Here is a 57,671-nt window from a genome sequence, read left to right as displayed (position 1 = left end):
AGTTGTCGCCGCGGGGCCGTGGAGGTTACGCTGGGGGTAGGGACGTTGAGATTCGGTGCTGATGCTGGTGCTGGTGCTGGTGCTGGTGCTGGTGCTGGTGCTGGTGCTGGTGCTGGTGCTGGTGCTGGTGCTGGTGCTGGTGCTGGTGCTGGTGCTGGTTGAGTATGCACGCGATCCAGTTACTTGAGTAGCTAAATTTGTTGGTGTTACGTGGTACGATCAAGTGTTGGTGTCAGCAAAGCTGCTACTTCACGCCATGCAAAGCATCCAAAGCAGTCTGCTCGTCCGCGACGAAGAAGAAGTGCTTGCCATGATTGCATTCGTAGATGAAATCGCGGAGGCTTTTGCTGTCGTATTGATCGAAATCGCCGATGACGGCCATTTTCATCTGATAGTTCGTGTATTTCTGGAGAACATCGCCTGCGAGTTTTGTTTTGAGCTCAAAGAAATCCTCGGTTAAATTCCACTGATTAATAATAAACTTATCGCAACCTGTCAGGTATCGGACGGATGCCATTAAATCTAGCGCATCTTGCTCGTTGCTGATGAGAATGTCCGTGCTCTCCACGATGGCTACTTGTGAATCGCCCTTCTGATTGATTGATGTATTCATGTCATTTCTACCTCTTTCTCCATAAGTTCGTCAATTAGGGCTTCTTCGTCCCGTTTATTCAGTACATTTTCCTCAAGAACAATGAATTTATCTCCATATTCTTTGATGATATGCGTTTCTCCCCACATGCAGAGCGAATCCAAGATCGGTTTAAGGCTTGCCCCATACTCGCTGAGCGCATACTCCACTTTAGGCGGCACTTGGTTGTACACGATCCGATCCACGATCCCATCGTCTTCGAGCTCTCTAAGCTGTTGTGTCAGCATTTTCTGTGTAATTCTAGGCATCAATCGCCTGAGGTCACTCGTTCTCCGTTTACCATAAGTCAAATGGCAGAGAATGACGCATTTCCACTTCCCACCGATCACTTCCAGCGTGGCTTCTACCGAGATGTTGTACAGCTTTTTAGCCATCTGATGATTTCCCTCCATCCCATGCTATAGGCACTGAAAAGTACCTACCGTACTAGAAAGTACGTACTGGTCAATCCGACTATTATGTCTGATAATAGCACTTACCGGCCGGTACAAACAAGTTTGGGGTGATTGCTATGAAACAAGAAACCAAAGGAAATACACTAGCGCTGCTAGCCCTCGCGGTTAGCGCCTTCGCCATTGGCACAACCGAGTTTATCAGTGTCGGACTGCTTCCGCTCATTGCTGAAGACCTTCATATATCCATTACAGGTGCAGGGTTAACCGTTACTTTATATGCATTAGGGGTTACTCTTGGAGCCCCCATCTTAACTTCACTAACCTCAACCGTCTCGCGCAAAACGCTGCTGCTCTGGATCATGCTCGTGTTCATCGCGGGCAATCTATTGGCCGCCACGGCAAGTGGCATCGCCGTGCTGTTGATCGCCCGCGTCGTCTCTTCTCTGGCGCACGGCATCTTCATGTCGATCGGCTCAACGATCGCCGCTGATCTCGTGCCCGAGAACCGCAGAGCCAGCGCGATTGCGCTCATGTTCTCGGGGCTTACCGTCGCCACCGTGACCGGTGTGCCGATCGGTACTTACCTCGGCCAGCAGTTAGGCTGGCGCGCTGCGTTCTTCGCCATTGTCGCGGTAGGCGTGGTGGCGCTCATCGCGAACTTGATCTTGGTGTCCTCCAATTTGCGTAAAGGCACACGAACACGGTTAGGCACACAGCTGAAGCTGGTTACGAATGGACGTCTGCTGCTCGCCTTTTCCATCACAGCCTTAGGTTACGGCGGCACGTTCGTGGTGTTCACGTATTTATCTCCGTTATTACATGAGATTACAGGATTTGCAGAACATACAGTAGCGTTAATCCTACTCCTGTACGGGGTTGCCATTGCGATTGGCAATATCATTGGAGGCCGCGCAGCGAACCGTAATGCGAGCAAAGCCTTGCTCATCATGTTTCTTTTACAATCCCTCGTGCTGTTTGTCTTTATGTTTACAGCGCCATTTAAAGCTGCTGGTTTAATCACCATATTTTTCATGGGATTACTCGCATTCATGAATGTACCTGGCTTACAAATTTATGTCGTTCAGCTCGCTGAGCGTTTCGCCCCAGAGGCCAAAGATGTCGCATCTGCCTTCAACATTGCAGCTTTCAACGCTGGTATTGCCGGGGGAGCCTTCCTTGGTGGCATCATCACAGATTCCATTGGGCTCATTCATACCACTTGGGTAGGCGGGGTGATGGTCTTCGGTGCCGTGCTACTCACCTTCTGGAGCCGCAAGCTTGAAAAATCTGATCAACCGGAACGATTACAACCAACCATTTTAGGAGGAATACCACAATGACAACCACAACGAATCATGCAAACCTTCAATCCACAATCACACTGCACAATGATGTAAAAATGCCTTGGCTCGGGCTTGGCGTCTTCAAAGTTGAAGACGGACCCGAGGTCGTTCAGGCTGTAAAATCCGCTATGCAAGTTGGCTACCGCAGCATCGATACCGCGGCCATCTATGGCAATGAAGCCAGCGTGGGACAGGGGATTCGTGAAGGCATGGGAGAGCATGGTCTAACAAGAGATCAACTTTTCGTAACCTCTAAAGTATGGAATGCCGATCTCGGCTATGAGTCCACGATTGCTGCCTATGAAGCGAGCTTGGAGAAGCTGGGCTTGGAGTATCTTGACCTGTACCTCATTCACTGGCCTGTCCAAGGCAAATACGTAGAGGCGTGGCGCGCGCTAGAGACGCTCTATAAAGAAGGGCGCGTTAAAGCAATTGGCGTGAGTAACTTCCAAATTCATCATTTGGAAGATGTAATGGGAACCGGGTCAATTAAACCAATGGTCAATCAAGTGGAGCTTCATCCCCTCCTCGCTCAGACAGACTTGCATGATTTCTGCAAAAAACATGGCATCCAGTTGGAAGCTTGGTCACCGCTCATGCAGGGTCAGCTTTTGGAGAATCCCGTGCTCAGCGAGATCGCAGCTAAATATGGTAAATCCATCGCGCAAGTCATTCTACGTTGGGATTTCCAACGCGGCATCGTGACGATTCCGAAATCAACCAAAGCGCATCGAATTCTTGAAAATGGATCCATCTTCGATTTCGCGTTAACGAACGAGGATATGAACGCTATTAATGGGATGAATCAGAATATACGTGTTGGTCCAGATCCGGACAATTTTGATTTTTAATCCGTGTATGGTTGATGAAGCCCTGCCCCCTTTCTTCGGAAAGAGGGTGAGGGCTTTTCTTAAAATTTATGTATTTTTAAGCCTACTTTAACCCCCTAGGTGTAAAGTTTCGGTAAAACTATCCTTAAAAGAAGGTACGTGACCGATGTCCATCACAGAATTATTTACTTCCTTTCCCTCCCTGCATACCAAACGACTTCAATTGAGGCAAATGGAGGCTTCCGATGCGGAAAATATATACCGTTATTATACAAACCCTCTGATATCCAAGCATCTGGATTGGCAGGGTCCCTCTTCCGTTGAGGAAGCTTCAAGTCTTATAGCATCTTGGAATCAAGCATTTGTCGCGAGAAGACTATTACCCTGGGGTGTTTCTTTAGGCACAACCACACGTTCAAAAATTGTAGGAACAATTCTAGTGATGCCAACGCGAGGTAGTTTTGAGGATAACCCCCTTTTCCCAGTATCCATAGGTTATGAGCTGCAAGCGGAGTATTGGAACAAAGGCATCATGACCGAAGCATTGGAAGCAGTTCTCGATTTTACACGAAAACACGTCGAGATCCGCAGAATACAAGCCGAAGTATATCCTGAGAATATAGCTTCACTAAAACTACTGAAAAACCTTGGCTTCCAAGAGGAAGGCATCTTACGGCAATATATGATGCACGAGGTAACTAAAAAATTGCTTGATGTAGTTATGCTTGCTTTACTTTGTTAGCTCAACTTATAACTTATATTTAGGAATAATTTCCCTTAACTTAGTAAAAGTTACTTTTAACTAAGGATGAGAGGATGCACCAAACAGATGAACAATGAACAATCGGGCAATAACGAACAAACAAATCCAACCAATATGACCTTAACGAACCGCCAAGGCCATCCGATTTCGGATAACCAGAACATCCGCACAATTGGCAATCGCGGGCCTTCGACGCTCGAAAATTACCATTACATCGAGAAGATTTCCCATTTTGATCGGGAGCGAACTCCAGAGCGTGTGGTGCATGCACGCGGCGCGGGGGCTCACGGGTATTTCGAGTCGTATGGAACGGTCGGCGACGAGCCGGTCTCTGCGTATACAAGGGCGAAGCTTTTTCAGGAGAAGGGGAAGCGTACCCCTGTTTTTGTTCGGTTTTCGACCGTGATACACGGCACTTACTCGCCAGAAACATTGCGGGATCCGCGCGGCTTCGCGACGAAATTTTATACCGAGGATGGCAATTGGGACTTAGTCGGCAATAATTTGAAAATCTTTTTCATCCGCGATCCATTGAAATTCCCTGATATGGTGCACGCGTTCAAGCCGGACCCAGTCACCAACCTGCAGAACCCGGAGAAAATGTTCGACTTCGTCTCGAATTCGCCGGAAGCGACGCACATGATCACCTTCCTCTTCTCGCCATGGGGCATTCCGGCCAACTATCGGCAAATGCAGGGGTCAGGCGTCAACACGTACAAGTGGGTGAACCAGAACGGCGATGCGGTGCTCGTGAAATACCACTGGGAGCCGCTGAAGCAAGGGATGAAGAATCTGAGACAATCCGAGGCCGAGGCGATCCAAGGTAAAAATATTAGCCATGCCACGCAGGATTTATACGAAGCCATTGCGAAGGGTGACTACCCAGAGTGGGAGCTGTGTGTGCAGATTCTCAGCGACGACGAGCACCCAGAGCTCGATTTCGATCCGTTGGATCCGACGAAGCTGTGGGATCATGAGAAGATTCCTTTCCGTAAGGTGGGCAAAATGGTGCTGGATCGCAATCCGGACAATTATTTTGCGGAGGTCGAGCAGGCTGCTTTCGGGACGGGGGTACTCGTCGATGGCCTCGATTTCTCGGACGATAAGCTGCTTCAGGGGCGGACGTTCTCCTACTCGGATACCCAGCGGTATCGCGTGGGCACGAATTATTTGCAGCTGCCGATTAATGCGCCGAAGTCGCCTGTGGCCACGAACCAGCGGGATGGGCAGATGACGTTGATGGTGGACAAAGCTCCCGGCCAAAACCCGCATGTCAACTACGAGCCCTCCTCGCTCGGCGGGTTGCAGGAAGCGGCGCCTTCGGGCAAAGAGCATCAGCCGATGTATAATGATCGGCTAGTTCGCGAGAAGATAAGTCGCACGAATGATTTTGGGCAGGCGGGCGATACGTACCGCAAGTTCGAGGATTGGGAGCGCGATGAGTTGATCGCGAATTTGGTCGATGCTTTGAAGATCTGTAAGCCGGTTATTCAGGCTAACATGATCAGCTATTTCGAGCAGGCCGATCCGGAATACGGACGGCGTGTGTCTGAGGGGCTCGCTCAAGCGAAGATTGAGCAAGAGCACTTGGGATCAGCCGCTGCGAAGGCTGGGGCTGAATTGGCGGAGAACGCTGGGCAGCGGACGGACGGTTATTAGGAAGGGAAGGCACCCGGGATGGGTGCCTTTTTGGGTTTGGGGGAGGTTTTCGCGTGCAGTACGCGCGAAAATGCATCGCTGCAGCGGCGACGGGCGCTGCATGCTAGAGGTGAAACGGAACGTGGTTCCGCTATCGATCCTGAAAGTCGCAATTTCGGAGCAAAACGGAACGTGGTTCCGCTATCAGTCAGAATTGCTCAAAAAACCACCGAAAACGCACAAATAGCGAACTGACGTTCCGCAACTTTCAGAAAATGCCCAAATATCTCGAAATAGGGGAACTACGTTCCGTATCTCTCATTGAGGCTCTAACATCAGCCATTTCATGGACAGATGATAGACATGGAACTGGATCATATGCAACTCCGTGTGGTAGGTCTATGCTATCAAACGCGCTGTTCCTGCATCATTTCCTTATACCACCGCACGGTATGCCTGATGGCTTCCACATGCGGGGTCGTCGTTTGCGGGCCAAAGGCAGCCTCGAACTTGCTGTGATCCAGGATGAAGGGATGCTCAAACTCGTATAAGACTTCCTTGAGTTCCCTCAGCATTGGATGGAAAAGACCGATCATCGTCACCATCGGACGGGATAATGTACTTATTTTACTTGTCGAGCCTAGCTCATCGAAAATCAGCCCTAACATCTCCCGGGTTGTGTGCGTTTTCGCGCTTGGTATATGCCAGACTTCTCCCAATGCGCGCTCCTCTTGACCGAGTGTCACAAGTCCTCTCGCAAAGTCATCAATATACGTATAGGTATGTGGCATATCCAGATTACCCAGCAGACCTACAGGCTTGCCGCTCAAGGCGAAGCCAAAGACACGCTCACCCAAGGAGGACTGCTTAACACCTGGGCCATAGAAGTCCGAGGCGCGGCCAATCGCCACGCGAACCTTCCCCGATTGATGCGCAAGCAGCAATTCCTCCGCCATTTGGGCGCGTGTTAGCCCTTTTTTGCCAGTAGCTAGGTGTGGTAGGTCCTCCGTCAGAGGTTGATTCGGTTGGCCATACATGTACAGATTGTCACCGTAGATCAGTTTCGCACCTGCAGCAGCAGCACCTGCCATAACTCCTCGGGTAAGGCCGGGAAATTGGGTCGGCCATTTCGTATAGCCTGGATGAGCACAGTGATAGACCACAGCAGCATCCTTGCACATCGCTACCGCATCAGCAAGTTGGGAAGCATCCCCTTTGGCCACTTCCACCGCTGCCGTCTCGGACAATCTCCCGCTGCGATTTACCATGCGTATACGCTCGACTCCACGCCGCTTTAATTCCCCCATGACCGCCATCCCGAGTGGCCCCGTTCCCACAATCACATGCACTTGATTACTCATTCATCATGCCCCCTCGTTTTCGATACCCTAACGATATTGTCTACCGTAACGAGAGAGTCAAGAGACATTTACAAAATAGTTGGCAGCCTATTGGGATATAGGCACTTGAAGCTCCACAACTACATTGTTGTAATCTTCAAGATGGTTTTCTCTTCCGAATAGGTGCAGCTCGCGAACCGGACCGGTTTGTGCATAGCCATTAACCCCGAGCCATGTAAAAAGCGCTAGAATCCCCTCTCCAACACCCATGAAAGGCCCTTTGTAAATCAGGCTTGCCACCATGGGCTCAGCTGGAATTTCATATGCGATGATGGGGCCAGTTGGGCGTAAGTGGGCTAATGAATCGAAACTAAACCCTACTTCAATATCGAAATTCTCCTCAATAAACTCCGTCATATGATACAGAACGTACTCCTGTTGCATAGGGTCGATCGATGCACTGCCTCCCAGCCCTTCCTCGAGCTCCTCAAACATCTGACAGCGGTAGACGGGCATATCCTGTAGGCGTGGTACGATTCGGCGAAGCCCAGCCATATAGAGCACTGGTACCGACTTAATCCCAACCTCATACACAGGCTTCTCGCCTAGTCGTTCTAATTGATGCAATCTAGACTCAATACGCGCCATTTGTTGTGAGGCTTCCTCTATTTGATTCGCTAGCTCCGCTTTCTTCTTATGCATCATCTGCTTCATATCGTCCATTGTGAGTGCTTGATCGATCATCGTCGCGATTTCATCTAACGAGAACCCCGTCTCCTTCAGCACCACGATATGATGAATTCGAGTGAGCTGCTCATACGTGTAATACCGATAGCTGGTCGCGATGTCGATATAAGCTGGCTTTAGTAAGCCGCGCTCATCGTAATGGCGCAGGGTGCGTATGGTTACCTGTGCGATTTTGGAAAAGAGTCCGATTCTAATCAAATTCGACATTGTTATCCGCCTTTCAAATCCATGTCCTTATATATCCATTATACGGATTCCACTTCGAATAAGGTGAGTAAGTTGCTGCTTGCCTCACTCGATCTCCAATTTTAAGCAAATCCTCAGTGCGCCTTCAGCGTTTCCTCAATTTGGCATGTCATAATCGCCTGTGGGCTTTTCAACATGTCCAAATTGAAGTTAGAAAGGAGACCCCGATCATCATGTCGATTTCCATTGCATCAACCACATCCAGCAGCAGTTCGTATTCCTTCACCTCCAGCTCAACGGATTCAGCTGCCCTTGAGAAACAAAAGGCCAAGCTGCAAGCCGAACTAACGAAGGAACAGCAGAGCAAGGACGATCAGAAGACGAAAGAGCGCAAGGTGCAGCTCATCCAGCAACAGATCCAGCAGATTGATCAGCAAATCGCGCAGGCGAGCTCGAAATCCAGTAGCGGCGCTAGCTCTAGCCAACACGATTCCGGCGCTAGGAACTCGAACAACCCTTCCGGCCCGAACAACGCTGCCAGCAAAAAAGTAAACACGAATCCCAACGGTACGTTGGATATTCTGATTTAAAGCCTCCGCCGTCCTTCAAGGACGGGAGTGTTTATGGAGAAATACAAAAAAAGGGACTGTACTTGAAAAGTACGTCCCTTTTTTGTATACGGCAGCCACGTTGGCGCTCCTCTCTCGTGCAGAGATGCGGGCAACTTTGGGCCAAACACTAGAATAACTGCATTTTGTACAGCTAATTTCACCTCTAATTCGCGTTTCAGTGAATTAACTGGAAATTCTCCATGTAATTTCAAGATTTCAAGAGAATACGGATGAAACTCAATGATTTAACTACATAATTTCCATCTAATCGTGGAATTCGGAGGAATTCGCGAGAATTAACTGTATGTTTTCCATTTAGTCGAGTGGGAAAGCCGAAAGTGAAGTGTGATTTAATGAAAAAGACACGCCCCAACCTAACTTGGAAGGTGTCTTTTCCTGCGCAATTTACCCAAGAATCGCTTTCTTCGCTGACTCTAGTGCTCCAACTACCTTGTCGCACCACGCATCGAATTCCGGATCTTCCCGCTGCAGCTCAGGATTAGCTAGGATATTCGCAATCGTCCGCTTCATCCCTTGTTCGAATCGTGTTGTAGCCACGAATTCAGGCACAAGCCCCTTCAACTTCGTGTTGTCGAAAACAACGGAGTTCGCCTTATCCCCAAGCAAGCCTCCACGGTAGTCTTGTGCGCTGCAAGCGTCGAGGAACTCTGACGCCACATGCACCGCGTGAAGCTTCACGCCAAGCGCATCAGCGATCGCTTCGTAGATCTGATTCCACGTCAATGTCTCATCCGATGTGATATGGACAGATTCCCCAATCGCATGAAGATTGCCCATGAGACCGATGAAACCTTTGGCAAAATCGCTGTTGTGCGTCATCGTCCACAACGACGTTCCGTCGCCGTGAATAATCACGGGCTTATTCTCCAGCATGCGCTTCGCTACCTGCCAGCTCCCCTTCGTACCATGCACACCAAGAGGGATAGAGCGCTCATCATACGTATGGCTCGGCCGAATAATTGTAATCGGGAAGCCTTGCTCCCGGTATTGTTTAACTAAATACTCTTCACAAGCGATTTTATTTCTGGAGTATGCCCATAAGGGGTTCGATAATGGCGTTCCTTCCGTGATCCGATAATCGGATAAAGGTGTCTGATACGCGGAAGCCGAGCTGATGAAGATGAATTGCTTTGTTTTACCTTGAAAAAGTCGGTAATCCCGCTCCAACTGGGACGGCTCGAACGCGATAAAATCCGCGACAACATCGAACGATAAGTCCTCGATCAGCTTCGCCACGCGCTCCTCGTCGTTAATGTCTGCCTGCAGAATATGCGCACCTTCTGGCAAGTCCGCATTGCGCGTGCCTCGGTTCAATAAATATAACTCACAACCTTCGGCTAGCAGTTGTCTCGTAATCGCCGAGCTGATCGTGCCCGTTCCACCAATAAATAATGCCTTCATGATTTCGCCTCCGTAATCCCCATATTTATGTATGTATTACGCCTGATTCGTCAGAACTGCGTCTGTCAGCTGCTTATATTTCACATACCAACTATTCCACATATCCTTACGTGCGGCAATCGTTCTACCCTCTAGCAACGCCTCAATCACATCTAAACACACATGCCACCCAGCCAAATCCCTTGGCGTGTGCTCTGTTATTTGATGTAAATGCTCACTGAACACGAGACGACATCCACCGTCTGACTCTGCATGAAGCTCGAAACGTACGCGATCCTTATCCCATGTAAAAGCCAACACCTGGTCTTGGCTAAACTCAATAATGTCCATAGGAATAACCGTCCCGTCAGGCATATTGAACTTTATCATGCCGCCTTCACGGAGTTCGCCCACCTCTAACTCGGGAAACCACTGCGTGAGCTTGTCATTTTCCGTCAACCATGACCAAACTTCCTTCACATCATGCTGCCAATGACGCTCATAACGAGCCAAATATCCACTTTGAACGGGTTGAAGATCAGCTATCATACGATGCCTCCTCTATTTTGTCCGATTAACAAGTACATCCGATTGTCCTAGCTTCATCTTACCTGTAGATGCGGGTTCAAATCAAGAAATAGCGACGAGTGTGGGGGAGCTTCCTTCGCATACATACCAAAAAAGCCGAGGTTAGGGCCCCGGCCTTTCTGTTCATGCATTTATGCTTTTTTCGCGGACCATAGGGACTCGATTTCTTCTAGTGATCTACCCTTCGTTTCAGGCACAACTCGCATGGTGAAGACGAACGTCACCAAGGAAAGGATGCCGAAGATCCAGAAGGTTATCGCTGGACCTGCAGAGCTAAGCAACGGAGGGAACGTCTGTGAGACCACATAATCTGCGATCCACAGTGCCATGGAAGCGATAGCTGTTGCTTTGCCGCGAATACGATTCGGGAAAATTTCGGACATGATCACCCAAACAACAGGCCCTAAGGATACCGCGAAGGAAGCTACGTAAAGTAGGATAAAGACGAGTACGAGATTGCCTGATGTGTGACCCGTGTGGAACGCGATGCCAATCACCGCTAAGCAGACTGTCATTGAAGCTGAACCGACCAGCAGCAGCACCTTCCGACCGACTTTATCGATGAGCCATATCGCAAGGATCGTGAAGAGAAAGTTGATTAATCCGACCAGAATTGTCTGCGTCAGTGCAGCATTCGTGCCTGTACCCGTTTGTTTGAAAATCTCAGGCGCGTAGTACATAACGGCGTTGATGCCCGTCACTTGCTGGAGAATGGCCAAGCCCACACCGACGATTAACGCAAGGCGCAGCGCTGGGCTGAACAGTTGGCGAATGGAGCCATTTTCTTGTTTAAAAGATTCCTTGATCTCCATTACTTCTTTTTTAGCTAGTTCTTCCCCATGAATGCGCAGCAAGATCGGAAGTGACTCAGCAGCTCTTCCTTGCTTGATTAACCATCTTGGGCTTTCGGGTACGAAGAATAGCAGCACTAAGAACACTAAGCCAGGGAATGCCCCGAAACCGAACATCCAACGCCAGCCCGACGCAATATTCCAGGCCTCATCGGAATGATTCGCAATGCTGGTATTGATGAAATACACGAGGAAAATCCCCGTCACCGTAGCAAATTGGTTCAATGCCACCAGTCGGCCGCGATATTTCGCAGGTGCGATCTCCGCATTATACAGCGGGCAAAGCGTTGAGGTGATCCCAATGCCGAGTCCGCCAATGATACGAGCAATAATATATCCCGTGAATGTATCCGGGATCGCAGAGCCGATAGAGCCAATAATGAAAAGCAGCGCCGCTGCAATGAGCACCTTTTTCCGACCGAAACGATCACTCAGGACGCCAGATGCTGCTGCACCCACGATGCACCCAATGATTAAGCTGGAAACCGCCCAGCCTACCTCCACTTCGCTAAGCGAAAAGCGTTCTTTCATGAAACCAACCGCTCCCGATACAACAGCCGTATCGAACCCAAACAGAAGCCCGCCGAGCGCAGCAACGATGGAGACGAGCGTGACGAATTTTATGCTAACTTGTTGATTTGAATTGTCTATTTGTACACTCATAATGATGGTCCTTTCTGACGTCTACCGCACCTTCATGCGAGTCTTTGATCTTACATTTTGTGTGAAGCGAGACTCATTATAGCATGGGTTTTCTGACGGCTGGGGAACCATTCCCTGCACTAATTTGTGATATACCAGCATAAAAATAATCCGTCACAAACTCACGCCTCTTCCCGGCCTCCGGCTAGCACAATCTTGTCTGGAAATAGCAAAATAGTCCTTGCACGGCATGGACTATTTTCCCTTATTGCCCCGTGCGGTACTCCGTAGGGGTGACACCTGTTACCTTTTTGAACACGCGGCTGAAATAATTCGGATCCTTATAACCAACCAAATAGCAAACTTCCTTCAGGCTAAGATGACCCTCGTTAATGAGTTCCTTGGCCTTCTCAATGCGCAGCCGTGTTACATAGTCGATGAAAGTTTCGCCAGTTTGCTGTTTGAACACTTTGCTAAAATAATGGGGATTCAAGTGGACAAGCTCAGCAACGCCCTCGAGTGAAATGTCTTCCTGGAGCTTCTCATGAATGTAACTCAGTGCACGATCTAGCACCGTCCATGTCTGGTGTTCACGCTCCTCACGGATTCGCCGAATGGCTAACTCCACGTAAGTGCGCTCCGATGAATTGTCGGCGGTACGCGGTTCGGCCAAGCCTCGCTGCCCTTCCGCAGGGAGCCCTTTCAGTTCCTCGAAGGACCGCAGGTTGCCCCACTTTTTATCATACGTCGCCGCAAAAACAGCTTCAAAGTAAGACGTGCGGATGCCCTCCAACTCATACCGAATCGAACCGATGCCTATATTCACGTCAATGCCGCGTGCCTGACGCAGATGCTCCACGAGCTTAGCACCTAAGGACGCAGCTTCTTCCCGCAGAACCTCAGCAGTCACCTGAGCACGGTCCACGAGAAAGATGGCCATATGCCAATGCACCATCGAGCTGACTACACACCCGACGCGATTCTTAAGATAACCTTTTGTGAAGGTTTTGACGGTTTCGTAGATTTTCTTCTTCGCAGTGCTGACATCCTTATCGGATATTGGCCCAAGCTCTGGCAGAGCAAGCACTAGTGCACATCCCTGTTCCGTCGATATCTCCAAAATATCCGCCAAATACCCGGCATCCATTTCATTCACAGGATCGGACATAATGACTAACGCCATTTCCGTCTCGGCCAGTGGAAGCAGCTGAAAATAGTTATCCCGCATCGCGAGCTCTCCCTCCCGCTTCCGTCCTTCTTGCTCAATTTCCACTATTAAGCGCTGTAGGAGCTCGACAATCTGATCCCGTTTGGCAGGTTTGACTAGATAGTCCTTGACCCCTAAGGAAAGGGCCTCTCTGGCATACTCGAATTGCTCGTAGGCGGTCACTAGCACCATTTTCGTCTGAGGATGCCCCGCTTTGATTTCTCGTAATGCCTCCAACCCCTGAATGCCCGGCATTCGGATATCCATGAGGATGATGTGGGGGCGGTGTTCGTCTGCTTTTTGAATCGCAATGCGGCCGTTCTCCGCATGAATGACCTCGAATGTATCTGGCATCATGCGGCCCACGATCCATTCGATGCCTTCTCTCTCTAATGCTTCATCATCGGCGATCAGTAAGCGATACATCTGGAGCCTCCTTTCCTTCGGCCGGCAGCCGCAAGACGACCTTCGTCCCTCGGCCAGGATCACTTTGAATGCGGACGAGATCCTTTTGCCCATAAAATAAAGCTAATCGTTTGAACACGTTTCGTGTTCCTAAACCTGTGGACTGGCCATTAGCGCGAGAAACCTGGGATTCCCCGTCCACATCAAGCAGCGCTTCACGGATCTCCGCGCTCATCCCCACCCCATTGTCCGAGATCGCGACTAGCGTTTCACCGTTCCCTTGTGTAATCGTGAGCTGAATGACAGCTCCTTCTTCCATCCCCTCGATGCCGTGTACGAACACATTTTCAAGTATCGGCTGCAGCGTAAGCATCGGTACGGGAACGTCCAGTCCGCCCTCATCTATCTCCATCACAAACTGAATGCGATTACGGAACCGTGCTTGCTGAATGGTAAAATATTGTTTGGCATGCTCCACCTCATCCCTAAGCCGCACAGGACGATCTAGCTTTCGCAAATTATAGCGGAGCAGATTCGACATCGTGACCGTCAAATCACTCGTTTGCTCGGCGCCCTCCAACAGGGCAAGCTTGGACAGCACATTCAAAGAATTGAAGAGAAAGTGCGGGTTCATTTGATTTTGCAACACCTCGAGCTCCATTTCTTTCAACTGCTTATCCTTCTCGAGTCCTTCCGTTTCTTTCACAATAAGCGCTTTGAGATTATTCTGCATATGTTCAAAAGCTCGCGCTAACACACCAAACTCATGCTCTGCGGGCAAGTGGGGAATAGGCCCTTGTAGATCACCGTTCGACATTCGCTGCGCTACGTGTGCTAGCTGTCTGATTGGGCGCGAGATACCGAGTGAAATGCGATAGGCCAGCACGATACTGATCAAGGTAGTCAGGATGAAAATAACGACACCCCACTGATTCATCCCCTCCGTTTGGACCAAGATTTGCCGATAAAGCGGCTGATAGTAGCTCAACTCCATATCAATCAGCTGGAAGCCCTCCTCCTGGATGAATGCCGCTGTCCGCTCTGCTTGTTCATAAAAAGCTGTATACGCTAACGAATCTGGGCTGCTGGCTGCTTGGATCACGCCCACTTCTTGTACCAAGAAGGTGTCGACCATATGGGTATAGCTGCGGAACGTGAGGTCAGTCGCTGGCATCGTATTCTGTGAAGCTAATTTCCGCTGCAGGGCCAGCAACCCCTCCTTCTGACGCAAGAAGGCCAACCGGCTGTCTTCGCTTCGATCCACGATGTAGCCGTTCATGGCGCGGAGATTGTCCTGCGTTTGCCCCGCAATTTGCTTGTATAACAACACCCGATCGAGCATGACATTATAGCTTTCCTGTACGGATCTACCACTATCGAAGATGAAATACGCGACCGCATTATTCAAAATAAACAGAACAGGCAGCACGATAAACAACATCCGACGTATGTTCACGGGGCACTACTCGCAGGTGTTAGCGTCGTCGAGTCGAGGATGTAAGTGCCTATAACATGCTGTGGAGGTAACGTGCTCCCTAGGAAATGGGAAGCTAGCAGCTGTACAGCTACCGAACCGATTTCATGCGGTTGCTGCACAATGGAAGCCTTGATGCTTCCTTGGCTGATCCCCTGCTTCGTCGCTGCCACATCATCGAAGCCGAACACGAGCGTGCCATCCCGATGCGCCGCTTTCACCCCTTCCGCGATGCCTGCCGCGTCTAAGGAGCTGAAACCCACCATTGTCTGTATGGCGGGATATTGCTTGAGCATCGCCTCCGCCTGTTTCGCTGCCTGAATGCGGGATATATTCGATGCGCGAATATCCACGATTTCAAATTGAGGCGTACTAGCAATAGCGGCACGGAATCCCTCTAAACGCTGCTGCTGATTCTCCGCCTGCTCACTACCAATAATGACGCCGATTCGCCCCTTGCCGATTGCGGCTCTCGCTACGAGCTCCCCCATCCGTCTGCCCGCTTCCCGATTATCCGTGCCTACATAGGTCAATCTTCGGCTGTCTGGTTCATCCGCATCTAACGTAATCACAGGAATGCCTTGATCGATCGCTTGGCTGATCAACTTATCATACTGCGGCTCTTTGATCCCTTGCACAAGAAGGGCATCCGGCTTAGCTGCTATCGACTTCTCCAGCAGGCTCGTTTGCTCAGCTGGATTGATACGAATTGGACCTAAGTAATCAATCTTCATACCACGGCTTGCCGCGGCTTCGCTCGCGCCCTTCTCCACCGTTCGCCAGAATGGGTTGTCCAGCTCCTGCGCGATGAGCACAATGTGTTTGAACGGCGGTTTCTCAGCCTCGCTATGCGGCTCCATCTGTCCGACGAGCTGTCCAATATGCACAGTAGAAATGAGAAATTGAAGCATCACAAAGCAAAAAACAAGAAATAAGCCCAGCAGACCGAGCGTCCAGCCTTTATTCCGCACAGTGTCACCTCCTGATCAGTGCATTCGTCCGCTACCGCTAGGAGGAACGCTTTTTGATTAGTATGAACCCGGTGGGGGATGCACATGCAGGGTTTACCATAGAGAGGAACATTGAGGGTTAGCTTGTGAGGCTGATTAGCTGGAAAACCTCCATCTATTTTCGCCCTTGTAGCCTCGAATTGATGATTAGATGGATTATATACAGGTAATTCCTCTATATCTGGCTCAATGGCGCGTAAGTGATCGAATTAGCTGTAGGTTTTCCAGTTAAACGCCGAATTGGGCAGAAATCAGCTGAATTAGCTGTATATTTTCCATTAAATTGCGTTGGGGGAGCGCTCCAAGCGTGTAAAGTGTGTGTTGATCCACATCGAAAGACTTTCGTAAGGTTTAGGAAAGAGTCCTGCATGATGTGTCTAGTAAGATAAGCGTATGAAACTTATTGGAGGTAACGCATATGAACAATATGAACAAGTTGAGCATGCAACCCGTTGTCGAAGTACGTAATCTGACAAAGCGGATTCGACATAAGAACATCGTAGATCAAATCAGTTTTGAGCTTTTTCCTGGTGAGGTATTCGGCTTCCTCGGGCCCAATGGCGCCGGCAAAACGACAACCATCCGCATGATGGTCGGCCTCATCGGCATGAGCGACGGCGATGTCGCGATTAACGGCCACAGCATTCGCACCAGCTTCCGGGAAGCGATTCGGCACGTTGGTGCGATTATCGAGAATCCCGAGCTCTATAAGCATCTCACCGGGATGCAAAATCTGAAGCAATTCGCTCGCATGGTGGGCAATATTCCGCAGAGCCGCATCGACCAGATCGTGCACCTCGTCGGGCTCACCGCCCGCATTCACGATAAGGTGAAGACGTACTCGCTCGGCATGCGCCAGCGGCTAGGGATTGCCCAGGCCCTGCTCCATAAGCCCGCCGTGCTCATCCTTGATGAGCCGACCAACGGTCTTGACCCCGCAGGCATTCGTGAAATGCGCCAGCTCGTCCGCAAGCTGGCCGCTGAAGAAGGCATCGCGGTGATGGTCTCCTCTCATCTGCTCGCCGAAATGGAGCAAATGTGCGACCGCTTCGGCGTCGTTACCGATGGGCGATTGCACACGACCTTTGCGCTGGCAGATTTTCAGACACAGACGAACGCACAAACACTTGAAGAGAAATATATCGAACTCACGGAGGTTGCTAGCTATGCTTAATTTCACCAAACTCGTGCAAAATGAAGGCATTAAGATCTTCACCAAAATCGGAACCTGGGTGATGATTGCCTTCATTCCGATACTTGTTATTGCGATAGCGTTCCTTTGTAAATATGCGAACCAAGAGGAGCTTGCCGTAAACAATGCGTGGGAGTTCTTAGATTTGTGCCTTTCCGCCATTCCAAATCTCATGGATATTGTCACTTTGTTTACGATTATCGTTGCCGCGGGCATCGTAGCCTCCGAATTCTCCGGCGGTACGATCAAACTACTATTGATCCGTCCCTTTAGCCGCTCCACGATCTTACTTTCCAAGTTCGTGACCGTCCTATTGTTCGGGTTGGGTCTTACGCTATTGCTTTTACTGACCACTTTTCTTATGGGTGGTATCTTTTTCGGATTTGACGGTGCTTCCCAGCTTCATGCTGGGGCAGCGTTCTCGAATGTGGCTTACTCCTTGAAAGCTATCGGCTATAGCGGCATCGAAATGATCGTCATGGTCACACTGGCCTTCATGTTCTCATCTGTATTTCGTGCAAGTTCCATGGCCATCGGGATATCCTTGTTTTTCTTATTAACCAGTGGGCAATTAGCCTATGTTCTCAAACAATTTGAATGGTCCAAATTTCTGATTTTCGCCAACACGAATTTGCTGAGTTATGTGGATGGCAGGCCGCTAATGGCCAGCATGTCTTTATCTTTTTCATTGATCATGTTGGCCTGTTATCAGCTGTTATTCCTCGCTCTAGCTTGGTATGTATTCGCAAAACGTGATGTGTCGATATAAGGCTGCGGCCGTTTCATTATGAGCGGACAAAGCAGTATACTGGAAGCATATGATATAAAGGTGGAAATGATATGCCTAATCACATTTTGCTTGTAGAAGATGACCCGGCGATTGCTGAAATGGTGCACAACCATTTATCCAAAGAGAGTCTCACCGTTCGACATGCCCCTGATGGGGAGGCGGCGCTGCGTCTCTTTGCCGAGGAAGCTTTTGATATGATTCTGCTGGATCTGATGCTGCCTGGAGTCGATGGCATGGAGGTGCTGCGCAGGGTGCGTAGCGGAAGCACTGTGCCTGTTCTCATTTTGTCCGCGAAGGATAGCGATGTTGAGAAAGCATTGGGATTGGGCTTTGGAGCAGATGACTATTTGGCCAAGCCATTCTCCCTTATTGAGTTGTCGGCACGTGTAAAAGCGATTTTGCGGCGGGCTTCCCAATATGCCAGTCCTTCTGCACAGGCGGAGCAAGCCCTCTTGCGCATTCATGAGCTGACGCTTCATCCTGATGAGCATCTCGTGACCAAAAATGACGTGCCCCTCAACCTCACGGCGAAGGAGCTTCTTATTCTAAAACTGTTAATGTCTCATCCCAAACGCGCCTTCTCCAAGGAACAAATCTATCGCTCGGTATGGAATGACGCTTACTATGACGATGTGAATGCGATCCAGGTCCATATTTCCCGCTTACGGGAGAAGATTGAGGACGATCCAGCGCACCCGCGGTACATCAAGACCGTATGGGGGATTGGTTACAAAATGGGGGATTTCTGATATGAATGTTGTGTGGCCCAGCCTGTGTATCCTTCTTGCGATACTTACCTTCGTTCAATGGAAGATCGGATTCGACCAATCCCGTCATCTCCGCTATCTGCATTCGAAGCTAACCGATATTATTAATCAGGGATCCTCTGAGAAGGTTCATCTCCATACCGATTCCACACAGCTTCAACACTTACTCATTGTCATAAACCGACTCCTTGATGCGAATCGCAAAGTGGAAGCCAACTATACACGTAAGGAAAATGCGATCAAAAAAATGGTCGCCAACATGTCCCATGACTTGAAAACTCCGCTTACGGTGGTCCTTGGTCTGACAGAAACACTCGTGCATGACCACACTGCCAGTGAGGAGGAGCGGAAGCGCCTCTCCCTCAAGGTTCACGAAAGAACGCTCGACATCCTCAATCTGACGAATCAATTTTTCGATCTGGCACGTTTGGAATCAGGTGATCGACCTGTTCCTTTATCCAAAATCAATCTGAGTGAGGCTTGCCGGAACGGTATTCTTTTTTACTATGAATTAATTGAGTCACAAGGTCTCGAAGTCGATTTCGCGATACCCGAAGAGCCGATCTATGCGTATGGGAATACGGAGGCACTCGGACGTGTGCTGCAAAATCTACTCTCCAACGCAATTCGTTATGGAGCCGATGGCGGTACTATTGGCATCACGCTGCGACAAGATGAGACTAGTGTTTATATCGATGTGTGGGATCAAGGAAAAGGCATTGACGAGCGTGATCGCCAGAATGTCTTCGAACGTCTTTACACGCTGGAGGATTCCAGAAACCAGACCTATCAGGGCAGCGGCTTAGGTCTCACGATTACGAAGCGGTTAGTTGAACTCATGGAGGGGAGTATTTCCCTGGACAGTATCCCCCATGTGAAGACCGTATTTACGGTCCGTTTTCCCACAATCCGCTTTTGAAAGGAATCTTATGTGATGAGCCTTATTCTGCAAACGAAGCAATTATCTAAAAGGTACAAGAAGACCGAAGTTGTCTCTGGTGTCAACATGCGCGTTCGTCGTGGCGAGATCTATGGTTTTCTCGGCCCGAATGGTGCGGGCAAAACAACGGTCATGCGGATGCTTACGAATCTAATCGAGCCAACAAGCGGGGAAATTGAACTATTCGGGGCTCCACTAACCCCCCACTCCTACGAAACGATGAAACGGATGGGCAGCATTATTGAATATCCGATCTTCTATGACCATCTGACAGCACGCGCTAATCTGGAGCTGCACTGCGAATATATGGGCTATTACGATAAAAAAGCTATACATGAAACACTGGATCTCGTTGGCCTGTCTGACATTGGCAATAAACCCGTGAAGGATTTCTCACTTGGTATGAAGCAGCGTCTTGGCATTGGCAGGGCCATCTGCACGAAGCCCGAAATGCTCATCCTCGACGAGCCTGTGAATGGCATGGATCCATCGGGGATTCGCGAAATCCGCGATTTATTTCGCATGTTGAGCAAGGAATTTGGCATGACATTGCTCATATCTAGCCATATTTTACAGGAAATTGAGCAATTGGCCGATACGATCGGCGTCATCAATCATGGCAAGCTGCTTGAAGAGGTATCCATGGAACAAGTTCGTGGAAGACACAATGAGTATACAGAAATTGTCGTGACGGATGTACCGCGGGCTGTGCTTGTCCTGGAAGATAAGCTGGCTATCGTTAATTATAAAATCATGGACGGCAGCATCATACGCATCTATGATCCCCGCCTTGCACCTGTAGAGCTGAATCGCTTACTTGTGCAGCATGAGATTGGCGTCGAGGCGCTGAACAAAAAGACCCGCTCACTCGAAGACTATTTCCTCGGGGTCATCGAAGGAGGAAACCGTGATGCTTTGGAAGCTCATTAAGCTGGAACTAAAGAAAACGAAGTGGCGCGGGCTTCTGCTGAGCGCCGTGATCACCAATCTGATAGTAGCGCTATGGGTCATAGGCAGCGACGTACCGAATAATGAAATCAGAAGCTATGACCGGGCTTTCGAGAGCATCATGAACTATGCCGGGATTACCTTTATCATTTTCGGTTCCGTACTAATGTCCCGAATGGTTATTGACGAGTATCGGAATAAAACGATTACCCTTCTCTTCGCCTACCCCGTGCCTCGTAATCAGATCTTCTTGGCCAAATTGATCATTATCGGAGTTTGGACCTTCGCTACGGTACTATTCAACAATGTTTTCGTGTTACTCTCACTTCTGTTCTTCAATTCACATAACCATTACATTATCGAAACGCTGACCCATGATCGGCTTATGAAAGAAGCGATTCGTATACTGATCTTCGCTTTTGCATGTGGGAGCGTGTCGCTAATTCCGCTCTATTTCGGCATGATTCGGAAGACAATGCCTGCCTTAATCGTGAGTTCATTCCTGCTATCTAACGCTACGATGGTCATTGTCAATAACATCTCTGTCGAGAATAGTTATGGGAAATACGTAATAGCAGCCTTGCTGTGCTTCACGCTCGGGGTTCTTATGGCCTACGCTGGCGTGCGGCGGAGTCAGTTGTAGGTTGGCTATTAAAAAATGCCATGCGTACAATTTTTAGAGTTAGCTTGGAAATATAGGCCTTTTGTAGCTTGTTGATACAATAAAACCAATTTTCCCACTAAAGACTGGTTGATTTTGAGCATAAATGATTATATAATGAACATATTAATTAGTAAGGTCACTGCTTTGCAGTACCGTCGAGGATCAGGTAGCCCTCGATGCCCCGCCGGGGGGCTTATAATCTCCGTGACGTGAGTTTTCTTTGCTACCACTTCAAACTAAGCATGAAGCTCTGATGGTTTACCATCAGAGCTTTTTTTCATGTAAAAAGGATGAAATCTCAAATGCCACTAACGCTCTCCGACTTACTCGCGCTACCCTCTAAACCATTGATTTCAGACATAGATTTTCCATTGCTACAGGATGTGTACGAACAAGTGTTGATGCCATACTCATACGACTATCTGTTACCAGACGGGAAGCGCATACAAGTATTCTTTGAAAAACATCGTTTTTGCCACCTGCTTGGTCTTGAGTCAGCGGTAAAGGGGCTGTTTCCAAAGAACAGGCTAAATTCACCTGCTGCTTTAGCTGCTCGTTTTCAACACAAAGCGGTTCCGGGCTGGGATGGCATTAAGAACGGCAGCTTAGCAATAGATTCTTTCCGGGCATATGTAGGTAGAGCTAACTTTAATGGTTGTAAAGATAAACTTGTCTTCTTTTATAATTTACCCAAATTACTGCTTTCTAGCACAGCAATGATTCGTTACGTTCCGATACCAACCAGCGCGATTCAATGCGAACTTATTTTATTTGATAATTACGACAACGCTTGGGTTCATATTGGTTTGGAAAAGGAAACTGACGCAGAAACTTACTATCCGCGCTCATTCTTCATCGAGCGTATTACGACTTCGCACCCAATCAGTAAGTACGTTGACAATCAACACGCAATTCCAATTTCGTTCCAGCGGCGTTATGCACGAAATCCGATCAGGCAGACTCCACCAAAGCCATTCCCCAGGAACCGCAATAACCGCTAGAGTAAAGGACTGAGATTATCAGCCCCTCCTCTGATTGGACTTTCACCAACTAGATAATGCCTCTGGGAACGCCATTAAAAATAACCCCTTCCTATTCTTAGGAGGGGGTTTTACTATTCCACGGAGTTTGTTGTCTTTCATTGACATGAGTTGATTCCTTTTCTTTATTCAATTCTCTTCACTTCCCGTAAAAACAAGTAGCATGTTGTCCATCTATCTGCACAAACTAGGACAAACAACCAAATTTATCAGTTTGACAGCACTTTGTAGTTGCTTTTATAATAGTTCGTATACGAATTATTCGCATGCGAAATTTAATCGAAGGAATGACTCCATATGGACGAACAGCAACAAAAACGTACACTCGAAATCATTCAATCCGCCCGTGAGGTCAAAAAAGCCTTTCATCACGTGATGAATAAAGCTTCGCAGCATTTAAATGTCACACCGATTCAGTCCTTTGTCTTGCGAAAGCTAGGAGAGAAACCTGGCATCACCTTATCGGAGCTGGCTGAATGCATTCAATTGGGCAAAAGCACGACAAGTGGTATTATCGATCGCATGGTTAGAGATCAGCTCGTGTCGCGTGAACAATCCAGCACTGACCGCCGGTCAGTCACCCTTAAGCTGCTAGACAAGGGCGAGTTGTTGCTTCAACGCATGCGAGAAAGTCAAGTGGAACGCTTAGCCCCGCTCCTGCAAATGTCGGATGAAGAAATCGACAGTTTGCTTCGTATTCATCAAAAAATTGTGCGCATTCTGCACCAACAACTGGAGGAAGATTCTACCTATGAGTAATGCTGTCACGAATACCCTACGAAGGGGCCCGATTGTTGCCTCCCTGCTGATCGCGGCTTTTGTTGCCCTATTAGCTCAAACCTTATTGAATGTCGCCTTGCCTAGCATGATGAAGGATTTAGATGTCAACGAAAATACCATTCAATGGTTGATCAATGGTTATATGCTCGCGAACGGTGTTCTCGTCCCGATCAGTGCCTTTCTCATTTCTCGCTTTACGACGCGAAAGCTATTCTTAGCAGCATCCGGATTTTTCGCACTAGGCACCATCATTTGTGCCTTCTCCCCGGGCTTTAGCCTTTTATTAACTGGGCGTCTCGTTCAGGCGATTGGTGCTGGTATTCTCATGCCGCTGATGACGATCGTGTTCCTAACGATTTTCCCTGTTGCGGAACGTGGAAAAGCCATGGGTCTTATGGGTCTTGCCATGATCTGTGCACCTGCAATTGGACCGACATTGTCTGGTTGGGTCGTTGAGCATCATTCTTGGCGTGTTCTGTTCTATATTATTTTGCCATTATCCTTATTTGCACTGATTTTCGGCGCTTTTTCCATGAAAAATGTGATCAAAACGTCTACACCCAAATTCGATATCCTTGGCGTTATTTTCTCTACTCTCGGCTTCGGTGGTTTGTTGTACGGTTTTAGTGATGCTGGATCCGATGGTTGGGGCAGCGCCACTGTTGTTAGTTGCTTAATTATTGGTGCGGTATCCTTGCTTCTCTTCGTATGGCGTGAGCTTAAAGCAGAGAAACCACTTCTCGAGCTTCGTGTATTCAAATACAGTATGTTCTCCTTGACCACCGTCATTAACATTATTATTACGATGGCGATGTTTTCGGCTATGGTTCTGCTGCCGATCTTCTTGCAAAATATCCGTGGATTCTCACCGTTAGATTCTGGACTACTGCTTCTGCCTGGTGCCATCCTGATGGGCATCATGTCCCCTGTGACGGGTATTATTTTCGACAAAATCGGAGGACGTTGGCTCGCGGTCATCGGATTGACGATTACAACCATTACAACTTACGAATTCAGTCACCTTACTGTTGATTCTACGTATTCCCATCTCATGCTGATCTACACCCTTCGAATGTTCGGGATGTCCATGCTGATGATGCCCATTCAAACAGCGGGCTTGAATCAACTGCCAAGACGTCTGAACGCGCACGGCTCGGCCATGTCCCAGACACTGCGGAATGTCGCGGGGGCGCTCGGTACAGCACTTCTGGTTACAATTATGACGAACACAGCAACTTCCCACGCGAAAGACCTTGTTGTAGCGGGCAAAATCGATCCAAAAGACGCAGCAGCTATGGCCGACGTTACGCATCATGCCACGGTATATGGGATCAATTTCTCTTTTGAAATTGCAACATGGATGACGCTCGCCGCACTGGTGCTGGCCTTCTTTATTAGAAAGACTACCCCAGCCGAAGAACCTATTGTAGAAAAAGTTGCATAAGGCTATAATAGAACGACAAAAAAGGTCATCTGCGAAGATGACCTTTTTGCTATGTTAGTTAATGAATTGCGCGTATTGCAGCAATCTCTTCAGCATAACAACCGCTTGTGCGCGGCTAGCATTTGCTGATGGAACGAATGTGCTATCCGTCATACCGGAGATAATCCCAGCTTTCACGGACTGTGAAACGGACGTTTTCGCCCAACTGCTAATTCCTGCGTTATCGTTAAATTTGTTCAATAATTCCGCTTGTCCTTCGACTGTTTTGCCAGCTGCGCTCAATGCTTTCGCTACCATCACGGCCATTTGTTCACGGGTGATTGGGGCGTTAGGCTGGAATGAACCATCTTCAAAACCGCTAACTAGCTTGGCCTTCACAGCAGCACCAACGGCACCTGCGAACCAGTCCGTTGCACCCACATCATTGAATGAGGCTGCTCCTGCATTCGACGTTAAAGCCAGCGCACGCACGAGCAACGTTGCAAACTCAGCACGGGTGATATTCGCATCCGGTGCAAAGCCTGTATCCGTTGCACCGCTAACAACCAATTTGGAAGCCAGCAATTCGATGTCCGATTTCGCCCAATGTCCTTTGATATCATCAAACGATTTGAACGATGTGATCACAGAATAAATACTGTTTCCGTTTCTTTTGATATTCGCATCTGTTGTTCCATCCGAATTGACTGTGAACACGGTAGGTACGAAAGAAATATCCCCCGTAATTGGATCATACAGGACACCCGTTGCATTTTCAGGCTTAATTGTTCCTGAATACACAATTTGTCTCTCCACGTAGACGCTGCCGAAGTTGTTCACATCGACTTTATTATTGTTACTTTCAGCTGTAATACTGAAATCAACAGAATGCCCTAACGAGGTAGCACCTTCTTCTGCCGCACTCTCTTGAATCTTCTTCTCAATGTCCGTCCCCATCACCGAAATAGTAAGGTGAAGAATCATACTTGAACTGTCCGTACCTAGGGATTTAGCAAGGTTTGCGAGATCCAGAACGGATAGAGGAAGCAGGTAAGATTCCTTACCAGAATAAATGCGGATGAGAGCATCAGGGGCATTCTTCATGCCTTCTACAAGCACAGAAGCTGGAATATCAATTGTTGTCTTACCATTTGTTTCAACCGTATTGATTTTGATGGCAATGATTTGTTTTTCTTCGGTCTTGCCTTGATTTTTAAGTTGAACGAACGCTTCACCTAAAAATTTGTTATCAATCGTCACGGTTGTCGTCGACTTTCCGTCAGGACCTGTCACTTTGTTCGACTTAACAGCATCGGGATGGATTTCGACATTGTTAGGAGTTACCGTGTTGCTGGCAACTGAGCCACCACCACTGCCTCCACCAACGACTGGTGGCGCTTTAACAATAAATTCTTCCGTATCTACCGTATCGCCATATCCCGCAACCACTTTATATGTCCCTGCCAGTTCGCCGGTGCCCACAATGAACGAGTCGGTGAAAGTGCCATTCGTCACTTTAGGCGTATCGAAGAAGAACACACTTCCCGTTGGACCAATCACCTTCAAGATGACTTCCGCATTCACGGATGTACCGGAAATCGTTACTGTTCCGCCTAGGATTATCGCTGTAATTGGCGCGATGGTGACTTGTGACACTGGGTTTGCTAGCGCAGATAATGGCGCTATTGCTGTGCTAGCTAGTGCTATGGATAGAGCTATGGATGAGCTCAGAATCAGCTTAAAAGGTTTCACCGTGTTCATTCCTCACTTTCTGTAACTGTTGAAACTGCCCAGAGGGGCAGTTTCAATGTGGTTTATTCATTTATTTATTAACTAGGTAAATTAACGCGGATTGTTGTTTTGACCTAATAAATCAAATTCTCCAGCCGTCAGTTGCTTAGCTAAATTAGCCCCAACGCTTGACGGGCTATTGCTGTATTCACTTATTATAAAAGCTCTCACTGTGTAGAGGTGGTTCGTTGCAGTAGCATCGGAAGCGCTAAAGCTGGCTACATAGGTGCCTTCACCTTTCAAATTGTTGGAGCCTGGAGCAGCAATGTTTATTGGCGTTGCTCCCTTCATCAATTGGAAGATAACATTCAGCTTGCCGCCTTTGGACTTATTCTTCGCGACATTCACACTAGCTGTAACCATGCCATTTGATGAAACTACTTCTATTGGAGCCATATAGTAGGAATCTTGGCTCTTAATAGCTTTCTTACCACCTGAATAACTAACATCGAATCCATCCGAAATAATACTGATTTCATATTTGGATTTCTCTTCGAAAACACCTTGATGAATTTTAAGCTTGCCCTCACTTATCTCATAGTCGTCACCTTGTTTCAACGTTCTTTCCGACCATACTCCTGCACCATTTCCCGCGTACTCGTTCAGAACAATTCTTTGAATTTTATTTACCCAAGTTTGATTGTTTTCAAATGTCAGGATACTCTCTGCATCGCTGAAAAAGGAACCTTTTAACTGAGGCGTGTACACCGTTGTGTTTAGATCTCCCGTTTGAACGGCAGTTGTCAAGATTACGCCCGAGGTGTCTTTAAGTGCATTCTCCGCAATTTTGATTTGCAGATTTCCTTGGATAACTTGCTTAAAATACACCACAACATTGCTCTCATCAGCAGAGAGGATTACTTCGTCTTCAGGCTTAAGTGGTTGGAAGGTAATTCCTTTATCAGTCGAATAGGACACATAATTCTTTAAGTGAGAAACCGATCCTACAATCGTATTATCAGCCAATTCAGCATTATTGTTAATACTGAATCCTAAAGCTACCGAATGAAAGGTTATTAGATTCGCACAGTTAAATGTGAGCGGGTACAGCGTATTCGGTGTTAGCTCATCTGTTGTAATGTCACCCTCCAGAACATTATTGAACATATCTGCAATTGCATTCTCTGGTACATAAACATAAATATAATGGTCAACTAAAGGTTGATTGAAATGAAGCACTACTTTATTCTCAATAAAAGTAATCGTGGTAGACGGATCTAAGGAATTCTCAACGCCATTCAAATATATTTTAATGTTAGCTTTGAGATTATCCAGTGTGTATCCCTCGTTGATTTTCACATTTTTGTCGAAACTTAGGGTCCAGTCATGATTAAGGTTATCAATGGACGACCCCTGATATGTAGGTAGCGCAGTTTCCGTTACATCGATGAATCTTGTGACAACTCCCCCAATTTGATGACCAATATCATCTTTCAGAACTCCTGGAGCGATTGCAATCTTATTCTTAGCACCTGTCAGTGCTTCATCTAAAGTGATAACTAGCTTTGTTCTATTCTCGGCAGATATCTGAACACTGCCACCTGAATTATTCAATGTCTGATATCCGCTGTTTTCACTTGTTTTAATATAAATGTAATTGTATAAATTCCATGAACAGCTATTTCCAGGATCATTTTCATTCAGGTTTTTATCAAATGTTAATGTAACTGTTTTACCATCCTGACTAACCGCAACCTGTTGATAGGTCGGTATACTAGGGTCTTCAGCAACGATCGTATCTGAAAGCAGTTCACCCGCTGCAAGTCCGACCTTATTTTGTAATGCACCTGACGCAATTTTCACTACATAACTGCTACCAGGCGTTAAAGAGGTGAAGAAATGAAGATGAAGAGCCCCACTACGTCTTACTCTAACCGTATCATCGTCACCTAATGCTGTGAAATGCACACCATTATCATTTGAAATGGTAATGGCTGCTTTCAGCTCCGCATCACTAAGCGTACTAACTACATCTTGACTGAAATAGAGATCAACTTCTGAGTTAGGTGTATTTCCATCGTTACCACTGGAAAGTCTGCTCTCGTCAAAAGTGATCGCGTTCAAATCCAGTTGCTTACATATCCAATTATTATTAATTCCATCAGCGCTTTGTACAGCACCAGAAGCTATCTTAATACTCGTATAGCCAATTAGAGGTGTTGGGAACGTAATCACCATTTGATTACCAACTACATCAATCGTGTCAGATTCAGTAAGGAAGGAATAATCATCCTCCTCGTTCGTTCTAAATTGAATATAGTTATATACGTTATCTGCTACCGTAGGTATAGGCGTGTTAAAAGTCAGTGTTACCTTGTTATCACTACCAATCGCCGCTTTAATAACAGCGGGAGCCGTATCATTCATTGCAGCGAATTCTCCAGTGATGATGTCCGAAACTTGACCTTGAAGCGCACCACTTTTGATACGAATCCGATTTTTATCACCAACTAATGAATTATAGTTCATATGGATGGTTACCGTATTTCCAGAAATCGTAGCCCCGCCCCAATAGTTTCCATAATAATAGTCAACGCCTACAAATGCCCCGTCGTAGGTCGATTTAAATTCAATCCGTGACTGCCAGTCATCAGCGTCATCAAACACATCTGAAGCAAAAGTCAGAACTACGTCTTGGTTGCTTCCACCAACTGTAGCACTTTGTAGTACCGGAGCTGGAATTGGACCTGGATTATTTGCATAAGCTGTACCCGAAAAACTTGCACTAAACGGCGTTATAACCACCGCTAAAACTAACAGAAAAGATAATAATCTTCCCATTACTAGTTTCATTACTCCCTGATTTTTCTGTAACATGGAACAACCTCATTCCTATCGATTTTTATCACAACTCTATTTCTACTGGCAATTATAGACTTTACACCCATAAATGAGATGTAACTAAAGTTATAGTTATGAAAATAAATGTCGAAAAACCCATACAAATGTCACATATGGGCGCTTACTTCTATGTAATTAGTCCTGTTAAAACAGCAGTCTCAGCTCTTTCATTCTAGCAACTGTTTGTACGCGTCGTTTAATGCCTAGCTTTCCATATAAACGATTGATGTGTCCTTTGACCGTGCCTTCCGTTAGTCCGAACCGTTTGGCAATTTCCATATTGGATAACCCATCTATGATGGCTAATGCAATATCCAGCTCCCGATTCGTCAGTGGATCGATCAGAGTTTCCGATGAGGTAACGATCCTATCTAAGTCCGGAACTATCTCCGCACGAGCCCGCTCCACGGTTTTAACCAATCTATCCAGGACAACTGGCTTCACGATGTAGTCGAAAGCATATACATCAAAGGCAGATAAGGCGTATTCTTTATGGGAGGTAATAAAAACGATTTTGGTTTCTCTCCCACTCATCCGCATACGCTCAGCAAACTCCAAGCCATTTTCCCGCGGCATACTAATATCTGCGAAAACCATATCCACCTCGTGCGTGGTCAAGTAATCGTAAGCTTCTTTCGCCACTGAGAAACAACCCATTACTTCGATGTCTGGCATTTTGGCGAGCATCCGCTTCATAATGAGATGCATGGCCTTCTCGTCGTCAATCAGGATGACTTTCATCTCTCCCGCCCTTCCTTATAAACCGCTAGTTTTGGTTGACGCATCAGGCCTTGTTGGCATGGTGAAATAAAACGTAGTTCCTTGCAACGGTATACTCTTAAACCAAATTTCCCCGCCGATTAAGTGAACGAACTCCTTACATAGGGTAAGCCCAAGCCCGACACCTCGTTCTCCAGCAGTTCCCGTTGACGAAGCCGGATAGGCGTCTTTCAACAACGTTTTCTCCTGATCCGAGGTCATACCTTCCCCTGTATCGCTCACCGAAACAACCACAGCATTCGCTTGATGAGCGACCTGCAACCGGATCGTCCCTCCGATAGCCGTAAACTTAATCGCATTCGATAACAGATTACGGATAATGAGATCTAGCATTTCTTTATCTGCGTACACGAACGTATCCATAGGAATTTCATTGATCATCTCGAGCTGCTTACTCTCACTGCGGACCTGCATCATGCGCAAATTTGTCTGTACGGTGTGCGCCAAGTCTCGTTCAACAGGATTGAAAACCATGCCGCCCCTCTGGCTCCGAAACCAATCTAGCAAACTTTCTACTAGAGTAAACGTATTCTGAATCTGTTGGCTCATTTCACGTACGATTTCTTCATGATCCTCCTCACCATTCTGCATATCATCTTCCATAATTTCTATCAAATTAATGAGTACAGCCAAGGGATCGCGAATATCATGCGCAACAACGTTAAACATTTTGTCCTTAAAGGTATTCAGTTCACTTAACTGTCTCGCGTTATCGCGCAGAATCTCTTCTGAGCGCACCATTTCTGTGACATCGCTTAACAGGAGTATTTTACCGGCAGGCTTCTGTGCATGATCATGAATATAAGACATGTGCACATTATAAAAACGCTGATCTGCTGGCCCCGAAATTTGAATTTTGCTTTCCAAAGATGGCCCCTGTTGTATTCTCTCCAGCAAAACGGGGTATTGGGAGAAAACCTGACCAGCTGGCTGCCCAATCCAATTCGGATCAATGCCTGCAATAACACGCTTAGCTGACTGGTTAAAACTTGTCAGGACATTATCCAAATCAAACACCATAACCGCATCCTGCATGGAGGCGAACACCTTCTGCAGGGCCAAGGGCGCTAATCGCAGCATATTGAATTGGTAAATTCCCCATAAATAGAAGATCCCTGAGAATAAAAAACCGAATGGGGAAATATCGATTGGCAGGTAGAAGAAACCGCTTAAATAAATCAATGTAAAGCCGAACGGGCCCCATGAACCAATAATCATAAACGCGATTTGTTTCTTCATTCGGGGTGTTGCTCTACGGAACATTTGGATCAACATACCCATACCGACGACAAAAAATGAATACGAGTAAGCAACATGCAGCTTGTATAGAGGTCCTTTTTCCATGATAGCGAGAGGGAAGCCTTCGGAGTAATCTAATCTCATACTTGAATAAAATAAATGATGCCATTCATTCGTATTATGGGAAATAAATGTGATCATCGGTACAATCATGAGGAGTGCAACAATCCATTTGCTAACAAATTTTTGTCGACCTGTATACTGTAAAACGAGTACGAACCACAGGATGGTGCCAAATGGAATTCCGATATATTCGATGCGCAACCAGAACTGTATTTGTTCTATCGAAGTACTAACAACCTCAAAAGCATAGCCGAAGGTGTAAAATGCGCCTGTTAACACACCTAAACCATAGGTGATGGCAATGGGAAGCTCTCTTCTTTTCCAACAAAGGTAGGCAATGACTAATGAACAACAGGTCGCAGCAATCAGTAAGACGGATAAATACGCATTATAACTCATTGCTCTAGCCCCCATGCAGGAACCATCTTTCGTTCCGCATGTTCTATGTTATCAAACTTACCATGAAATTTGTTGATTTTTAGCGAAATAACTCTAATCGGTTCCCTATTACATTTTCAAATACCTTCGGAGTAAATAACTAGGTACTAAGCACCATATTTAATATGAAGTAGGATTCTATTGAAAACTATCGAATTTTATTAAAGAAAACCAATTAATCATAGCTTCGTGGAGGATTTATTGTATATAATGACAGCCTCTGCCGTTGGACGATGGATACGTGAAATCATTCACTATATATCTGGATTCCCTACTCTATAAAAATGCTTCACCTTAACGGGTCTAAGGCAAAATTGTGCCATATCTTTATATATACTTTTGTTTTACTTCTGTTTTACTTTTGTTTCCTTAAATCAACTAGAAAAAAATTGACAAAAAACGAGATGAATAGACATAATGAAATAGAAACGCTTTATAATGGGGTTACTCTAGATTTTTCCGATTCAAATATAATTTGTTGCAAGTTCATGGTAGCGAAGGGGGGATTGCTTTGACCAACGTATCTTTAATCTCGGAGTCTAAAAAGAGATGTGAAAAGCTAGGCATTAATCCACGGGGGACTCCCACCTTTTCTAACTTTTTATCAGAAGTCGATTTGAATCTAAAACGGGCCGAATACGAAGAAATATTATCCGTTATTAATTTTTTTGTTCATAAAATGTTAGAACTCATGAAAGGGATACCAGTCCTGATCCTAATCACTGATGAGAATGGCTGCATTCTGGACATGGCCGGAGATGAAGCGATTAAGAGTGTCATTGAGCAATCGGGCATTAAAGTTGGTCTCGTATTCAACGAACACGAAGCGGGAACGAACTGCGTTAATTTAGTTTTGGAACATCGTCAGCCGATTCAACTTATTGGGAACGAGCATTATTACGAATTTTTGGGAGCCTCTGCCTGTTATACCGTACCCTTCAAATATACAGATGTCAACAACTTGCTCGGGACGATATCGATCATGACAGCGATTGATCAGCATAATCCATTTCTATTGGCGATGCTATGCACAGTCGTAGATTCGATCGAAAGAGAACTCATGCTGAAAAAGCAAAATAGCCGACTGCACATTTTGAATCAGGTGGTCATCGAAACAACAAGAAACGGCATTATTATTACTGATCGGGATGGGATCATTACCGAATTTAATAAGTTTGCTGAAATTTTAACCGGTTCCAAAAAGCAGGATGTCATTAATAAACCTATTCCGGATGCCAAAACAAATGATTTCATTAAAGAGGTCCTTCAAACGGGCAAAGAATACGAAGATATGGAATTGATGCTTACCCCTCCGAAGGGGCAAGACGAGCTGGTTTGCCTGTTCGACGCCTTTCCTATTCGTGATGAGAATATGCAGATCATGGGTGCATTTGCGCAGTTTCGGGATATCACGGAGCGTTATCATACGCAAAAGCAGATCAATTATTTGGCCTATCATGACGATTTAACTGGTTTACCGAATCGAAGATTCTTTACCCGGCATATTGATGAATTGCTGAAACACGGGGTAGAAGAACAAAGTATCTTTGCCGTCATGTTTCTCGATTTGGACAGCTTCAAGAAGATTAATGACACACTGGGCCATAACAACGGTGACGCATTGTTGAAGCTAGTTGCCGAGCGTCTAAAAACTTGCTGCCATGCTCCTAATCAATTGGTTTCAAGAATGGGCGGGGACGAATTCACAATTCTCATGCAAGAGATGACGGATCATATCGAAGCCATTCATGTTGCGGAAGTGATTATTAAAGCATTCGAGAAACCATTTGCAGTGGACGGCTATGAGTTCTATATAACAGCTAGTATCGGTATTGCCTTCTATCCGCAAGATGGCAGGGATGGCGAGATGCTGATGAAGAACGCTGACATTGCTCTTTACCGTATGAAAGAAGACGGAAAGAACAGCTATACCATTTTCGAACCTAGCCCGAACAGCAGCGGTATTGAACGGCTTACATTGGAGAATTCGATCCGCAAAGCGTTGCGCTTAGAGGAATTCGTGTTATATTACCAGCCCCAAATCGATATGCTGACAGGGCGAATTATTGGTACCGAGGCTCTCGTTCGTTGGAATCACCCGACTCTCGGCTTGGTCCCTCCAGGAAAGTTCATCCCGATCGCCGAAGAAACAGGACTCATTGTCCCCCTTGGGGAATGGGTGCTTAGAACCGCTTGCATTCAAAATCAAATATGGAAAGAAAAAGGATATGCTCCTATGAGCGTATCAGTCAATCTTTCTTCTCGCCAATTCTCAAAGCAGAATTTGGTAAAGACCATTACTGAGATTTTACTCGAAACCAACATAGATCCCCAATACCTAGAGCTCGAAATTACGGAGTCGATGACTATGAATGTTGAAGTCGCGATTGAGGTACTCGGAAGACTGAAGGAACTAGGTATACAAATTTGCATTGACGACTTTGGGACAGGCTACAGCAATCTCTACTATATAAAATTGTTCTCCATTGATCGATTAAAGATTGATCAATCCTTTGTCAGAGATATTATGACGGATTCGAATGACGCAGATATTGTAGCTACAATAATTGCTATGGCCCATAACCTTGGAATTGATGTGATCGCAGAAGGTGTAGAAACTAAGGAACAATTGGATTTTCTGCGTAGTCAGAACTGCCATGAAGTACAAGGTTTTTATTATCATCCACCTCTACCTGTAGAACAAATTGAGCAGTTGTTGATGAAAGAAATGGAAATCGATACCAAATTGTAAAGGTGATATGATGAAAAAGAGAGTGTATACATTATTAGTCGAGCATTTTAAAAATTGGGGCATTTCTCACGTATTCGGCATTCCGGGGAAGTCCATTTCTCCGCTGATGCTGGAACTTGAAAATTATGGAATTGAATATGTGCTAGGACGCCACGAAGCTGGCTGCGGGTTTGAAGCGTCAGGTTATGCACTGGCGAAAAAAACGATGGGAATCGCGATTGGCACTTCCGGACCTGGAGGAACGAATCTAATTCCAGGCGCGGGGCATGCCAAAGAGTTCCAGTTACCTGTATTATTTATTACCGGACAGCCTTCGATGCAAGAAACTGGACGTGCTTTAAGCCAGGATTCAAGCCAATTTTCAGTAGATTTGGTTAAAATGTTCGAACCTGTAACCCTATTTAGTGCTCGCGTCGAGCGAGGAGATCTTCTTCACCTATACCTTAAACATGCCTTGGAAAAAGCCTACACGGGTGAAAAAGGTCCAGTTCATCTTTGTATCCCATTTGATGTGCTGATGGAGGAAGTGGATTCCTTCTATTTGCCTTTACCGGACCACATTTCACCACTTGTATCCCCTGATATTGATAAAGCCGTATCCTTAATCAATGAGGCTAAGAAACCTGTCCTCTTTCTGGGCAAGGGCGCCGTCGCAGCAGAAACATACAACCAAGTGCGGATTATTGCCGAACATTGGGGGATTCCTGTCGTAACTTCAACTGGTGGGAAAGGGGCATTCTCCACTAACCATCCCTTATACTTGGGTGGATATGGCCTCGGCGGTTCCAAATATGCGACAGAATATATGAAATCCGGCATTGACTTGATGATCGTTGTTGGCAGCAAATTGTGCGACATGTCTTTGTCCGGATTTACGGCTGACATGGAGCCAGAGAAGGTATTGCAATTCGAGTATGACCTTACGTTCGCAGGTAAAACCATTCAAGCGCCGACGCAAGTCATCCTAGGCGATATTCAATACAACCTAAATCAACTCATTTTGCAAAGCGGAGCATCCCTCAAAGAGCATGAAGTGCTAGCAGCTCGTGCACAAGTGGCAGCAACGACCGCTCCAATGGAATCCGCATTGTCAGCGGGTGCAGCGTTCAGAAGTTTGCGGGCTGTGCTTCCGAAAGAGGCAGTTATCTTTGGGGATGCAGGGAGTCACTCTTTTCATGCCGTACAAAATTTCGAAATCATCGAGCCTGGGACATTCTATTTAGCTGAAATGTTCATAACCATGGGGGCAGCGATCGGCTTTTCGATCGGCGCGAAAATTGGCATGCCCGAACGCCCTGTCGTCTGTGTGACCGGCGACGGCTGCATGATGATGCACGGCACAGAAATATCGACAGCAGTTAACCATGGGATTCCAGTTATTTTCTTTGTTTTGAATAACGGTCGGTTAGATATGGTAGAAAAGGGTATGTCTTATAACACGGGACGGTCCGTTGGCGCTATCTATGAGCGACCGCTCGATGTAAGCTTATTTGCCCAATCTATGGGAGCAATGGCGTATCGCTGTGAAAATGAAATAGAGATTAAGAACGCGGTTCAGTTAGCTTTGCAATCCAATGCAGCTACGGTCATCGAGGTAATGGTTGATCCGCTAGAAATTCCGCCAATTCTTACTAGATTACTTAGTTTAGATTAAACTTACGAAGTGAAGATAGCTATCCATTAGAAATTCAACCAACAACGAAAAGAGGATAGTACGATGTCGAAGATAGCGGTCATGGACAGCCACTTGGCCTCCCATCGCGAAATTCTAACAGGTCATAAGATTAGGGAAATTATCGAAATCGTTTATCGCATTAGCTTAGATGATATCTCCGCTAAAGGCGAAGGCAGTATTCTGGCCTTATACCCACTCGAAATCATGAAACATATTAGGCAATCACTTGGAATAGACCCTGCCTCTACGGATCACGATTCTGAAATCATGTCTATGACTAAGGTAGAAGCTATGGACAGATATCTGTTATCCTATGGACCTACGATAATAGGAGCGGAGATTCGAAGTCTCGTCAATGACATTTTCGGTGTTAATCTAGCAGCACTCGCTACTTTGGATAACCCCAGATTATCCATCTTTTCGAAAGGGCAATGGATTCTACAAGAGCCTACGGATATCATAAGTCTCACTACTGGAAAAGGTGATATTGATGTAACAATCAGCGCTACAGACTATTGTAAGAACACAATAGGATTCGATCAATTCCCCCCCGAACTTCATGACTTCTTACTCACACTTGGTTTTTCTTATCATGTAGAGATGAAAAATTATCATTATTTAAACCCAGCAGGTCAATCTATTTCAGAAGCTTTCAAAGGACAATTAATCGGGAAGCTTATAACCGTAATAAAAGACTGTTATTAAGTTTGTGACACCGCTATCATTTCTTAGTTCTTCATGGATAGAAAGCTGATTACGAAATGTAAAGAGGGCACCCAGCAGGTGCCCTCTTCATGCTTGCTATTCTCCACTTTTTACGCCGCTACATCTCTCTTCGTAAAGACAAGCCACGCAGTTAGATTAAACAGGATGAAGTAGATACTCAACACGATAATCGAGAATTCAAGTGTCATCCCAGCCTGGTATGGACGCCCGCTCAAATACTGAGACAGATCAATATTAGCGAATAGCAGGTATTTACTCCACTCGTAAGGCTGCAAGAGCTCCAAGAAGATCGCTCCCGCAAATAGAGCAAAGATGGAGAAGCCAATCGCCATGATACTGCTGCGGAAAGCAGAAGAAATCATGAAGGCCATGGTGACGAAAATAATCGTAGACACCCCATTGAGTAGATAGGTTTTCCACAGGTTGGCAACCATGCTTTTCTCCACAACCTGGCCTGCTGCATCAACGGTTACTAAGGGCAGGTCGATCAACCCGAACTTATATAGAATCCCGTTAACTAGTATAGATACAACGAACAGAATGACTAATAAGAATAATCCAAAAGCGATCATGGACATATATTTAGACACTAGAATTTTCGTTCGATTCGCAGGTCGGATCAAGAGCAGCTTGATGGTCCCTGTTGTGAATTCGCCAGCCAAGCTGTCCCCCGCAACAATAACAGTGAACAAGGTAATTAAAATAATTAACTGCGCCGAATCGTTAATTCCGCTCCACATAGTCCCCCCTTCCGGGTGAATATTGTTCTCGAGATGGTAGTCGTATCTAGCAATCTGCTTTTCGATGCTTGCTTTGCTCTCAGCACTCCGTTTCGGCTCCTTCAGAGCATCGGTGAGCTCCTGCTTCTGTTCGATCACGTGATCCCGCCACGCATCTGTCTCTCCCGATTTGTCATCATAATACCAATCCATGAAACTGCCTAAGAAAACGGCGCCAATCATGATAGCGACCATAATCCAAGTACGTACACGACGGTAAAGCTTCATATTTTCGTTCAGAAACAAATTAACCAACTTGTTCACCTCCTGTCATTTCCAAGAACCGATCTTCTAGGGATTGTCGCAGCACCTGGACCCCAAAAATGCGGATATCTCTACGCATAAGATCTGCCAGGATGTCAGGAATACAGTCTCTCTCGGTCACAACCTCTACGCCTTGCGGAACAATTTTCACATCTTTGATGCCCTTCATACCAGCAATGGCTGCGTGCACCAGTTCCGCGGGTGTAGCTTCGATCAAGTACGTTTGCGTCCCATCCTGCGAATCTGCCATGAAATCTTGAATCGTCTTCACATCAACTAGCTTGCCTTGCTGAAGAATGGCAACACGATCACACATCAGCTCCATCTCGCTGAGCAAATGACTGGAAACAATGACGGTGATGCCTTCCGAGCGCGTCAGATAACGTAGATAGTCACGCAGCTCACGTATCCCTGCAGGGTCAAGGCCATTCGTCGGCTCGTCCAGAATGAGCAGTGAGGGCCTATGCAGCAGCGCCTGAGCCACACCTAGTCGCTGACGCATGCCCAGTGAGTACTTTTTCACCTTGTCGTGAATCCGCGTCTCCAGCTTCACAAGCTTGACTACTTCGTCAATTCGTTCCTTCGTAACCCCAGGTACCATGCGCGCATAATGAATGAGGTTATGATAGCCACTTAAATACTTATACATTTCCGGATTCTCAACAATCGCTCCCACATGGCGGATCGCTTGCTCAAAGTCATGCTTAATGTTCTTCCCTTTAATCACAATTTCGCCTTGCGTGATGGACATTAACCCGACCATCATACGGATCGTTGTCGTCTTCCCTGCACCATTTGGCCCGAGGAATCCGAAGATCTCACCTTGCGGCACGTCAAACGTTAGATTATCAATAAGGGTTGTTCGCCCGATTCGTTTCGTAACACCGCGCAGACTTACAATAGGTTCACTGCTCATGCATGGAACCTCCTTCTGAGTTTAGTTGACTTGAAAAATCAAATTGCCTGATGCCACCTTGGCCTCTATTTTCCGTGTCCCTTTTCCCAAAATACCGTTCATGCGGGCTTCCCTTTCGTTGTCGGTACCCTTTTGGATAGGGAAAGGAAGCAAGGATTGAATGCGCCCCGCACTCACCGCAGCATTCAACGTATACCCCTCATCTTTGGACAAAATGAATGTTGTAGTACCGCCACCGGCCGACACAACTTGGATGTCACTCTGGATATGGTCGAATTTCATATCGGAACCATGTCCTGCAACGGATACAGCGCCCTTCATTTCACGAAAGAACACGGATCCGTATTTCGCATTTCCTGTGACCTCCCCTGTAATGTCTGTTAGATCGGTATCGCCTGACTCGTGATCGAGGAGCAAATTACCTTGCGTATGATCAATATTAGCTGTACTAGATCGGTTGACGAGATCAACATTCCCCTTAATGTCGGCCACATATAGACTTCCATAGGAGGATTTCACTTTGAGATCTCCTTTTACATTGACGATTTCCATGAAACCACTTGTAGAAGTAGCCGTAACGTCCCCATTAATCCCGCTAATTCGAACAGCGCCATCTTCATTCTGAATCGTCGTTCTCATCGCATCGGGGATAGCAAGCACATAATCGATGGATACATTGTCGGGATCAACGGACTTTCCATTCGCTGTCGTAACTAGCGTTAGTTGTCCATTCTGGAGTTCTTGCTCTACCTTAACAGCGTCTCGCCTGCGATTCGCTGCTTCTGTACTCGCGGCGGTTACTGTCACCGTAGCTTGCAAATGAATTGCAGACGTCTCCGAACGTTGTACGGATACCTTGCCTCTTTGACTTGTTAGCATTACTTCCTTGATCTCTGGCTTGTTAATGTCTGATTGCAGCTGCGCAGTTGCCGTTACAGCTCGCCTCTCGCCCATATAAGCTTCTGTCTTCTCATGATTCACGAATTGCTCACTGAAAACTTGAAGGGCATCTTCCTTACGGATGGACACATCCAGAATCGAGAGCAGGAACAGCATCACAACGGAGATGAGAAGAACACTTCTTTTTTGCCGAAAAGACATCCTCACACCTCCACTTCTTTCTCGAAAATGAAACCATTTAACGCAATTAACCCTATGCAGAGTAAGCCAAGCACAATAAAGGGTCCCGAATGCAAGAAAGCCATATCTGAATCCTTATGCCCAATCACGATCTCAGGCGTCCATACCAACAGGTTAGACAACAGCGGGCTGATACGAAGGACCAGCCAGATAATGCCAAAAAAGGCGCTAAGCATCACAAGCCATTTGAATTTTGCAACAAGCTGCCCACATAGGTACGTGAACTGCACAACAATTAATAAAAACAATATGGCGAAAAGGCAGATCCAGTAGAGATTGAGCACTAGACTGATAAGGCTGGGTCCTAGCTCAGACCAATCCTCGCGTGTGCTTATTTCCTCCCACGTCACACGGAGTAACAAGCTTGTAAAGCTTGCTGCAATGAAGATGGATGTTGCAATCAGCAAAGATAGCACTGCCGCTAGCTTGGACGCTAGCACCTTCCACCCCCGAATAGGTAAGGAAAGGAGGAGGTAAATCGAGTTCGTTCTCCACTCCACATGGAGTTGATAGTAACCCGTTCCTATCGCTAAGGCGACTAAGAATAAGTAAGGTATAATGAGGGCCAACACCATCGTCGCATCCATTTGGAAATCAGCGCTTTTGTACAAAACAAGTAAGTGCAGTACAACAACACCCACTGTGAAAAAACCAAATAAGGGGGAAATGCTTTTGATTTCTTTCTTAAATAGGTTCCAGAGTGCCATCTACCCGTACACCTTCTCCCAAATGTTCTCTAACGAGCAACCGTACGCCTCGCGCAAATTCTCCGTTGAGTCGAATATCGTGACCTGCCCATTCTGTAGGAAAATCACATCATCGAACATAGGCTCCGATTCATTCACGGAATGGGTAGAGAGCAAGATCGTCTGCTCATCCGATTGAAACTCGCTAATAATCGAGCGGATAATTTTGGCTCGAGACGAGGGGTCAATACCAGAGAACGGCTCGTCTAGCAAGATTAGCGGCACATTCCGAGACAATGCTGCAATCAATTTCAATCGCGCCCGCATTCCTTTGGACAGATTCCGAACCTTCTGGTTCTCATCCAGCTCCATTTTGATAAGCATCTCCGCCGCTCTCTCAGCCTGCCAATCCTTGTAGAACCCCGATATAAATCGCAGCGATTCCTTCACCGTCATCCACCCATAGAGATTGTCAATCTCAGGCAAGTAAGCGACATGCTGCTTATTGTGGACATCCGGCTTCCTGCCGCCTACGAGAATCGTACCCGAAGTTGGATAGATGAGACCGGCCATCATCTTAAGCAGTGTTGACTTGCCACTCCCGTTTGGTCCCAGTAAGCCAACAATTGTGCCTTTCTTGATCTGAAGATCGATGCCGCTTATCGCTTGCTTTAACAAATACTTCTTATGAATGTCCTTGAGCTCAATCATGTACGGATTCTGTTCGCTTGACACGGTCTATCCCTCCTTGCGTTCCATATGTAAAGTATCGCGAAGCATATGCGCCATTTCGTCCGGTTCAATGCCTAGGCCGCGCATTTCTTCAATAAATTGATGCACCGCAGCCTGCGCCATTTCGGAACGAATCGATAGGAGCATCGCGGGATCATTCTTGATAAAAGTACCTTGTCCTCGTAACGTTTCCGTCAAACCCACCCGCTCCATCTCTTGGTAAGCTCTCATCACCGTGTTGGGATTTACTTGTGAAATTTGTGCCCGTTCCTTGTGGGATGGAATTTTATCACCTGGCGATAGCTCGCCCCTAGCCAATGCTTTCTTGACCTCATCGACCATCTGCAAATAAATCGGTTTCGGGCTATTAAAATTAAGTTGCACCGTCCTACCCTCCTCTACACCGCAAACCAGTGCACTATTGAACTAGTGCACTATAAGAATATTTGTATCCTAACGGATTGTCAATGGCTTTTTCTCGACAGGGCAAAAGAGACACGCGTTTGAGTACGTGTTCCTCTATTCCCCACCATCGTCTGAGATCCCGTCTGCTGGCCAATAGCGTCACCACGCTCCCGTTCCCTAAATCAAGCTACTATGTTGGGCATTAACTGGAAAATGTACAGCTATTTACGAGAAATTTCTGCGAAAATTCAATTTAACTGTAAAATATGTAGGTAAAACAGCCCCTTTTGTTCCAATTGGCCTAACTGTATAAAATTAACTGTAGGTTCTCCATCTATTCTGTATTTGATCGGAAAATCCCGGAATATAACTGGATAAAATCCATCTATTTGCTACCTGGCGAACATATAGCTGCCTTATCCTGTGAAACATTTAACCGCCTAACTGACGACAAAAACTGTCCTCACGCAGATGATCTACGTGAGGACAGCCTCATTCACATACCTATTCGTTCGATTTACTGTGCAGTTCGTTGTGGACGCTGTCCGCCACCTTGGGGAGGCATGCCACCGCCACCTCCGCCTTGTCTGCCGCCACCAGGGCCACCCATCATCCCGCTTCTAGCTTCGGTTACGCCCGTTTCGGACAACCAGGTGATCATTGTCGCTGTCTTGAAGTCGACAACTTTCGTCCCGCCTTGGTAGGTGCCACCTTCAAACAGGCCTTTCGTAGCCGTGCCCGTTGAAGATCCGCCCGTGCTAAGCGTATACGAAGCGTCCTGCTTCAGGTTCGGTGAGCTAACGAACACCGACTGATAGTTCTTCGCTGGCGCAAAGGTGATAATGCTGTTACCTGCGCTATCTTCGAGATGAACCAGCGCACCCGCTTGCTGGGTCTTGGTGTACGTCATCAGGACGCCGGCTTGCGTTGACTTGTCGGACGTAGCTTGCACCATGCCGGAGCTTCCCGCGGCAACAAGGAAGCCGCCGGTCATGACGAACGTGCCGTCATAGTCGAGGGAGCCGTTGTTGTTCTCGATCGGCCCGTTGACCACCACCGTACCGCCGCTCATCGTGATGGAGCCGTTCGAGTCCAGCCCGTCGCCTTTCGAGTCGACGGATAGGAAGCCGCCGGTAATCGTCAGCATGTTGCTCGAATTCGCGCCGGATGCGCCTGGTGCGCCTCCTGGTGCACCGCCAGGACCGCCAGTGCCAGCTCCGCCAGCCGCTCCCGGAGCGCCACCGCCACCCTCGGCGGACTCAGCGTTGCCGCTCGAGATGTTCACACCGTCGTCCGTAGAGACGACATTGGTTTTACCACCCGAGATCAGAACCGCAGGCGCCTCGATCCCTTCATTGCTTTGCGTGATATCGATCGTACCACCTGCGATAGCCATAGATACTTCGGCGTGAATGCCATCGTCGCCAGCATTAATGTGAAGATCCCCACCACTCACATCAAGACCGCCGCTGCTGTGCAGCGCATCCTCGCCGGATTTGATCGTGAATGTTCCACCAGCAAGGCTGATGTAACCCTCCGAGCCCTCTTTATCGTTCGTTGTTTTGATGCCATGTCCACCCGCTTGGATGGTCAAGGTACCGGCTTGGACAGCGACCAAGTCGCGACCCATCACGCCATCATCAGCAGCTTTAACATCCAGTGTGCCTCCCGTGATTTTCAGCTTATCCTTGCTGGTAATCCCGTTGTTGTAGTTCCCTTTGACGACAAGCTTCCCTGTGCCATTAATCGTCAGATCGTCTTTGCTGAAGATCGCCGAATTAGGCTCGTCAGTTGTTGCATCCGGATACACATACTTAGTTCCATCCGAAACGATGTTCTCTGTTCCTTCTTGTAAGGAGATGATCGCCTTACCCGCTTCTTCGACGAAAATCGCGGAAGACGTGCTGTTCGAAATCTCCACGCCGTTTAAAACTAAACGAACTACGCCCTTATCCTTCACATTCACCGTTATTTGACCATCTGTCAATTTTCCGCTCACGACATACGTGCCAGCCTTCGTAATCGCAATCTTACCGCCCTTCGCTGCTGCGCCCTCACCCTCGATTGTTGCACTCGAACCCGTCAACGAGATCTTCGTCGGATTCGCAGAAGCCCAATCTGTGAAGGCATCATCCGCCGCATACTCCACCTTCTGGATGACATCCGTGGTCACTGCTTTTCCACTTGCAGCAGCCGTAGTCGTTCCCGTCGTTGTTGCAGTTGATGTAGCCTCCGGTGTCGTCGAAGCGATCTCAGTCGTTTCATTGCATGCTGCTAACACAACAGCGCATACTAATAGGACACCTGCGCCTTTCATATTTAACGGTTTTTTCATAGAAATCTTCCTCTCTGTTTGTAAAATAGTTTAAAATTCGGCCGCTGTAGGGCCCATCGTTAATGTGATATCTAAGTTCCCATTTCTGCATCTAATGGCGTCTAGGAATTCTTTCTGACTCGTCAAATGGTCAATCGTCACGACGTAAACTAACTCATACAAGCTGCCTAACTCAGTTGTGCGTACCTTTTTCAACTCATAGGCAATGTCGAACATCTTGAACACTTCATCAAACGCTTCTTCATATCCCAGACTCTCGGGAATCGTCACTTTCAATAACTTCTGAGCTGCCTTCTTAGCGCCAAAATTGGTAACTTTCAAGACGAACATCAAGACACAAAGTACAAGTGTGAAAAGTACCGCATAACCAAACGAACCAACCCCACAAGCAAGACCTGCCGCCATGGTGAACAAGACGAAGGCAATATCCTTCGGATCTCCAGGAGCGCTTCGGAATCGAATGATGGAGAATGCCCCTGCAAGGCTGAACGCTCTAGCGATGTTGCTGCCGATTAATAGAATAATAATGGCTACGATGACGGGCAGAACAATCATGGTTAACGTGAAGCTTTGTGTATAGTTGGTTTGTGTTTTCATGTACGTGAAGCTAATCATGGCACCTAGAACGATAGCTGTAATTATAGTTAATAAAGCATTTATGAGCGTTAATTCTGTGCCTGCTGTGACTTGTGCAAAAATCGAATCGATCATAGTTGAATCCTCTCCCCCGTTAGTTGTTCATGTCGCTTTTTCTTATATTCGTTGCCGTACTTCGAGAAGCTTGTTCGAAACATGTCGTGCTCCGATAGCATCTTCGACAACCAGAGGGGAATCGTTTTCTCCGCCTTCACTTCCATAAGCCATTGCCCGCGGCCCATCAACTGCTCCCCATGATCGCCACTTTCGAGCTTAAGATCATACCGTCTAGAACGGATATTCGTGTCAAAGGTGATCCGCAAATCTCGGTTATTTTTGCAAAACATCGCAATCCGGTCATACGCTAGATATACCTTCGGCTCCAGATCATATCGGCCTAAGAAATATTTAATCTCTTGGATCACTTGCTTGTTCATATATGGCTGCAATTCAGGCTCCACCTTGGTTCGAACAAAGTCATACGACTCATTCAGCTTCAACGCTGTTCTTCTTTTATTCACCAGGCCGAACACCTTCTTCTTCAGCTCTAGGTACACCTTCGCATCTGCGTTTGGCACTCCGTACGCTCTTATTCTCAGTTTTTCTCGGTATTTCGGCTTCGCCAGTGAGTTTCGAATTAATGAATCATGCTCGGTATCGAAGTAGATGTTACTGATCGAATAGAATTGTTCATTCTTGTTGTAGGCGTCCATTTCCATATATTCGAGCAGTCGATTATAGATCGTGTAAAAGGCTTTCGTATCCATCAGATACTTATTTTCATACCGATTAAATACTTCAATCGCCATTGTGATGTGCCTCCTTCTTATTCATGTTGCTGCGTGTTGTTCGCTGCTTCATGACTGTATCTTAGCCCTCGAACCTTTAGTGAAACTTAAATGCGAAGTGAATTATGTTTTTTTCGTAAATCCGCACATGGAGTGCTACTATTAAGGTTGATTAAAGGTTCACAGGCCTATAATGAAGCCATGCCAGTGGAAAGCACCTTGAGGCACTAAGGGGGAGACGACCCATGAGAATTCTAATCGTGGAAGATGAAGTACATTTAGCTGAAGCTTTAACTCAAATTTTGAAAAAACACCATTACTCCGTTGACGCTGTTCACGATGGACAGTCCGGGCTGGATAATGCGTTAAGCGGTATATATGATCTTCTATTGCTCGATATCATGCTGCCTGAGATGGACGGGATCACGATCCTTAAGACACTGCGTGCCAAAGGGATTTCAACACCTGTCATTCTACTTACGGCCAAGGGAGAAATTTCGGATAAAATAGCGGGATTGGATTACGGCGCCGATGACTATGTGGCCAAACCGTTCTCAACGGAGGAGCTGTTAGCTCGGATACGCGCGGCGTTAAGACGCAAGGGCGAGGTCGTGCCGGAGGATGCTTTGAAGTTCGGAGACATCGAATTGCATACCGGAAACCTCAAGCTGACTTGCAAGGGGAAGGAATTGAAGCTGATTTTAAAAGAGAGCGAGCTCCTGGAGCTGTTAATGACGAGAAAGCAGGCCGTAACATCGAAGGAACAAATCATCGAGAAGTTATGGGGCTTCGATTCTGAGGTGGAGCATAACAACGTGGAAGTTTATATCTCTTTTTTACGCAAAAAATTGACTTTCTTACACGCGGCTGTCCGTATCTCGACCCTTAGAGGCGTTGGATATGTGCTGGAGGAGGTGACTTCCTAATGTTTAATAAGCTTCGCAATCGATTTCTTATCGTGAATCTCGTCATCATATCCTGCATCATGCTCATATCTTTCGCTACGATTTACTTCATCACCTATCAGAACGTGCGAGCCGACATCGATATGGAGCTGCATGGTGTAGCCAATTTCAATCTCAAGCCTGACGGAAAAAAGGGAAATATGAAGCCTGGACCTGACGGTGGGCATCACCCGCAAGAACCTCAGGGCTACAATGATTCACCACCCGAGCGATCGGTTTCCTTCATGCTGCAAGCCGATGCCCAGTGGAACCTTACAGCGACGAACTCCCGTTTTGACATGGATACGGCGTTCTATGAAACGGCCATTAAGGAAGCCTCCTTGGGCAGGTCGGATATCGGCCAGTTCACGTTAGATGGCAATCAATGGGCGTATATGGTGCAAAAGAATGACACCGGATATATTGTCGTTTATCTCGACGTTACAGCTCAGAAGACCATTCTGACGAATCTCGTCTATACCTTCACACTCGTCGGCTTGGTGATGCTGATTGTCATCTTCTTTACGAGCCGCTATTTTGCGAATCGTTCCATCGCACCAGTACGTGAAGCCTTCCAGAAACAGAAACAATTCATCGCGGATGCTTCTCACGAGTTGAAAACACCATTAGCCGTCATCAATACCAATGCGGATGTGCTTTTGGGCAACAGTGATGAAACGATTGAGAGTCAATCGAAGTGGCTGTATCGCATCAAATCCGAAACGGAACGCATGAAGACGCTCACTAACGATCTCCTCTATCTGACGGAAATGGATGATACAAGAGCCGGAATCTTGTACAGTGAATTCAACGTGAGTGAATCTGTGGAAAGCGTCCTTCTCACGATGGAAGCCGTCGTGTTCGAAAAAGATATAACGCTGGATTACGAGATTCAGCCTGACTTATCTCTGTACGGCAACAGCGAGCAAATCAAGCAAGTCGTCATGATTCTTATGGACAATGCGATCAAATATACGCCGCCGAAGGGAGCCATTTCGCTCACCTTCAAGAAGCATCATAGCGATACGCTACTCACCGTGACCAATACGGGTGAAGGCATCTCGCCTGAGCATGTGGAGCGGATCTTCGACCGCTTCTACCGTGCGGATCCCTCACGTTCACGCAAGCACGGCGGGTACGGGCTTGGATTAGCCATAGCCAAGTCCATCGTTGAGCAGCATAAAGGCAAAATTCATGCAAAAAGTGTGCCGCAGGAGACAACGTCTTTTTATGTGCAGCTCCCTTCCTAGCGTTACTCTCGACAGTTAGTATGGAGCTAAGCGGCTTAGATGCGTTTAGCTCCTTTGTGTTCTTTGCGTATACCTCTTTGCTGTAAGACCCAAAAAGGGCCTTACCCTGCGGCTATTTGGCCCTGAGCAATACTGTAGCGCCCTTTTTGGGCGCTATCCCTGCCTCTACCCCGCTGCAGCTCTGGCGTGCGGGGCTGTAAAACCCAAAAAGGGCCCTACCCTGCGGCTATTTGGCCCTGAGCACTACAATAGCGCCCTTTTTGGGCGCTATCCCTGCCTCTACCCCGCCGCAGCTCTGGCGTGCGGTACGAGGATCTGCTGCGCCCTGAGCTCAAGGGCAAGATCGAGATTCCCGACCCCGAGACGTCGGGGACAGGCTACACGCTGCTCGCATCGGTTGCTCAGCAGCGCGGGGATAGCGCAGCGATTGATCTCATGCAAGCGTTGAAGAAGCAAAGCGCCTCCATGACGTTCGCCGGCAACACAAGCGCGCAGCATTTAGCTGAAGGCGAAGTGGCAGCAGCAATCTCCTTCCTAAGCGACCAGCTGCGTTTCAAAAACTCGGGCTATAACATAAGCTCGTTTATTCCACCACAAGCAGGCTGGGAGATTGGTGCTATCTCCATCCTGAAGGGGGGCAACAATCCTGACGCAGCCAAACAACTTGTTGATTTCATGTTCTCCAAAGAGGTTCAAACCGATTACATGAACACGGCATTTTCTTTCCCTGTAGCGCCAGATATCCCTGTGAATCCGTTACTCACGCCAGTAAAGTTGGAGAATCTCCTTGCTGCGTACCGCTTTGATCTGGCTGCGCAACAGCATGAAAAGCTGCTAAGCCAATGGCGGGAAGCGTTGGATTAGTACTCGTTTAATTCATGTAAAAATTTGTCGTTTCATGTTATCATCTTAACGTAACACTATACGGAAAAGGTGGACGGATGATGAATTATATGGAGACATTGCATCGCCGCAACAAACTGCTTGTGAATATTATTTGGGGAATGCTGGCCCTTGGCATAGCCGTCGATTTTCTGACTGCTGCAGGTATGGATTCGATTATCGTCCTACTCGTCGTCGGCACATTGACTAGCGGATTGGCAACCGTTCTTACCTACAAACGTTGGCTTACCACCTACATCATGTATATTATATCCGCCATCATCACCCTACTGACATGGTTACTCATATTGACAGGTCCCATCTTCACAACCTATCTCCTTGTCTACGTGAATCTAGCCATTATGACGTTGTATGGCAGCTCGCGTGCTATTGCATTCTCCAGCTTCTTGGGTGTTGTTCTAACAGCCTACTTCTTCATAAGCCCCTATAAAACCGAGATTTTCGGTGACAACGATATGGTAAATATGTACATGTACCTTGCGTTAATCGCTGTGCCTTTATTCGTATCTACGAAATTCAGCGAGAAATTGCAAAAAGATATCTTCTCTGAGCGGGAACAGGCCGTTCTGGAGAAAAACAAATCCGTCGATTTGGTTAATCTTGTCTCCTCTTCTCTAGTCTCACTTACTCAGTTCAGCTCGAATCTGAGACAGAATGCGACAGCAACGGGCTCTATTTCTAGAGAAGTCACCTTAGCCTTCGGGGAAATTACCGCAAGCACCGAAACGCAAACGTCCAGCATTAGTGATATTAGCGAATCCATTCGACATATCGAGCAATCTGTCACCTCCTTGGCTGACCGATCAGCTGAAATGAGAGATCTCTCCGTAAGCTCTGCCCAACTGACCCAGGTGGGGAGTGAAGAAGCAGAGTCCTTAGAGATGCAAATGAAAAGTGCCCACGAGACCATGGATTCTTCCGTTCAGTTGATGAACGATCTCGACAGTCAGAACTCGCGGATCAGTGATATTGTTGCAACGATCAAGCATATTTCGACGCAGACGAATTTGCTTGCACTGAACGCAGCCATAGAAGCTGCACGTGCAGGCGAGCACGGTCGAGGATTCGGCGTTGTTTCACACGAGATTCGTAAATTAGCCGAAACCTCGCAGCAATCTACCGAGCAGATCGAGCAGATTCTCGAGGATATTCGCTCGAAAACAACGCTAGCCGCGGCGCAAGTCTTACAAGGGCAGCAATCCGTAGCGAATGGCAGTGATGCCGCGCAGAAAGTCGTACAAGTCATGCATGCACTGGCGACCGATGCGGGTCACTTGGAAAGTCAATCTGCTAACGTGGAACAATCCGCGGAAAATCTTCACCAACAGTACACGCGAATTACGGACCAGATCGTCACGATTGCAGGTATTACCGAAGAAAACATGGCGTCCATCCAAGAAATGTCCGCAAGTATGACGACACAGGATAGCCGAATTAGCGATATTCTGGAGAGCTTCCTTCAGCTCGACAAGCTCACTTCCGATCTCAATCGGATGACGAGGGGTTAATGTTAAAAAAAATCCATGCCTCGATGTAGAGGCATGGACTTTTTTTACTTAGGGTCATCTTCTTACGTGAGGAGAGTACCCTGCTTTATTTTCCACCCTTGTTGCTGCTTTGGTCTTCTGTACGTGTGGTTGTATTTTTTCTGGATTGTCCTTGCTGTTTGTGACCTGACATGTTGCTCACACTCCTTGAGAAATAGGTTTTAGATAGTGCGAGTTTATTATAAGCAGTTGATTAAATTTGATACGATCGGTCGATTACCTTATTTGTCTAGCCCTGAAATATCCTTTAATCCCTTCAGAAAACTCACAAGTTTACCTCTTTAACTGACAAATCGTAGCCGCAATACCCTCCTCAAAGCTAATTGCAGGGATCGGCCCTATCCAACGTTCGTACTTTTCACCACTTAGACGAAGCGGATCCGTAGTCAAATATAACATTTCCACGACTTCTTTCATGACTGGAACGAATAGTCCCATCATAGAAAGGCCGATCCTCCCTAAGGGGAGCACGGATTTGGAAGTACCGCTAGCTCGGCGGGCGATGCGGACAATATCATGGCCAGAAATCGTTCCCCCACCAGGAATGTTCCATTCCTGACCAAAGGCTTGCTCATTCATCGCAAGCTCCACGAGCATTTTAGCCGCGTCTGGTAAATACACGTACTCACGAGGTATATGCATATTCCCAATGAAGAAAGCCATCTTGCCAGCCGCAATGGCTTCTAACGTAGAACCTAGATACGAGGCTTGATTGGCTGTAGGGCCATAATAATCGGGTAGACGGGCGATCAAAGGGCGTGCTTGTTTCCACCTCTTGTCGAAAATCATGTTTTCAAATTCCAGCCTAATCTGTCCTTTTCGCGTTTGAGGTTGCTTCGGGTGCTTTTCCGTAACCAATTCCGCTTGTTTTCTTCCATAGGGGTAGATGCCATCGACCGCGACCACCTTGAGACCCAATCGGTCGGCCGCCTCCATAATTGCCTCTCCCAGCAGGAGCAGCCGCGTAGCCATCTCATGGTAAGGAACATTTGCGCAGTGGAACAATACATCGGCATCTCGAGCCGCGGCTGCCACATCATCTGCTAAGAAGGCATCCCCTACAGCAAGTGTCAGATGTACTGGATTGCCCAACCGAGCAGCGAACTGCTCTAGCCTCGCGAGCGACCGCCCGAAGGCAATGACGGGAATCCCTCTATTCACCAATTCTTCCGTGACAGCAGCACCGGTCCCGCCAGTTGCTCCAATAACAATTGCTTTTTTCATATTAAACATCCCCTTAATTTTAGTTGTAATTGATCAATCACTAACTCATGTTGTCACTATATCAAATAGTTAGTGATTGATCAATAACTAAATAATTCGGCCTTGCAGCCTTTTAACTCTTCATCAACTCTGGCAAGCCCAGTGCCATAGAAATATTGCAAAGCATGCCTCGCGCAAGAAACAGCAGCGTCCTCTCCTCTGAATTCGGAATCGCATTCTTCTGGAAAGCTTCTAGCACAATGCCTCGAATCTCTCTAAAACCAGCCTGCATCGCCTCACGGATCGATTCCTCCTGCATGGTTTGAGCCTGCATCTGGAGCAGCATCTCCGGCTTGTGTGCAGTCAGGATTTCCTCATAAGCTGTGATCAGTTCCTGCTCCAATCCATTCGGTGAAGCAGTGGCAATGACTTGGCAGAAAGATTCTGCAATTCTTGCCCAAGAGGCTTCCAGTGCCGCGAGCATCAACGCCTCTTTGGTTGCAAAAAAGCGGAAAACATACGGCTGTGAAATGCCCGCTCGCTGCGCCACTTGCGCTGTTGTCGTACGATAATAGCCTGTTTCCGCAAAAACCTCAATTGCGGCCGATATAATATCAGTTCGGCGATTGACCGAAATGGTGTCGTCTTTTGCCATGTGAAAAGCTCCCCCTCATATGTAATGAGTGATTAATCAATCATAGAACTAGTGTAACAAGAAACAAACCATAGCGCCACTGCCTATCTCCTTCGCCCTCGTCTGATAGACATCAAAAAGACCATCCTAGGTAGGATGGCCTTACTTTCTGAATATTAACGAAGTCCTCTATTCGTGCTGCTCTTGATCGCTCAAATCCGCTGTCGAGGCAACCTCGCATGCCTGATTGGCTGCTGCTTCAAACTCGGCCTCATTGCTCGATCCCAGCTTGTCACCATACTGATCAAGCCTGCCTGGCTGCCCTGCTGGGCCGTCATTATCCGGCTTATTATTTCTTCCGCTCACATGATCACCTCTTAGCGTTGATGGTTCGATTGCCAGACACTTTGGCCTTGGCATACGCTTTAGTGTGTCTCATTTGGCTCCAAACCATCCTCACTCAGCTCAATCCGCGATTTGTAGCCATTCGGGGTATTCATCCAGATAACCGCATTGACTTAACTCTCGTAACGAATTGCGAATGCTAAGCTCATCCTCACCCGATTGGCTTGTTAATTCCAGCAAGTCATGCAATTGAATATGCGGGTTCTCTTTGCAAAAGATAAGTAACCCTTTGCCGCCCATGAGAGGCGGTCATCTTGGAAATCGCCAACCATCCGGCGGAACAGTTTGTGCGGAAGGATTTTAAGATCGACGAGGTCCTGCAGCGCCTTCATCGTCTGCTTGTCCGTCATTCTCCCAAGAATGGCAATCTCCGATAGCTTAGGGAAATTGGACTCAGAGCCCAAGCTTTTCAGAATAATGTAGACCATTTGAGAACATATATCTAGACCTGGTTGACGGAAAATATCATCCGACAGTGTAAAATTACGTGTACCCTCACTTACTTGTCCGTTAGACATGTCGATGTCCTCCTTTTCATTATGATCGGAGTTCACCCCACCCTTAAATCCTACATAAGCTTGCCAGCATTACGACTAGCTTGCCGAAATATATCTTCTAAACTGAAGTTCTTCTGTCTGTTGGAAACCGGGATATCCACAGATTCCTGGTGTTCCATGGGTGCGGTAAAGAACATATCATCCTCTACGAATGATTCGATAGCTTGATTTGGATCCTCTTCGCCTACCAACGTAGTTAGTGAATGTTCACGAAGGATATGATTTGTCAAAATCTCCATAATGCCCTGACTAAACATGCCTTCAGCTTTCAACTGGTTCATATACGCAATGACCTCTGGCGGTGTTTCTGTCGGAATGTATAGAGTCACATCCTTACCCGGACTCACCAAAACAGTCGATCTCCGTTTCTTCAATCCGCTCCGCTCCCAGCCTCAGTTTCCTTCTGGGTTTCCATGCTTGCCGCTGCTTCACTATTCGTTTGTTTCAAGGCATGCTCCAGCAAAAAGAAAGTACCGCGCACATTGCGGAATTGACTGTACTCTGATTTATCAAATCGGATCGGCAAGCCTAACTCGGCATTTAGTTTCTCGATCCACGGTTGCAGAACGATAGCCCCGCCACCGATAAACCAGAACTCATTGGCATAGCGAACATGTTTCCAAGAGTTACGGGCGTATTTTAACACCTTTTCGGCTAGGATACGCATGTGACGGTTTACGAGGTTCGTCATGTCAAAAGCCACTTTACCCTCAGCGTAAATTTCATACTCCTTGTTGACTAGCATGATCGTCAGTTCCGCGGTGCTTGAGATTAACTCTTCTCCTTGGGCGTTAATTTCATTACGAATGCTTTCCAACGCATCGTTTAGATAGATTTTAGCCCCCGTTGAATGCCGTTGATCCAGATCAAGCCCCGGTCTGAAGAAAGCAATATCCATATCGACACCGCCAACGTCTGCAATCCCGAACCCTTTATGTGACAACTGTGACTTGGTTGTAGCCTCCATGTCATAAACACCTGATACATCATCAATGCTGATATCCGATGGCAGCGTAAACTCCATTTCCACCGATACGCCTTTAAATATCGGTGTCGTAACAAACGTAATGGAATGAACGCCCCCTGTTATCTTTTGTGCAAATTCTTCGCTAAATTTCGTAATTTCTCTTATGGGCAGACCTGTTCCTAAGTGCACCGCAGCTTTAATACGATTCTTACCGCGTTTAATCGCATCCTCATGCTTCGTGGCAATGGCATAAGCCGCAGCCGTTAGGAGCGTAACCATGGTTTCAGGCCGCTGGGCCTTCTTTTGTACCGCTTTATCTCCTACAATCTCATGAACAATTCCTTCATCACCGACAGCCAAGTTTCCAACGTAGACATGACGATATTGCTCCGTATCAATCGCTGGCGATGTGATTTGCACATCTAGGAAATCCAAGGGATCTCCTTGTTCCATCAGTAAAAAGCGCTCCCCAAAAGGTTGTGCGACAACATTAGGGAAAATAAAGCTGTTGTTCAAATCGTCATAGATGCCTTTAATATGACTGCTGCCGTTATCAATGGATAAGTGAATAGTTGTGGTAAGAATATCATGTTTAGCCATGTCTATTTCCTCTCCCAACCTTAATAGATACTATAAATAGATTCGGTTGATAGAGGCGATTTAAGACGGTTACTAGGAATTTTTAACAATTTTGATTTGGGGAAGGAAACAAAGTTTAGCATTTAAAGTTTGCTGTTTAAAGTTCAAAATTTAACGTTTAAACTTTAAACTTTAGTGGTTAAATCTTAGACTTTGAACTTTATGTAAGTGTGATAACAGTCACTCATTTGCCTATCCTGCTGACATTTAAGCTTCACTAAAGGTTGCCGCACTACAATGATTTTATGAACCGGAGAGGAGTGATCATCATTTTCCGCCAGCGAAAAAGAACCAAATTAATCACCATCATAGCTATATGTCTACTTATCATCGCTGCGATTCTTTATTGGCTTGCTAATCGTTATTTATTCGAGCACGTCGAAGTTGTCGTCGCCCCGAATAACGTCGTTACGCAAGATTCGCCCGTGAAACAATCCACGTCACAAGCGCAATCCGATGACTGGAATTATAAGGACGACAACCAGACGATTAGCATTAAACAGGTGCAAACGGGCTCCGGAGCTGATACGATCACTTATTTCGTCGCCGACGTGACGTTCAACAATAGCACGAACCTGCTCACAGCATTTGCTAAAAATGCCTTCGGCACAAACATCATCGAGAATACTTCGACAATTGCTGCGAGCAACAACGCCGTATTCGCGATTAACGGCGACTATTATGGCTTTCGTAACGATGGCGTCATCATCCGAGGCGGTACCGTTTACCGCGATGAACCTGCGCGTGACGGCCTTGCCTTACTCAGCAATGGCACTTTGCAAGCTTATAACGAAGAGGAGATATCTTCACAAGATTTGCTCGCTAAGGAAACAACAAACACCTTTTCCTTCGGCCCTATCCTCGTCAGAGATGGCGAGATAGCCGGAGATTTCTCCGCCGTGCAAATTGATAAAAACTTCGGAAACCGATCGATTCAAGATGCCAATCCGCGCACCGGCATCGGGATGATCTCGCCGAATCACTTTGTGTTTGTCGTGGTCGACGGACGAAAAACCAACTATAGCCGTGGTATGACGTTAACTGAATTCGCGAATCTTTTCCATGAACTCGGCGCTACCGAAGCTTATAATCTCGATGGCGGCGGTTCTTCCACGATGTATTTTATGGGCAGAGTCATTAATAATCCGCTTGGCAAAGGCAACGAACGTGGCGTAAGCGACATTATCTATATTCCTAAATCTTAAGCAAGGAGGACTAATACTATGACCATCCTCATCCCCTCCTACGAGCCGGACGAAAGGTTAATTTCTCTGATCCATCATCTAAAAGAAGTTAGCGACGATTCGATCCTTGTCGTTGACGATGGCAGTGGTGAAGAGTACCGCGGTATTTTTGATTCAGCGAAGCAAGCAGGTTGTACCGTGCTCACGCACAAGATGAACCAAGGGAAAGGCAGCGCATTGAAAACGGGCTTTGATTATGTGAGACAGCAAGGTGGAAGTGATGGCGTTGTCTGCGCCGACAGTGATGGGCAGCATCTGCCGGAAGATATTCTAAGGCTCACGGAAGCTGTTCGCGAGCATCGCAATCATATCGTGCTGGGAAGCCGACAATTCACGGGAAAAGTCCCCCTGCGCAGCCGCATCGGGAATTCGGCAACAAGGATGGTTTACTCTCTGGCGACGGGTAAGCCTATACAAGATACGCAAACTGGCTTGCGGGGCTATTCCTCCGAAATGTTGGATTGGCTATGCCAAATTCCAGGCAATCGTTTCGAATATGAAATGAACATGCTACTCGAGGCTCCCCGTGTTGGATATGACTTGGTTGAGGTGCCGATCGACACCATCTACTTGGACGACAATAAATCTTCTCATTTTCGCCCACTCGCCGATTCTGCTAGAGTTTACTTTCCCTTCCTGAAATTCTGTGCATCTTCAGGATTCTCTGCAATCTTAGATTTCGTCCTACTGCTCTTGCTGCAATGGATGACTTCCAATTTGCTCGTATCCATCATTGGATCGCGACTGTTCAGTTCCATATTCAATTACACTATGAATCGCAAATTTGTTTTTGCCAAAATGAACGGAGCGGCTATCCGCAAATCGTTGCCCCGGTATTTCTCTCTCGTTCTCATTATCATGTTATTGAACTACGGTATTATGTACCTGTTTCATGAAAGCATCGGCATACCGCTCATAGCTGCAAAACTCATAACGGAAGCCTTCTTATTCTCATTCAGCTATTGGGCACAGCGAAAGATCGTATATTAAAAAGGCAAAGAGCCACTTCCTATGGAAGTGGCTTTCCCCTTATCTCTCAAAATGGAACTAATCCGTATGGTGATTTTGATCTACTACTCCTTGAATTTGACCTAGTAGACTCTTCACATCATCACTATTAAAGACTCCATCGCGATTTACATCGATATGCCATTCTGAACGACTAGCGATTGCAGCTATATCTTCGATATTAATCTGATCATCTACTACAACATCTACTGATTTAAACGTAATTATCTGCCTATCTGAGATCGTATTGCTTAATTTATTTAGAGTCCGTAACGCTCCACGCTGAATGTCTACAGCAACTGCTGTTGCATTGCGTTGTATAGGTGAGGAGAGTATGAGTTTAATTGTTCGATAACTCAAATCACTGTAATCATAGTAAGCATCTGAAACTGTAATTTCTTCATCATTCGCACGAATGTGAAAGAGATTCGCTGCCAATGTATAGTTCATATCCAACGGGGACGCCACTTTCACTGTGACTTCATTTCCCGCTCTATTGCTAAAGGCAGACTCAACGAATACGTCTGTTAGCACCGCTTCCTGCTCATGTAGAGCCGTCTCTGCTTGAAGTAACTTATCTACATTGGTCACTAAAGTTCGTTGAGATACTGTGAGATTGTCATAGCTCGCACGTGCTGCTTGTATAGCTGCACTGTCTGATAATTTTACAGCATCCCCATTAGGTAAATTGCCGATA

Annotated in this window: 53 protein-coding genes and 1 pseudogene; 24 read left to right on the top strand and 30 right to left on the bottom strand. The window is 46.9% G+C overall.

The window, feature by feature from the left end:
* Positions 1-55: 55 nt before the first annotated feature.
* Positions 56-187, top strand: coding sequence for a hypothetical protein (locus GC096_RS39140; protein ID WP_281366831.1), 132 nt, complete (start codon positions 56-58; stop codon positions 185-187).
* Between the two features lie 57 nt (positions 188-244).
* Here the strand turns inward: GC096_RS39140 and GC096_RS23060 are convergent, their stop codons facing one another.
* A complete protein-coding gene (locus GC096_RS23060; RefSeq protein ID WP_171633521.1) occupies positions 245-613 on the bottom strand; it encodes a DUF4180 domain-containing protein in 369 nt (122 codons plus the stop codon).
* Positions 610-1,026 (bottom strand): winged helix-turn-helix transcriptional regulator, encoded by a 417-nt coding sequence (locus GC096_RS23055; protein ID WP_171633519.1) that lies wholly within the window; start codon positions 1,024-1,026, stop codon positions 610-612. Before GC096_RS23055 ends, GC096_RS23060 begins: the two co-directional genes overlap by 4 nt.
* A gap of 137 nt (positions 1,027-1,163) precedes the next feature.
* Between GC096_RS23055 and GC096_RS23050 the strand changes: the two genes are divergently transcribed.
* The 4 genes from GC096_RS23050 to GC096_RS23035 all read left to right on the top strand — a co-directional run bounded on the left by GC096_RS23050 (position 1,164) and on the right by GC096_RS23035 (position 5,642).
* Positions 1,164-2,387, top strand: a complete 1,224-nt coding sequence (locus GC096_RS23050) for an MFS transporter (protein ID WP_171633518.1) — start codon at positions 1,164-1,166, stop codon at positions 2,385-2,387.
* Positions 2,384-3,241: an aldo/keto reductase gene (locus GC096_RS23045; RefSeq protein ID WP_171633516.1), complete on the top strand. Its 858-nt coding sequence runs from the start codon at positions 2,384-2,386 to the stop codon at positions 3,239-3,241. Before GC096_RS23050 ends, GC096_RS23045 begins: the two co-directional genes overlap by 4 nt.
* A gap of 145 nt (positions 3,242-3,386) precedes the next feature.
* A complete protein-coding gene (locus GC096_RS23040; RefSeq protein WP_171633514.1) occupies positions 3,387-3,962 on the top strand; it encodes a GNAT family N-acetyltransferase in 576 nt (191 codons plus the stop codon).
* A gap of 87 nt (positions 3,963-4,049) precedes the next feature.
* A complete protein-coding gene (locus tag GC096_RS23035; protein WP_246302914.1) occupies positions 4,050-5,642 on the top strand; it encodes a catalase in 1,593 nt (530 codons plus the stop codon).
* Between the two features lie 386 nt (positions 5,643-6,028).
* Here the strand turns inward: GC096_RS23035 and GC096_RS23030 are convergent, their stop codons facing one another.
* Together GC096_RS23030 and GC096_RS23025 are read right to left on the bottom strand one after the other, a co-directional pair.
* Positions 6,029-6,982 carry an NAD-dependent epimerase/dehydratase family protein gene (locus tag GC096_RS23030; protein ID WP_171633511.1) on the bottom strand — a complete coding sequence of 318 codons (954 nt, stop codon included), beginning with the start codon at positions 6,980-6,982 and terminating at the stop codon, positions 6,029-6,031.
* A gap of 87 nt (positions 6,983-7,069) precedes the next feature.
* Positions 7,070-7,915 (bottom strand): MerR family transcriptional regulator, encoded by an 846-nt coding sequence (locus GC096_RS23025; protein ID WP_171633510.1) that lies wholly within the window; start codon positions 7,913-7,915, stop codon positions 7,070-7,072.
* A gap of 212 nt (positions 7,916-8,127) precedes the next feature.
* On the opposite strand from GC096_RS23025, the gene GC096_RS23020 reads away from it, so the two are divergent.
* Positions 8,128-8,484, top strand: coding sequence for a FlxA-like family protein (locus tag GC096_RS23020; RefSeq protein WP_216626236.1), 357 nt, complete (start codon positions 8,128-8,130; stop codon positions 8,482-8,484).
* Positions 8,485-8,910: 426 nt separating this feature from the next.
* Here GC096_RS23020 and GC096_RS23015 read toward each other — a convergent pair whose 3' ends face one another.
* The 6 genes from GC096_RS23015 to GC096_RS22990 form a co-directional block, all read right to left on the bottom strand.
* Positions 8,911-9,927, bottom strand: coding sequence for an SDR family oxidoreductase (locus GC096_RS23015; RefSeq protein ID WP_171633508.1), 1,017 nt, complete (start codon positions 9,925-9,927; stop codon positions 8,911-8,913).
* A gap of 36 nt (positions 9,928-9,963) precedes the next feature.
* Positions 9,964-10,455 (bottom strand): SRPBCC family protein, encoded by a 492-nt coding sequence (locus tag GC096_RS23010; protein WP_171633506.1) that lies wholly within the window; start codon positions 10,453-10,455, stop codon positions 9,964-9,966.
* 170 nt (positions 10,456-10,625) lie between these two features.
* Complete coding sequence (locus GC096_RS23005; RefSeq protein WP_171633505.1) at positions 10,626-12,008, bottom strand: sugar porter family MFS transporter; 1,383 nt, start codon at positions 12,006-12,008, stop codon at positions 10,626-10,628.
* Between the two features lie 244 nt (positions 12,009-12,252).
* Positions 12,253-13,620, bottom strand: coding sequence for a response regulator transcription factor (locus GC096_RS23000; protein WP_171633503.1), 1,368 nt, complete (start codon positions 13,618-13,620; stop codon positions 12,253-12,255).
* Positions 13,595-15,055: a sensor histidine kinase gene (locus GC096_RS22995; RefSeq protein WP_171633502.1), complete on the bottom strand. Its 1,461-nt coding sequence runs from the start codon at positions 15,053-15,055 to the stop codon at positions 13,595-13,597. The genes GC096_RS23000 and GC096_RS22995 overlap by 26 nt, the downstream gene beginning before the upstream one ends.
* Positions 15,052-16,044, bottom strand: a complete 993-nt coding sequence (locus tag GC096_RS22990) for a substrate-binding domain-containing protein (RefSeq protein ID WP_171633500.1) — start codon at positions 16,042-16,044, stop codon at positions 15,052-15,054. Before GC096_RS22990 ends, GC096_RS22995 begins: the two co-directional genes overlap by 4 nt.
* A gap of 481 nt (positions 16,045-16,525) precedes the next feature.
* Between GC096_RS22990 and GC096_RS22985 the strand changes: the two are divergent.
* The 9 genes and pseudogenes from GC096_RS22985 to GC096_RS22945 all read left to right on the top strand — a co-directional run.
* Positions 16,526-17,158: pseudogene (locus tag GC096_RS22985) on the top strand (ABC transporter ATP-binding protein); the annotation flags it as partial.
* A 91-nt stretch (positions 17,159-17,249) separates the two neighbouring features.
* Complete coding sequence (locus GC096_RS22980) at positions 17,250-18,044, top strand: ABC transporter permease (protein ID WP_171633498.1); 795 nt, start codon at positions 17,250-17,252, stop codon at positions 18,042-18,044.
* A gap of 71 nt (positions 18,045-18,115) precedes the next feature.
* On the top strand, positions 18,116-18,814 hold the full coding sequence (locus GC096_RS22975) for a response regulator transcription factor (protein ID WP_281366830.1): 699 nt from the start codon (positions 18,116-18,118) through the stop codon (positions 18,812-18,814).
* A 1-nt stretch (position 18,815) separates the two neighbouring features.
* Positions 18,816-19,751: a sensor histidine kinase gene (locus tag GC096_RS22970; protein WP_171633496.1), complete on the top strand. Its 936-nt coding sequence runs from the start codon at positions 18,816-18,818 to the stop codon at positions 19,749-19,751.
* 15 nt (positions 19,752-19,766) lie between these two features.
* Positions 19,767-20,702, top strand: a complete 936-nt coding sequence (locus GC096_RS22965; protein ID WP_171633495.1) for an ABC transporter ATP-binding protein — start codon at positions 19,767-19,769, stop codon at positions 20,700-20,702.
* Positions 20,683-21,363: an ABC transporter permease gene (locus GC096_RS22960; RefSeq protein ID WP_171633493.1), complete on the top strand. Its 681-nt coding sequence runs from the start codon at positions 20,683-20,685 to the stop codon at positions 21,361-21,363. Before GC096_RS22965 ends, GC096_RS22960 begins: the two co-directional genes overlap by 20 nt.
* Before the next feature lie 323 nt (positions 21,364-21,686).
* Positions 21,687-22,385: a PBECR4 domain-containing protein gene (locus GC096_RS22955; protein WP_171633492.1), complete on the top strand. Its 699-nt coding sequence runs from the start codon at positions 21,687-21,689 to the stop codon at positions 22,383-22,385.
* 336 nt (positions 22,386-22,721) lie between these two features.
* Complete coding sequence (locus GC096_RS22950) at positions 22,722-23,183, top strand: MarR family winged helix-turn-helix transcriptional regulator (RefSeq protein ID WP_171633490.1); 462 nt, start codon at positions 22,722-22,724, stop codon at positions 23,181-23,183.
* Complete coding sequence (locus tag GC096_RS22945) at positions 23,176-24,648, top strand: DHA2 family efflux MFS transporter permease subunit (protein WP_171633488.1); 1,473 nt, start codon at positions 23,176-23,178, stop codon at positions 24,646-24,648. The genes GC096_RS22950 and GC096_RS22945 overlap by 8 nt, the downstream gene beginning before the upstream one ends.
* Before the next feature lie 54 nt (positions 24,649-24,702).
* On the opposite strand, the gene GC096_RS39365 is transcribed toward GC096_RS22945, so the two are convergent.
* From GC096_RS39365 to GC096_RS22925, 4 genes are all read right to left on the bottom strand, one after another.
* The gene (locus GC096_RS39365; protein ID WP_216626235.1) at positions 24,703-26,379 is read right to left on the bottom strand and encodes an S-layer homology domain-containing protein; all 1,677 of its coding nucleotides are present in this window, start codon (positions 26,377-26,379) and stop codon (positions 24,703-24,705) included.
* Between the two features lie 90 nt (positions 26,380-26,469).
* Entirely contained in the window at positions 26,470-29,199 is a 2,730-nt protein-coding gene (locus GC096_RS22935; protein WP_171633485.1) for a hemoblobin-interacting domain-containing protein, read from the bottom strand.
* Between the two features lie 204 nt (positions 29,200-29,403).
* Complete coding sequence (locus GC096_RS22930) at positions 29,404-30,000, bottom strand: response regulator transcription factor (RefSeq protein ID WP_171633484.1); 597 nt, start codon at positions 29,998-30,000, stop codon at positions 29,404-29,406.
* Between the two features lie 15 nt (positions 30,001-30,015).
* A complete protein-coding gene (locus tag GC096_RS22925) occupies positions 30,016-31,800 on the bottom strand; it encodes a sensor histidine kinase (RefSeq protein ID WP_171633482.1) in 1,785 nt (594 codons plus the stop codon).
* A 550-nt stretch (positions 31,801-32,350) separates the two neighbouring features.
* Between GC096_RS22925 and GC096_RS22920 the strand changes: the two genes are divergently transcribed.
* The 3 genes from GC096_RS22920 (at position 32,351) to GC096_RS22910 (ending at position 36,971) form a co-directional block, all read left to right on the top strand.
* Complete coding sequence (locus GC096_RS22920; protein WP_216626234.1) at positions 32,351-34,591, top strand: EAL domain-containing protein; 2,241 nt, start codon at positions 32,351-32,353, stop codon at positions 34,589-34,591.
* A gap of 7 nt (positions 34,592-34,598) precedes the next feature.
* The gene (locus GC096_RS22915; RefSeq protein WP_376769518.1) at positions 34,599-36,245 is read left to right on the top strand and encodes a thiamine pyrophosphate-binding protein; all 1,647 of its coding nucleotides are present in this window, start codon (positions 34,599-34,601) and stop codon (positions 36,243-36,245) included.
* Positions 36,246-36,308: 63 nt separating this feature from the next.
* Positions 36,309-36,971 carry a hypothetical protein gene (locus tag GC096_RS22910; RefSeq protein ID WP_171633481.1) on the top strand — a complete coding sequence of 221 codons (663 nt, stop codon included), beginning with the start codon at positions 36,309-36,311 and terminating at the stop codon, positions 36,969-36,971.
* A 110-nt stretch (positions 36,972-37,081) separates the two neighbouring features.
* Here GC096_RS22910 and GC096_RS22905 read toward each other — a convergent pair whose 3' ends face one another.
* The 9 genes from GC096_RS22905 to GC096_RS22865 form a co-directional block, all read right to left on the bottom strand.
* Positions 37,082-38,026: an ABC transporter permease gene (locus tag GC096_RS22905; RefSeq protein WP_171633479.1), complete on the bottom strand. Its 945-nt coding sequence runs from the start codon at positions 38,024-38,026 to the stop codon at positions 37,082-37,084.
* Complete coding sequence (locus GC096_RS22900; RefSeq protein ID WP_171633477.1) at positions 38,019-38,951, bottom strand: ABC transporter ATP-binding protein; 933 nt, start codon at positions 38,949-38,951, stop codon at positions 38,019-38,021. Before GC096_RS22900 ends, GC096_RS22905 begins: the two co-directional genes overlap by 8 nt.
* 21 nt (positions 38,952-38,972) lie before the next feature.
* Complete coding sequence (locus GC096_RS22895; RefSeq protein ID WP_171633476.1) at positions 38,973-40,052, bottom strand: DUF4097 family beta strand repeat-containing protein; 1,080 nt, start codon at positions 40,050-40,052, stop codon at positions 38,973-38,975.
* A 2-nt stretch (positions 40,053-40,054) separates the two neighbouring features.
* Positions 40,055-40,798, bottom strand: coding sequence for a hypothetical protein (locus GC096_RS22890; protein ID WP_171633474.1), 744 nt, complete (start codon positions 40,796-40,798; stop codon positions 40,055-40,057).
* Positions 40,799-41,512 carry an ABC transporter ATP-binding protein gene (locus tag GC096_RS22885; RefSeq protein ID WP_171633472.1) on the bottom strand — a complete coding sequence of 238 codons (714 nt, stop codon included), beginning with the start codon at positions 41,510-41,512 and terminating at the stop codon, positions 40,799-40,801.
* 3 nt (positions 41,513-41,515) lie between these two features.
* A complete protein-coding gene (locus GC096_RS22880; RefSeq protein ID WP_063795713.1) occupies positions 41,516-41,893 on the bottom strand; it encodes a GntR family transcriptional regulator in 378 nt (125 codons plus the stop codon).
* A 538-nt stretch (positions 41,894-42,431) separates the two neighbouring features.
* Complete coding sequence (locus tag GC096_RS22875) at positions 42,432-44,249, bottom strand: carbohydrate-binding domain-containing protein (protein WP_171633471.1); 1,818 nt, start codon at positions 44,247-44,249, stop codon at positions 42,432-42,434.
* 30 nt (positions 44,250-44,279) lie between these two features.
* On the bottom strand, positions 44,280-44,960 hold the full coding sequence (locus GC096_RS22870; protein WP_171633469.1) for a DUF4956 domain-containing protein: 681 nt from the start codon (positions 44,958-44,960) through the stop codon (positions 44,280-44,282).
* Positions 44,957-45,694, bottom strand: a complete 738-nt coding sequence (locus tag GC096_RS22865) for a polyphosphate polymerase domain-containing protein (RefSeq protein WP_171633468.1) — start codon at positions 45,692-45,694, stop codon at positions 44,957-44,959. The genes GC096_RS22870 and GC096_RS22865 overlap by 4 nt, the downstream gene beginning before the upstream one ends.
* Positions 45,695-45,918: 224 nt before the next feature.
* Between GC096_RS22865 and GC096_RS22860 the strand changes: the two genes are divergently transcribed.
* From GC096_RS22860 to GC096_RS22845, 4 genes are all read left to right on the top strand, one after another.
* Positions 45,919-46,599 carry a response regulator transcription factor gene (locus tag GC096_RS22860; protein ID WP_171633466.1) on the top strand — a complete coding sequence of 227 codons (681 nt, stop codon included), beginning with the start codon at positions 45,919-45,921 and terminating at the stop codon, positions 46,597-46,599.
* Positions 46,599-47,867, top strand: coding sequence for a sensor histidine kinase (locus tag GC096_RS22855; RefSeq protein WP_171633465.1), 1,269 nt, complete (start codon positions 46,599-46,601; stop codon positions 47,865-47,867). The genes GC096_RS22860 and GC096_RS22855 overlap by 1 nt, the downstream gene beginning before the upstream one ends.
* Positions 47,868-48,167: 300 nt before the next feature.
* Positions 48,168-48,731 (top strand): extracellular solute-binding protein, encoded by a 564-nt coding sequence (locus GC096_RS22850; RefSeq protein WP_171633463.1) that lies wholly within the window; start codon positions 48,168-48,170, stop codon positions 48,729-48,731.
* A 77-nt stretch (positions 48,732-48,808) separates the two neighbouring features.
* Positions 48,809-50,278, top strand: coding sequence for a methyl-accepting chemotaxis protein (locus GC096_RS22845; protein WP_246302909.1), 1,470 nt, complete (start codon positions 48,809-48,811; stop codon positions 50,276-50,278).
* A gap of 312 nt (positions 50,279-50,590) precedes the next feature.
* On the opposite strand, the gene GC096_RS22840 is transcribed toward GC096_RS22845, so the two are convergent.
* From GC096_RS22840 to GC096_RS22815, 6 genes are all read right to left on the bottom strand, one after another.
* Positions 50,591-51,541: an NAD(P)H-binding protein gene (locus GC096_RS22840; RefSeq protein ID WP_171633461.1), complete on the bottom strand. Its 951-nt coding sequence runs from the start codon at positions 51,539-51,541 to the stop codon at positions 50,591-50,593.
* A gap of 112 nt (positions 51,542-51,653) precedes the next feature.
* Positions 51,654-52,175 carry a TetR/AcrR family transcriptional regulator gene (locus GC096_RS22835; RefSeq protein WP_171633459.1) on the bottom strand — a complete coding sequence of 174 codons (522 nt, stop codon included), beginning with the start codon at positions 52,173-52,175 and terminating at the stop codon, positions 51,654-51,656.
* 168 nt (positions 52,176-52,343) lie between these two features.
* Complete coding sequence (locus tag GC096_RS22830) at positions 52,344-52,520, bottom strand: hypothetical protein (protein ID WP_171633457.1); 177 nt, start codon at positions 52,518-52,520, stop codon at positions 52,344-52,346.
* A 206-nt stretch (positions 52,521-52,726) separates the two neighbouring features.
* Positions 52,727-53,077: a hypothetical protein gene (locus GC096_RS22825; protein WP_171633456.1), complete on the bottom strand. Its 351-nt coding sequence runs from the start codon at positions 53,075-53,077 to the stop codon at positions 52,727-52,729.
* 50 nt (positions 53,078-53,127) lie between these two features.
* Positions 53,128-53,490, bottom strand: coding sequence for a hypothetical protein (locus GC096_RS22820; protein WP_171633454.1), 363 nt, complete (start codon positions 53,488-53,490; stop codon positions 53,128-53,130).
* On the bottom strand, positions 53,487-54,683 hold the full coding sequence (locus tag GC096_RS22815) for a ParM/StbA family protein (RefSeq protein WP_171633453.1): 1,197 nt from the start codon (positions 54,681-54,683) through the stop codon (positions 53,487-53,489). The genes GC096_RS22820 and GC096_RS22815 overlap by 4 nt, the downstream gene beginning before the upstream one ends.
* Before the next feature lie 299 nt (positions 54,684-54,982).
* Here GC096_RS22815 and GC096_RS22810 point away from each other — a divergent pair, with 299 nt between their 5' ends.
* Together GC096_RS22810 and GC096_RS22805 are read left to right on the top strand one after the other, a co-directional pair.
* On the top strand, positions 54,983-55,927 hold the full coding sequence (locus GC096_RS22810) for a phosphodiester glycosidase family protein (protein WP_312886325.1): 945 nt from the start codon (positions 54,983-54,985) through the stop codon (positions 55,925-55,927).
* Between the two features lie 18 nt (positions 55,928-55,945).
* Positions 55,946-56,956, top strand: a complete 1,011-nt coding sequence (locus GC096_RS22805; protein WP_171633450.1) for a bifunctional glycosyltransferase family 2/GtrA family protein — start codon at positions 55,946-55,948, stop codon at positions 56,954-56,956.
* A 57-nt stretch (positions 56,957-57,013) separates the two neighbouring features.
* Here GC096_RS22805 and GC096_RS22800 read toward each other — a convergent pair.
* Positions 57,014-57,671, bottom strand: a 658-nt coding sequence (locus GC096_RS22800; protein ID WP_216626232.1) for a hypothetical protein, incomplete at its 5' end; no start/stop codon positions are given.

Origin of the sequence: Paenibacillus plantarum (assembly GCF_013141695.1) — a bacterium.
In the GTDB taxonomy this organism is placed as follows: Bacteria; Bacillota; Bacilli; order Paenibacillales; family NBRC-103111; genus Paenibacillus_E; species Paenibacillus_E plantarum.
This window is presented reverse-complemented; position numbering and strand designations above follow the sequence as displayed.

Coding starts and splice junctions, on each gene's coding strand:
- GC096_RS23060 (WP_171633521.1), bottom strand. CDS start 613: ATGAATACATCAATCAATCAGAAGGGCGATTCACAAGTAGCCATCGTG.
- GC096_RS23055 (WP_171633519.1), bottom strand. CDS start 1,026: ATGGCTAAAAAGCTGTACAACATCTCGGTAGAAGCCACGCTGGAAGTG.
- GC096_RS23050 (WP_171633518.1), top strand. CDS start 1,164: ATGAAACAAGAAACCAAAGGAAATACACTAGCGCTGCTAGCCCTCGCG.
- GC096_RS23045 (WP_171633516.1), top strand. CDS start 2,384: ATGACAACCACAACGAATCATGCAAACCTTCAATCCACAATCACACTG.
- GC096_RS23040 (WP_171633514.1), top strand. CDS start 3,387: ATGTCCATCACAGAATTATTTACTTCCTTTCCCTCCCTGCATACCAAA.
- GC096_RS23035 (WP_246302914.1), top strand. CDS start 4,050: ATGAACAATGAACAATCGGGCAATAACGAACAAACAAATCCAACCAAT.
- GC096_RS23030 (WP_171633511.1), bottom strand. CDS start 6,982: ATGAGTAATCAAGTGCATGTGATTGTGGGAACGGGGCCACTCGGGATG.
- GC096_RS23025 (WP_171633510.1), bottom strand. CDS start 7,915: ATGTCGAATTTGATTAGAATCGGACTCTTTTCCAAAATCGCACAGGTA.
- GC096_RS23020 (WP_216626236.1), top strand. CDS start 8,128: ATGTCGATTTCCATTGCATCAACCACATCCAGCAGCAGTTCGTATTCC.
- GC096_RS23015 (WP_171633508.1), bottom strand. CDS start 9,927: ATGAAGGCATTATTTATTGGTGGAACGGGCACGATCAGCTCGGCGATT.
- GC096_RS23010 (WP_171633506.1), bottom strand. CDS start 10,455: ATGATAGCTGATCTTCAACCCGTTCAAAGTGGATATTTGGCTCGTTAT.
- GC096_RS23005 (WP_171633505.1), bottom strand. CDS start 12,008: ATGAGTGTACAAATAGACAATTCAAATCAACAAGTTAGCATAAAATTC.
- GC096_RS23000 (WP_171633503.1), bottom strand. CDS start 13,620: ATGTATCGCTTACTGATCGCCGATGATGAAGCATTAGAGAGAGAAGGC.
- GC096_RS22980 (WP_171633498.1), top strand. CDS start 17,250: ATGCTTAATTTCACCAAACTCGTGCAAAATGAAGGCATTAAGATCTTC.
- GC096_RS22975 (WP_281366830.1), top strand. CDS start 18,116: ATGCCTAATCACATTTTGCTTGTAGAAGATGACCCGGCGATTGCTGAA.
- GC096_RS22970 (WP_171633496.1), top strand. CDS start 18,816: ATGAATGTTGTGTGGCCCAGCCTGTGTATCCTTCTTGCGATACTTACC.
- GC096_RS22965 (WP_171633495.1), top strand. CDS start 19,767: ATGAGCCTTATTCTGCAAACGAAGCAATTATCTAAAAGGTACAAGAAG.
- GC096_RS22960 (WP_171633493.1), top strand. CDS start 20,683: ATGCTTTGGAAGCTCATTAAGCTGGAACTAAAGAAAACGAAGTGGCGC.
- GC096_RS22955 (WP_171633492.1), top strand. CDS start 21,687: ATGCCACTAACGCTCTCCGACTTACTCGCGCTACCCTCTAAACCATTG.
- GC096_RS22950 (WP_171633490.1), top strand. CDS start 22,722: ATGGACGAACAGCAACAAAAACGTACACTCGAAATCATTCAATCCGCC.
- GC096_RS22945 (WP_171633488.1), top strand. CDS start 23,176: ATGAGTAATGCTGTCACGAATACCCTACGAAGGGGCCCGATTGTTGCC.
- GC096_RS22935 (WP_171633485.1), bottom strand. CDS start 29,199: ATGGGAAGATTATTATCTTTTCTGTTAGTTTTAGCGGTGGTTATAACG.
- GC096_RS22930 (WP_171633484.1), bottom strand. CDS start 30,000: ATGAAAGTCATCCTGATTGACGACGAGAAGGCCATGCATCTCATTATG.
- GC096_RS22925 (WP_171633482.1), bottom strand. CDS start 31,800: ATGAGTTATAATGCGTATTTATCCGTCTTACTGATTGCTGCGACCTGT.
- GC096_RS22915 (WP_376769518.1), top strand. CDS start 34,599: ATGATGAAAAAGAGAGTGTATACATTATTAGTCGAGCATTTTAAAAAT.
- GC096_RS22910 (WP_171633481.1), top strand. CDS start 36,309: ATGTCGAAGATAGCGGTCATGGACAGCCACTTGGCCTCCCATCGCGAA.
- GC096_RS22900 (WP_171633477.1), bottom strand. CDS start 38,951: ATGAGCAGTGAACCTATTGTAAGTCTGCGCGGTGTTACGAAACGAATC.
- GC096_RS22895 (WP_171633476.1), bottom strand. CDS start 40,052: ATGTCTTTTCGGCAAAAAAGAAGTGTTCTTCTCATCTCCGTTGTGATG.
- GC096_RS22890 (WP_171633474.1), bottom strand. CDS start 40,798: ATGGCACTCTGGAACCTATTTAAGAAAGAAATCAAAAGCATTTCCCCC.
- GC096_RS22875 (WP_171633471.1), bottom strand. CDS start 44,249: ATGAAAAAACCGTTAAATATGAAAGGCGCAGGTGTCCTATTAGTATGC.
- GC096_RS22870 (WP_171633469.1), bottom strand. CDS start 44,960: ATGATCGATTCGATTTTTGCACAAGTCACAGCAGGCACAGAATTAACG.
- GC096_RS22865 (WP_171633468.1), bottom strand. CDS start 45,694: ATGGCGATTGAAGTATTTAATCGGTATGAAAATAAGTATCTGATGGAT.
- GC096_RS22860 (WP_171633466.1), top strand. CDS start 45,919: ATGAGAATTCTAATCGTGGAAGATGAAGTACATTTAGCTGAAGCTTTA.
- GC096_RS22855 (WP_171633465.1), top strand. CDS start 46,599: ATGTTTAATAAGCTTCGCAATCGATTTCTTATCGTGAATCTCGTCATC.
- GC096_RS22845 (WP_246302909.1), top strand. CDS start 48,809: ATGATGAATTATATGGAGACATTGCATCGCCGCAACAAACTGCTTGTG.
- GC096_RS22840 (WP_171633461.1), bottom strand. CDS start 51,541: ATGAAAAAAGCAATTGTTATTGGAGCAACTGGCGGGACCGGTGCTGCT.
- GC096_RS22835 (WP_171633459.1), bottom strand. CDS start 52,175: ATGGCAAAAGACGACACCATTTCGGTCAATCGCCGAACTGATATTATA.
- GC096_RS22825 (WP_171633456.1), bottom strand. CDS start 53,077: ATGTCTAACGGACAAGTAAGTGAGGGTACACGTAATTTTACACTGTCG.
- GC096_RS22815 (WP_171633453.1), bottom strand. CDS start 54,683: ATGGCTAAACATGATATTCTTACCACAACTATTCACTTATCCATTGAT.
- GC096_RS22805 (WP_171633450.1), top strand. CDS start 55,946: ATGACCATCCTCATCCCCTCCTACGAGCCGGACGAAAGGTTAATTTCT.